This is a genomic window from Streptomyces sp. WM6378 (assembly GCF_001279695.1).
In the GTDB taxonomy this organism is placed as follows: Bacteria; Actinomycetota; Actinomycetes; order Streptomycetales; family Streptomycetaceae; genus Streptomyces.
This window is the reverse complement of record NZ_LGDD01000059.1, coordinates 1-55,748: the sequence shown is the minus strand read 5'-3', so window position 1 is coordinate 55,748 and position 55,748 is coordinate 1. Positions and strand designations below refer to the sequence as shown.

Genomic DNA, 55,748 nt, shown 5'->3' with positions numbered 1-55,748 from the left:
GGCCGGCGCTCAGGCCGGCCCGGCTCGGCCCGCGCGACCTCCTGCACACCGGCGCCGCCGGAATGCGCAGCCGCCCGCTGCGGGTGGTGCTCTCGGCGATCGGCATCGCGATCGGCATCGCCACGATGATCGCGGTGGTGGGCATCTCGGCGTCCAGCAAGGAGCAGTTGCTCCGGGAACTCGACAAGCTCGGCACCAACATGCTGGTCGTGACCCCCGGCACGGACCTGCTGACCGGGAAGCCGGTGCCGCTGGCGAAGGACGCGGCCGGGCGGGTGGGGCGGATCGCCGGAGTGGAGCACGTCGGCGCGACGGGCTCGGTGCCGCAGACCGTACGCCGGTCGGAGAAGATCCCCGACAGCATCACCGGCGGCATCCAGGTCCAGGCGGCGACCGACGGCCTGCTCACCACCCTGCGCGGCACGATGCGCAGCGGGACCTTCCTCAACTCGGCCACCGGGAAATATCCGTCGGTGGTGCTCGGCGATGTGGCAGCCGGCCGGCTCGGCATCACCGCACCCGGCCAGCAGGTGTTCATCAACGGCCAGTACTTCACGGTGCTCGGCATCCTCGACCCGCTGCCGCTGGCCCCCGACATCGCCCGCTCGGCCCTGGTCGGCTGGGACGTCGCCACGAGCCGCCTCGGTTTCGACGGCCACCCGACGGCCCTCTACGAGCGCTCCGCCGATGCCTCGGTCGACCGGGTCCACGACCTGATCCCGCGCACGGTCTCACCCGAGACGCCGCGCGACGTCAGCGTCACCGACCCGTCCTCGGGTCTCCAGGCGAAGGCCGCCACCGAGGGCGCGTTCAGCAGCCTGCTGCTCGGGCTCGGCGGGGTCGCGCTCCTGGTCGGCGGGGTCGGCGTCGCCAACACCATGATCATTTCCGTTCTGGAGCGCCGCTACGAGATCGGCCTGCGCCGTTCCATCGGCGCGACCCGGGGCCAGATCCGGGGCCAGTTCGTCACCGAGTCACTGCTCCTGTCGGGGCTCGGCGGCGCGGCCGGCATCGTGCTCGGCGGGGCCGCGACAGCGGTGTACTCGGCGTCGAGCGGCATCCCCTGGGTGATTCCGCCGTGGGCGGTCGCGGGCGGCTTCGGCGCAACGCTGGTGATCGGGACGGTCGCCGGACTCTATCCGGCGGTTCGCGCATCCCGGCTGTCTCCGACGCTCGCCCTGCACTCCGCCTGAGCGTCCCGGTCCGCGCCGTGCGGGCCGGGCCCGAGAAATCCCGGCCCGGCGCGCAAGGCGCAGCCCCGCACGTGAGGTATACGACGCCCGACACGCCGGTACACCCGGAATGCGCGCGCACCCTCGGAGGTTGTCCCCGCGTACGGCCGGGGCGGTACCGGCCGGGGGACGCACACGGAGAACGGAATACACAGCCATGGGTGAGTTGATCCTCGTACGTCACGGGGAGACCGAATGGTCACTGTCGGGGCGGCACACGAGCTACACCGACCTGCCGCTCACGGCACACGGGGAAGAGCAGGCCCGCGCGGTCGCGCCGCTGCTCGCCGACCGGCCCATCGGCCTCGCCCTGGTCAGCCCGCTCCAACGGGCCGTGCACACGGCCGAATTGGCCGGGTTCAAGAACGCCCGCATCACCCCGGATCTCCACGAATGGGACTACGGCGGCTACGAGGGCATCACCACCGTCGAGATCCACCGCGGCCGCCCCGACTGGAACCTGTGGACCGACGGCGTCGCACCCGGCCCTGCCGACCATCCCGGCGAGAGCCCGGCCGAGGTCGGCGCGCGGGCCGACCGGGTGCTGGTCGAGGCCGAGGCCGCCCTGCGCGCGAGCGACGAGGACGTCGTCCTGATCGCCCACTCCCACTTCCTGCGCGTCCTGACCGCCCGCTACCTCGGCCTGCCCGCTTCGGGGGGCGCACTGTTCGTCCTCGACACGGGCGCAGTGTCCCGCCTCGGCCGCGAACACGACCGCCCGGTGATCACCGCCTGGAACACGGTGCTGCAGCACACGGCGAACTGAGCGGGCCGGCCGGAGGCCCTGCGTCTACCCGGATCGGGCGTGTGCCTGCGCCCCGTCGGACCGGGTTCAGCCACACCCCCCTCAGGCCGCCGCGACCGCCGCACGGGCCCTGCGCAGCGCCAGCGCCGCCAGGGCCTGCGGGGCGCCGGCCTGTCCCCGGATCCCGGGGAACGCGTTGATGTCGACGATCAGCGGGGTGCCCTCCACCGTGTCTATGACGTCGACCCCGTAGACGTCGAGGCCGAAGACGTCGCCGACCTCGACCACCAACTCGCCCCAGCCGGGCGGGAGTTCACCGAGTGCGAGCGGCACCGTGGGACCGCGGCCCCCGGGGGCGAGCTCGGAGCGGCGCAGTGCCGCGAACACCGTGCCGTCGATCACCCAGAGTTTGTGGTCGTACCCGTTGTTCTCCGCGAACTCCTGCGCCACGACGGGTTCGTCCGCCCATGCGCCAGCCAGCTCGGCCAGCCGGCCCGGGCTGTCGACACGGGCGACGAGGTCGTGCCGCCTGCTGTGGCGGCTCTTCACCACCAGCGGACCGGTCGACCCCGCATCGGCCGCGAGCTCGGCCAACGAACCGAACGTGCGGGTCGCCGAGAAGGGCAGCCCCGCATCGCGGGCCCGCTCCGCCATGGCCGTACGGTCCTGGCACAGGGCGGTCGCCTCCGCCGAGTTGATCACCACGGCCCCGCGGGCCTCCAGCCCCCGGGCCAGCGCGAGAGCCCGGGGCGTGCGCGACTTCAGCAGGTAGACGTCCGCGAGCCGGCCGAGCACGGCGGCGTCGGCCGTCTCCGGGTGGACCGTCACCACCCGGTGTTCGCGGCCGAGCAGTTCCGTCGTGGCGGCGAGCAGCGGATGGCCCGGCTCGGGCGTGATCAGCCCGACCGTCGTCGTGTTGCTCACCGGCCCTCGCCCGCCCCCGCCGAGCTCCGGACGGGCTGTGCCCCGAACGGCTGCTCCGGGATCCGCCCCGCGCCGGACACGAAGGCCGCGGCGGCGACCTCGCTTCCCGTGCGGGCCAGTTCGAGCACTGCGCGGGCCACCTTGGCCGCCGCGTCCGGGACCTGACGGAAGCTCGGGAAGTCGTTCACGTCGACGACCACCGGCCCGTCCGGGCCGAGCAGCACGTCCACGCCGTACAGGTCGAGTCCGTAGACCGCGCCGACCTGGTCGACGATGGCCGCCACCTCGGCGGGCAGCGGGACATGGCGTTCGCGGACGCCCTGGTCGGGGTGGAGCGGTGAGCGGCGCTCGGTGGCGTACAGCTCGCCTCCGACGCAGTACACCTTGAGGTCGATGCCCGAGTTGGAGACGTACGGCTGGGCTATGAGCATCCCCTCCCCGGCGAGGACGGGCAGCATCGCGGCGAGCCGGTCCGGTGACGGGACGAGGTGCACGGCGCGCCCCGAGCTTCCGTCGGCGGGCTTCACCACCAGCGGGTACTCGGACTCGGGTATCTCCGTGAGCAGTTCGGGCCGGGCCGCCGCGTACGTCATCGGCACCGGCAGGCCCCGGCTGCGGCCGATGGCCGAGGCCAGCGCCTTGTCCCGTACCCCCCGGATGGACCGCACGTCGTTGACCGTGGTCAGGCCCACCGCGGCGGCGGCTTCGAGGAGCGGGAGCCCTGGGCCGCCGGAGACCGTCTTGAGCACCCAGGCATCGTGACTGCCGGCTCGGACCGCCTCCGACATCCGCAGCAGGGACCCGCCGGGGCGCACCACGTCGACCTGGTGGCCCCAGGCGTCGAGTTGGCGGATCACCTCGACGGGCATGCCGTCATGGCGGTAGTGCTCTTCCACCAGGAAGCAGAGCCTCATCGACCTTCCCCGTAATGCCCGGACGTCCGCCGATCCCGTCCGGCGAGCTGTGACGTCACAGGATGTCATGGACTTCGGCCGGGTCGACCGCCCACCCCGGCCCGGCTACTTTTCCCGGCGTAGCCGCCTCAGCAGACTTCGCGGGACGGGCGCTCCTGCCTCCTTCGGGGTGGGCTTGCGCCGCGTGCGTTCGGGCCCGGCAGGGCGCGCCGCGGGGGCAGCGGTCCGTGGGCCGGTCCGCCCCAAGGGCCGCGGCGCGGGTGGTTCCACGCCGGCCGGGGCACCCCGCTTCGTCACCGGCTCCACGGCCGCCGGGATGCCCCGCTGCGCCGCCGGGTCTCCGATCGGGCGCGGCGCCGGGCACTGGTCGCGCGCGTCCGCGAGAGCCTCCACCAGGCGCAGCCGGTACCACTCGACCTCGTCCGGTTCTTCCGCCAGGAGCACCCGGTCGACGATGCCCTGGGCGATCGCGGACTCGGGGTGGATCCTGAACGTCTCGGGCTGCAGACGTCTGAGGCACGCTCGCTCGTAGGGGTCCCGGACGATCTCGGCGAGGTGTGCGCTGTCTAGGGCGGAGGCGACAGCGGCCGCCTGTTCCCACTGGTCGTCGGTCTGGCGGGCCAGCATGGCGACCCTGCGCCCGCGCCAGTTGCGCGCCCGCCAGTCCTGGCCGCCGTCGGGCTCCGGATGGCGGCCGCTCAGCAACTCCGGCTCTCGCAGGGCAAGTTCGACCAGTTCGTCGGCCAGGTAGAGCCAGACGACCGCCCGGTATCGGTTGAGGTAGCAGCGCACCGGGGTGAGCCGCCCCGTGCGGGCCAGTTTGGTGAAGCGCCCCGGTGCGATGCCGAGCAGGTCGGCGCCCTCGCCGGTGCCGACGGTCCGCACCCGTTCGCGAAGGCCCTCGGGGAAGTCGGCTGCGGCTCTCAACCGGGCCACCTCCCGCGCCGTGACCCGGCGTTGCCCGCCGCCCGGATCCGGGACGGTGCGGATGTGCCCGAGCTGGACGGCCAGCTCGAACTCGCCGCGCTTCAGCTCCAGTTCGCGGGCGGCGGCGCCGGGTGCGAGCCGCGGCCCGGGCGGCGGCGCCGCACCCGCTGCGATGGCGGGCGCGACGGCGTTCTTGGTCGTGACAGTGGTGACGGCAGTCATCGGATCCTCCCCCGTGAGGAACGAGTACGCGAGAGACGAATACTCTCGGTGACGACCGTAACCCGCCGCGCGGACATCCCGCGCGGCCTGTGGACAACTCAAATCGAGCGCGCGGAACGCCGGTTCACCAGCTCAGATCACCGGCTCAGAGCTCGGTCACGCCGAAGTTCCCCGGCTGCCGCGCCGCCACCGAGAGGTGCTCGCCGACGCGGTTGACCAAAAGGGTCATCTCGTAGGCGATCTGGCCGATGTCGGCCTCCGCGGAGGCGAGCACGCACAGGCAGCTGCCGTCGCCGGCCGCGGTGACGAAGAGGACGCCCTCGTCGAATTCGACCATCGTCTGGCGGACCTTGCCGGCCCGGAAGTGCAGGCCCGAGCCCTTGGCGAGGCTGTGCAGTCCGGAGGAGACCGCGGCCAGGTGCTCCGCGTCCTCGCGCTTCAGGTCGGCGCTCGCGGCGGTGACCAGACCGTCGTTGGACAGCACGATCGCGTGGCGTACGTGCTCGACCCGCCTGGTCAGGTCGTCGAGCAGCCAGTCGAGTTCCTTGTTCAGTGCCATGTCAGGCCTCCCCGCTCATGCAATTCCCCGTTTCCCCGTTCTCCTGCCACCCTTCACCACCGGCGCGCCACGGGCAAGCGGTGCCGGGCCCCGGGGAGTCGCGCGGCGGCGCGGGCGGCGCATCAGCCGACCGAGTCGAGCAGGCGCGCCGTGTGCATGCGCCCCGCGTATTCGACGAGCCGTATCAGCACCTCCTTCCCGGAGTCGCGGTCGCGGGCGTCGCACAGCACGACGGGGGTGCCGTGGTCCAGGTCGAGGGCCGCCGACACGTCGGCGGCACCGTAGGAGCGGGCTCCGGCGAAGCAGTTGACGGCGACGACGAACGGGATGCGGCGGTGCTCGAAGTAGTCGACGGCCGGGAAGCAGTCCTCCAGGCGGCGGGTGTCGGCGAGGACGACGGCGCCCAGCGCTCCTTGGGAGAGCTCGTCCCACAGGAACCAGAAACGATCCTGCCCCGGCGTGCCGAACAGGTAGAGGGACAGGCCCGAGCGGATGGTGATCCGGCCGAAGTCCATGGCGACGGTGGTCGTGGTCTTCTGGTCCACGCCACCGGTGTCGTCCACCGACTCCCCTGCCTCGCTCAGGAGTTCCTCGGTACGCAGCGGCCGTATCTCGCTGACCGCTCCGACAAGGGTGGTCTTGCCCACTCCGAATCCGCCCGCGACGAGGATCTTCAGCGCGAGGGCGGGGGTGGGTTCAGAGGGCTCGGAGGCCATCGATCACTTCTCTCAGGATGATCTCGTCGGGCAGTTGCGCGGGCGGAACGGGCCGGCTCACGACCACGTGGCCGGCTTCGAGCAGGTCCCCGACGAGGACGCGGACGACGCCGACGGGCAGGTCCGCGTCGGCGGCGAGTTCGGCGACGGACTGGGTCTCCTTGCGGCACAGGACGAGCAGCGCCCGGTGCTCGGGGCCGAGGAGGGATTCATCGGCGGGCTCGGGGCCGTGCGGAGCGGCGAGCGTGACGAGCGCGATGAGGTCGAGGCGCACGCCGCTGGGGCCGGGTGCGGTGCGGCCGCCGGTCATGGCGTACGGGCGGACCAGCGGCCCCGCTTCGGCGTCGTACCAGTGGCTCGGCCGGTACGCGGGGCCTTCCGGCCGGTGCTCGTTCATGGGGTCGGCGTCCCCTTTCCGGTCAACCGGCGGCCGGCGGGCGCACGGTGTGGCGCGGCGGCGTGTAGAGGTGTTCGCCGACACGTTTCACCAGGCGCGCCATTTCGTACGCGATGAGCCCAATGTCGGTGGTGAGCGAGGACAGCACGGCGAGGCAGGAGCCGTCTCCGGCGGCCGCGACGAAGAGGAAGCCGTCGTCCATCTCGACCATGGTCTGGCGCACGCCCCCGACGTGGAAGTGGCGTCCGGCCCCTTTGGCGAGGCTGTGGAATCCGGAGGCGACGGCGGCGAGGTGTTCGGCGTCCTCGCGGGTCAGCGCGCTGGAGGCGCCGACGGCGAGGCCGTCGTTGGACAGGACGACGGCGTGCCGGACCTCTCCGACCCGCATGACCAAGTCGTCGAGCAGCCAGTCGAGTTCGCCGGATCCGGAGCGGGATCCGGAGCGGGCTTCGGAGCCGGGTGCCGCCCCGGTGCGGTGCGGGGCGTCGAGCCTCTGGTGGTCGATCATGCGCGGTCTCCTTCGCTCGGGTGGCCGCCGCCGGGCGCGCCCGGTGCGGGAGTACTTGTGCGGGCGGCGCCGCCGCGGGCCCAGCCGCCCATGTAGGCCGTCATGCGGTCGCGCGCCTGCTCGGGGGTGGGCGAAGCGGTGTCCGGGCCCGTGTCGGGCTCGGGGACGGGGGCCTCGCGCAGTTGGGGGGCGAGGCTCGCCTGGCGCACCCGGCGCGGGAGTCCGGCCTCCACGCCGTCCGGGGCGACGCCTCGGGCCCGCTGGCGCAGGGTGGTGACGCCGGGCGGCGCGGGCGGTTCGGGCCGCGGCGGCGGGGGTGCGTACTGGGCGACCAGGGCCGGCCGGGGCGGTCCTTCGAGGGGCACCTCGATCCTCCTGCGGGGTTCGCCGTGCGGCTGGTCCTCGCGCCGGGCGTCGGCCCGCGCGGGGCCGGGGGCGGCTGTGACGGCGGCCTGGAGGAGGCCGGTCGGGAGCAGCACGACCGCGGTGGTGCCGCCGTACGGCGAGGTGCGCAGATGGACCTTGATGGCGTGGCGGGCGGCGAGGCGGCTGACGACGAAGAGGCCGAGGCGGTCGCTGTCGAAGAGGTCGAGCGCCTCGGACTGCTCGATCCTGCGGTTGGCCTCGTCGAGGGATTCGTCGCCCATGCCCAGTCCGCGGTCCTCGATTTCGAGGGCGTAGCCGTTGCCGACGGGCTCGCCCGTGACCCGCACCTTGGTGTGCGGGGGCGAGAACTGGGCGGCGTTCTCGACGAGTTCGGCCAGCAGGTGGGTGAGGTCGGCGACGGCGCCGCCGGTGACGGCGGCCTCGGGGAGCCGGCGCACTTCCACCCGGGCGTAGTCCTCGATCTCGGAGACCGCGGCCCGTACGACGTTGGTGAGCGGGACCGGCACGCTCCAGGCGCGGCCGGGGGCGGCGCCGGACAGGATGATCAGGGATTCGGCGTGCCGGCGCATGCGGGTGGTGAGGTGGTCGAGGCGGAACAGGTCGCCGAGTTCGCCGGGGTCGTCGGCGCGCCGCTCCATGCGGTCGAGCAGGTTGAGCTGGCGGTGGACCAGGACCTGGCTGCGCCGGGCGAGGTTGACGAAGACGCCGGAGATTCCGCTGGCCAGTTCCGCGCGTTCGACGGCGGCGTGCAGGGCGGCCCGGTGGACCGTGCCAAGCGCCTCGCCGACCTGGGCGATCTCGTCCCTCGGGGGCGGGCCTGACGGCGCCTCGGCCTGGATGTCGAGTTCTTCGCCGGACCTCAACCGGCCCATGGCGGTGGGGAGTTTGCGCCGGGCGATCTCCAGGGCGCTGTTGCGCAGGCTGATCAGTTCGACGACGAGGCCGCGTCCGATGCGTACGGAGATGACGAGGGATGCGGCGACGGCCGCGAGGCCGAACAGGACGGCGGCTCCGCCCGCGGTGAGCAGTCCGCGGCCGAACGGGTCGGCGCGGTCGGCGGCGCTCGCCGCGGCGCCGGTCTCGATGTCGCGCATGCCCTTCTGCACGGCGCCGAGGACGGTGTCCCAGGCGGCGGGGTCCACGGCAGTGGCGGCGGCGCGGCCCGGCTCGGCGGACTGGATCTTGTCCTCGGCGGTGTGGAGCGAGGCGTAGGCACTCTGCCCGCTGAGCGTGGCCCAGGCGGTGTGGCCGGAACCGGTCAGGTCTGCGGCGGCGCTGTCGGTGAGGGTGCGGCGGCTGTCGACGGCGCCGGTCAGGCGGCGCAGGTGCTCGGCCGTGAAGGTGTGGCCGAGCTGCGCGGAGGTGACAAGGGCGTCCTCGCGGGCGAGCATTTCGCCGGCCCGGCCGAACTCGTACAGGACGCGCGCACCGGAGCCGAGCGCCGGTGCCTGGACGTCGGCGAGCGCGCCGTCGACGTCGAAGCCGGCGCCGATGGTGTCGGTGTACTGCTGGTAGGCGGCGTCCCAACCGGTGGAGCGATCATGCACGCCGGTGCGCAGCGCGGGCAGTTTCAGGGCCTCGGCGACGAAGGTGCGCAGCCGGTCGGACACGCCCGAGGGCAGGTCGCCCGCGTCGGCGACGGTGTGCTTCTGGTCGAGCCTGAGCCTGCCGATCGCCGTGTCGGTGCGTTTGGCCTGCTGGTCGAGTTCAGCGGCCCTGTCGTCGGCCGGAGACGCCAAGTACCGTACGGCGGACCGCCGTTCGGCCTGGAGCTCGGCGACAGCCGCCGCGACCGGGGTGCGGACCTGTTCGTCGACGCGGCGCGACTGGCGCAGCGCGGACACGTCCTGGGCGGTGGTGACGGTGGCGAAGCCCCACAGGGCGAGCAGCGAGACGACGGGCACCATCAGGAGCGAGACGATCTTGGCGCGTACGGTGCGCGGGCGCAGCCGCCACCGGGACTCGCCGTCCTGGGGTGCGGGAGGCTGCTCCCCGAGGGCGCGTTCGTCGGCGGCCGGCGGTCCTGCGTGGGCGCGTCGCCCACGGGCGCCCACCGGGATCGGCGGCGCGGCGTCCGGGGCCTTGCGGGGTATGCGCACGGATCTCCTCGCTTAGGAATGGGGATCAACTGCCGGACAGCGGGCGGTGGTTCAGGACGTGGGGGCGAGCTGTTCGGCCGAGGTGTACTCGGCGCGCTCGCGTGCCGTCGGCGAGAGCGCGACGAAGGCGGCGGTGATGAAGAGATAGGACCCGAGGCCGACGGCGAGGGGGAAGATGAACTGCATCGCCGTCGCCCCCGGCAGTTCGGCGCCGCTCGGTGCGACGTCCACGCTCACCGAGAACATTCCGGTGTAGTGCATGCTGCTGACGGCCGCGCCCATCACCAGGGAAGCGACGGCCACGGCGATCGGCGACTTGATGTTGAGCCCGGCCCACAGGGCGGCGGTCGCGGCGACCACGGCGATGACGACGGAGAGCGCGACGAGCACGGGGTCGTAGTGGACCCGTCCGTGCAGCCTGAGGGCCGCCATGCCGAGGTAGTGCATGCCCGCCACGCCGAGTCCGGTGGCGAGGCCGCCGAGCAGCAGGGAGCGGGTGCGGTCCTTGCCGTAGCCGACGGCGAAGACCCCGGCGCCGACGAAGACCATGGCGACGAGGAGGCTGAGGATGGTCAGGAGCACGTCGTAGCGGATGTCGGTGCCGGTGACGGCGAAGCCGAGCATCGCGACGAAGTGCATCGTCCAGATGCCGGTGCCGATGGCGGACGCGGCGGTGATCAGCCAGTTGCGCCGGGAACGGCCGCTCGCCCCCAGGGCGCGCACGGTGCAGCGCAGCCCGAGGGCGGCGCCTATGCAGGCCATCACGTACGACAGCACGGGTGTAAGCCAGCCGAAAGCGGCGTGGTCCAGGTGTCCCATGGCCCAGGGACGCTAGTCCGGGGAGGGGCGCACGACAGGGGCGCAGTTCGAAAGCTGCTGGAATATGACGAAGAGATGTTCCAGAGCGATCGCCCTTTGTTCGAACCTGCCCGCCGCGGTCGATTTTCAGCCACCCGTGGACCGGTGCCCCATGGGGGATCATGACGGTATGGCCGAAGACCACACACACGTTCAGGAATTCTTCGCCGCCCGGGCGGCCGACTGGGACCGCAAGTTCCCCGACGACGGCCCGGCCTATGCCGCGGCCGTCGCGGAACTCGGCCTCGCGCAGGGCGATGCCGTCCTCGACGCGGGCTGCGGAACCGGCCGCGCCCTGATGCCGCTGCGCGCCGCGGTCGGCCCCGAGGGCACCGTCCTCGGCGCGGACCTCACGCCCGAGATGCTCGCCGAAGCCGTACGGGCCGGCCGCGACCGGTACGCCGCGCTGCTGCGCGCGGATGTGGCCCGGCTGCCGCTGCGTACCGCGTCCGTCGACGTGGTGTTCGGCGCCGGTCTGATCTCACATCTGCCCGAACCAGCCCGGAATCTGCGGGAGTTGGCGCGCATCACGCACCTGGGCGGCCGCCTCGCCCTGTTCCACCCGATCGGCCGGGCCGCGCTGGCCGCGCGCCACGGCCGCCGGCTCACCGACGACGACCTGCGCGCGGAACCCCGGCTGCGCCCGCTGCTCGCCTCGGCCGGCTGGCGGCTGGTGTCGTACGCCGACGAGGACGAGCGTTACCTCGCGGTGGCCGTGCGCGAGGCCTGACGGCCGCTCGCGACCTGCGTCTGGACTCCGTCCGGATCAGACCGCGGCCGGCCCGGCCACTTCGCGCACGAAGGCGGCCGGGGCGTCGAACATGATGTTGTGACCGGCGTCCGGAATCGTCACGACCCGGACTCCGGAGCCGACGAGTTCGGCGCGCCCGGGCAGCGAGTCGTCGAGCCCGCCCACCAGATAGGTGCGGTCGACCGGCAGCTTCATGAGGAGCTCGCGCATCGTCGGCTCCGTACCGCGCACGAGGCCGATGGCCGTGCGGTGCAGGCCGAGCGGGTCGGCGAGGCGCATGGTCGCCGCCCACAGCGGGCCGACGCGTTCGAGCACCGCGGCGAAGCCTCCGCCGTGCACGAATTCCTCCTCGGTGTACGAGGCGATCCCGCTGCTGCCCGCCGTCGGCACCGGGTTGGGGTCGAGGTTGGCCTCGGTCAGCACGAGCCGGGTGACCAGGTCGGGGCGGCGGTCGGCGAGCACGACGGCGACCGCGCCGCCCATGCTGTGCGCCACCAGTTCGGCCCCGGTGACGCCCGCCGCGTCGAGGGCCGCCGCGAGCGCACCCGCGTGGTCCTCCAGCGTGTAGCCGAAGTCGGCGGGCCGGTCGCTGATGCCGTGACCGGGCAGATCGACGAAAAGCTGACGGCGGCCGGCGAGCGCCGGGTGCCCGGCGACGTGCGCGTGATAGACGGCCGACATGGAACCCAGACCGTGCACATAGACGAGCGCTGCCCCCTCCCCCTCGCTCTCCGTCCACCGGATCCGGCTGCCCCGCCCGTCGAACTCCGACTGCCGCATGACGCACTCCCCGTCGCTGGTTGTTCCCTTCGACCGAGACCATACATCGGTGGCGTAGTACTACGCCACCGACGTACTGCACACATGAGGCAGAATGCGGGCATGCTCGAACTCGCCATCCTGGGATTCCTCTACGAAGCGCCACTGCACGGCTACGAGCTGCGCAAGCGCATCACCGCGCTCACCGGCCATGTGCGCCCGGTCGGCGAGAGCACGCTCTATCCGGCGATCAAACGCCTGGAGAAGGCAGGGCTGCTGGCCCGCGAGACCCAGCCGGGGGCGGCGGCCGCGCCCCGGCACACACTCACCCTGACCAGGGCAGGCCGCCAGGATCTGCTGCACCGGCTCGCCGAACCGGACCGCCTCGACGTCACCGACGAGAACCGCTGGTTCACGCTGCTCGCGTTTCTACGCCATCTGCCGCACCCTGCCGAGCAGGCGGCCGTGCTGCGCCGCAGACTTGCCTTCCTGGAGGAACCGGCCAGCTTCTTCTACGACGGCGAACGGCCCATCGTCGCCGAGGAGTTGGACGACCCGTTCCGGCGCGGCATCCTCACGATCGCCCGGGCCACCAGCGCGGCGGAGCTCAAGTGGCTCCGCGCGACGCTGCGTTCACTGGAGCCCTGAGCCGGGCTCACTCGCCATCGGTGGCCTTGAGGTGCGGGACGGGGCAGCCGCGTACGCCCGGTGTCGGGAATGTGCCGAGCTCCGGCACGCGGTAGCCCTTGGGGTAGCCCTTGACCTCGGGGTTCTGGCGCGCGTAATGGGGAGCGGAGCGCGGCGGCAGCAGTCGTACGGTGCGGGCCCGCAGGCGCAACGCACCGCGGACCAGGGTCCGTGCGGCGGGGGCGGGCGGGGCGTAGCGGAACGCCCGCAGCAGGGGTTCGTCGAGGAGCGCGAGGCTCGCGGTGCGCAGCAGGGGGGCCAGCGGCTTCGGATACCACGAAGCCATCAGGTCGATGGTCGCGTCGGACACCCGCCGCGCACCCTCGTCGAAGCCGAAGTGGGCGGCCTCGTACTCGTCGAGGAGGCGCTCGAACTCCTCGTAGGACTCCGGGATTTCGTTGATGCCCATGTGCTTGCCGAGGGTCTGGTAGTAACGGGCCGAGGCGCGCAGTTCGTGGTCGCTCAGCCGCCGCCAGCCGTAGGAGTCGATCCAGCGTTTGGGCATGACGACGAAGGTGCAGAGCACGTAGCGCATGTCGTCGTCGCTGATGTCGTACGAGCGGTGCATCTGGTTGATGCGACGCACGGCGGTGCGTCCGCCCACACTGTCGAAGCCGTGCTCTAGGACGGTGTCGAGGAGCAGGGCGGTGTCGTCGTACCTCTTCTGGGGACGGTCCGTCAGTTCAGCGGTCTCGGCGAGGAGTCGGCCGATGCTGGGCACGGCGTAGGTGCGGTACAGCGCCAGCTCCAGGGCGCGCGTGTAGTCCCAGGGGAATTCCAGGGTCGACGACATCCGGTAGATCGCGAGGAAGTCCCGCTCGGGGTCGAGTCGTTGGATTTCCTTGAGCCGGTCGAAGCGAGTCACCGCTGCCCCCTATGTGTCGACGGAGGTTCAACTCTACGTTGGACAGGACCGTTCGAGAGTTCGGCGCTGCCGCGCTGCGGCCGGGTCGTCCCCGGGAATCCAGGTGACTCCCGGGGAATCCAGGGAAGGTGGTCCTGATGTTCGGGAGATTCCGGAAGCCGGCCCGGTCGCGAGCGGCCGACGATCGCCACCACAACATCTTCGAGGCTGCGGCCGCGTATGTGGCCGCCTGTGCGGAGGACGACCAGGACGCGCTCGAAGAGGCGGCGGGCTGGGTGTCGCCCGAAGCCCTGTCGTTCGGGGTGCGCGAACTGGCCTGTCGGGCGGTCATCGCCCTGGCCCGCGACCGCGACGAGTCCCCGAGTGCGGTCGCCCAGGAACTGATGGGCCTGCCTGCGGCCTGAGGAGCACCCCGCCAGTTGGTGGTTCGCGACCCTCGACGTCCGCGTTACTCAGTAGTTAGGGTGCGCCGACGAGCGAACCGAAGGAGAGGATTCCGTGACCGGGACGGACGAGGCCGAAGCGGCCGCAACCGCCGCAGAAGAGGCGCTGTACGTGCTCACGGCGGTGCTCCTCACGCCGGCGCAGTTCCCCAGCGTGCTCGGCGACGACTACCCGGAGGCGTGCGCGGCGCTCGGCCTCGGGCCGTACGCGCAGGGCTACGGTCTCGTACTCGGCCAGGACGGCACGGGCGCGCGCTGGACGGTGGTCGTCGACGACGTGTCACTGGTGGCGGTCGCGATCGCGTCCTGGGACTGCGGCATGGAGTACGAGCTGTCGCCGGACGAGCGCACCGTGGTCGCGGCCCTGCCGGGCTGGCCCCTGGAACTGGCCATCTCGGCCCCGGACATCCCCGCCCCGCACGACCCCGTCTCCGAAGCGGAGGGGCGGCGCCCGCTCGCACCCCCCGACACGACCGAGTGGGGCCCGGCCCAACGCCGTCTCGGCGCGGACGAGATCGCGCTGCAGTGGGCGGCGTGGCGGGAGCAACTGGGGGACGACGAGTTCGGGCCGGCGCCGGACGAAGCGCCGACCTCCGACGAGCCGGACTCCGCAGGGGCCGCACCGGGCGGGGCCGAACCCGCGGAAGCCTCCTCGGCAGAGCCCGAAGCCACGGCGACACCTGCGCGTTCCGTACCGCAGGAGGAGCCGGCCGGGCGGCCCGTGGCCTCAGGTGCGGGCGGGGGTGCACGGGAGGGCGGGGGCTCGGCGAACGCCGATCCGGACGAAGACTCCGAACACCCCGACGCCGGGGCCGAGATGTCCCGGGTCCGGCGCGTACTGACCGAGCTGCACGGTTACCTCGACTCCCCTCCCCCGGTCGGCCGCGTCCGGTCGGCCTTCGCCCCGGGCGGCGCCCGCATGCTGCGCGCCGACGGCCCCGGCTGGTCCCTGGTCGCCAGGACGGACGACATAGCCTTCGTCCTGCTGGACGACTCCCCCGGCGAGGTACACCCCGTGGGCCGCGGCGCGGAACTGCCCGCCCTCCTCGAAGCCCTGGAGGCCATGGCCGTGCGGCCGTCGTGAGGGACGGCCAGCAGCACGGCCACCTCTCCTTGACCCCAAGTCGCTGGACCGCACGGCAAGTTGGCGCGTCGAGAGCAGGCGCCCGAACTTGCCCATGCGTGAGGTAGCAGGCCAACGCACCGAGTAGAAAGGGGCAGGCAAAGCACTCCGCATATGCCGCACGAGGGGGCAGGCGCATGTCCTGGAGATTCAATCCCGCACCAGGGTGGCCATCCGCACCACAGGACTTCTCGCCGTCACCGGGGTGGCGTCCTGATCCTTCCTGGGCACCGGCGCCGGACAACTGGCCGTTCTGGGTGTGGGTCGAGGACGTGCCGGACCCAGGGCGTTGGACATCGCCGCCAACCACCCCTACCCCGCCCGGACTTACACCCACAGCCGTCTCACACCCCGGAGTGGAGGCCCTCCCTTTCGGTCCGGAAGAACTCCGTGGCGAGGACGGAACCATGACCTTCCACGGTGACTGGCTCCAGCTGAACTTCACGGTCGGGCGCTTGGGTGATCCCCTCAAGGCGGCCCTTCGGGTACGCCGTATTCCCCTCGCCGTGGTGACCGATGTGCGTTACGACCCGCCAACGGGACGGCGTCAAGGATCGCTGCGACTCATGCTCGTTCCCGGGACGGATCCTCTGCGCCCACTCCTGAAGAGCCCCGAGCCCGGACCGAGCGGCGACCCGGACACCTTGGTCATCTCGCATGCGCACGCAGTGCAGGCAGCCACGTTCGCCGAGATGCTGCGGGCCCGCCTGGCAGCAGCGGGGCCGGGTGTCAATGCGGACGACGCCCCCTGGGTCGAGAGTGGCGTGCTGCCGCTTGAGGTGTCCGGGTCCGACGGGCGTGTCAGCTTCGACGGGACGACCGTGGTCCTGTGGTTCGGCCGCCTGGCAGCACCGGAGAAGAAGGGGGCCAGCCGCCGGGACCTTCCGCTGGAGGCAATTGCCGACGTTCGAATAGATCACCCTCGGTTCACCGGGTGGCTGCACTTCGTGCTCGCGGGCATGTCGGTGGCCGAGCCGGGCAATCCAAAGACCGACCTCAACACGCTGGTCCTCAACGCCGACCGCTCCCAGTCGTACGCCGTTCTCGGAGCAGCCGTTCTGGCGGGGGCCCACCGGACAGGAACCCGCGTCCATGCGGAGCTGCTCGCCTCCTGTCGGCCTGCGCCTCCGAGCAGCGACGACGCCCGGCAGGTCCGCCACGACAGACAGCCGCCGACGAGGCCACGCCGCAATACGTCGTGGGCGGCGCCCGCCCCCGTCGGCCCCACCCTCGCACCCGCCGATCGCCCTCATTCTCCTTCGCGGAAGGAACGGCGTGCGGCCGCCCGCGCGACGAAGGACTATGCGAAGGCCTTGATGGTGTGGGAAGCAGAGCAGCGACTCCTCGACAAGGTCGTCGCCGCTGCCCGTCGCATCGGGACGGCTTCCAGGGGCGCCGCCCACGGACTCTTCATCCTGAAGGCGAACGAGACTGTTCTGTGGACCGGCCAGACGTCCTTGGTCGAACCGCGCCGACGGCCCGGGCACTATTCCGGAGGCTCCTCCGGGGTCCGGGTGGGCATCGCGAAGGGTGTCTCCGTACGGGTCGGCGCGTCCAGCCGGCACTACGTACCGGGACCGGAGGTCCAGACGCCGGTTGATCGGGGATCAGCCATGGTGACCACCCAGCGCGTTGTGTTCAAAGGAACACACACCAGCAGGGAATGGACGTTCTCCAAGCTTCTCGGCGTGGAGAACGCCACGGACGGCAAGAGCGTGCTTCTGCCGGTTTCGAACAGGCAGAAGGTCTCGGGATTGCTGCTCGGCCAACTGGCCGAGGAATTCGCCGCGTTCCTGGCCCTCGGACTGGCCGTACTGGAGCATGGACCCTCGGCGGTCACCGCCGAGTGCACGGCATCGACCGAGCGCCACCGCCGGGAGCGCCCCAGTCCACCATGACCCTCTTGACGCAGACACCACGCGAGGGCGGCCGGAACGTGCCCGTTCAGCCCAGTGTCAGCCAGGCCAGGCTGCCGAGGCCGGCCACTGTGCAGTAGATGGCGAACGGGGTCAGGGTTCGGGTTTCGAAGTACTTCGTGAGGAAGCGGACCGCGACATATCCGGCGACGAAGGCGGCGGCGCTGCCTGCCAGAACCTGGCCGCGGATCCCGTCGCCCTCGTGACCGAGCAGGGACGGCACCTTCAGCAACGCCGCGGCGGCGATCACCGGAGTGGCGAGCAGGAAGGCGAAGCGGGCCGAGTCCTCGTGGGAGAGGCCTCGGAAGATGCCCGCGCTGATCGTGGAGCCCGAGCGGCTGATGCCGGGGCACAGTGCGAGGATCTGCGCGGCCCCGATCCAGGCGGCCTGGCGGTACGTGAGCTGGGTCAGACGCCGGTCGGAGAGTTCCTCCGGGTCCAGATGTTCCTCGCCCGGCGCCACGGACGCGCCCGCGCGGCGACGGCCGGTGCCGCCCCGGCGCAGCTGCTCGGTGAGGTAGAGCACGATGCCGTTGAGGGCCAGGAAGACGGCGGTCGGGACGGGCTTTCCCAGCGTGGAGCGGAAGAGGTGGTCAAGGGCCAGACCCGCGACGCCGACCGGGATGGTGGCCACGATGAGCAGCCACGCCAGCTTCTGCTCGACGGTGACGATGCGGCGCTCGCGTATCGAAGTGACCAAGCCTCGCGCCACCCGGACCCAGTCCCTGCGAAAATACACGACGAGCGCGAGCGCCGTGGCCAGATGCAGCCCGATCAGGACGTTCAAGTAAGGCGATCCGTCGGCCGACACGTCGAGGTCCCGCTTCCAGTGTCCGCCGAGCAGCGCGGGCAGCAGAATGCTGTGGCCAAGGCTGGATACGGGAAACAGCTCGGTGACGCCTTGGAGCAGGCCGACGCCTATCGCTTCCGGGTAGGTCAGAACAGACATCGGTGGCTTTCAGGTGTGTGGAGGGTCCCTGACGCGAGAGCGCGCGCAGAACCACGGGCGGCCTGGTGAAACTACTACACGCTGTGGAAGGCGAGTTCCGGCGCCGGGAATGTTCAATTCGTCGTTGCCGTACGTTCATTGAATGCCGGATCCCGGCCTCCGGCTTCCCGATCAGCCTGTCTACGATCGTCCCCGGCACTTCGATTCGATCAAGTGCCGAACCAGGCACCACGGGCACAACGGGGAGGAACTGGCATGACGGACAAGGCCGTTGACGAGGACAGGGCCGGGAACGCCGACGGGGAAGCCTCGGGCGGGCAAGACGTGGTGTGCCGACCCGTCGGCTGGGTGGTCGGCGGGCGGGCCGAGGTCGCCGATGATCACTGGGACCGCGAGACGGCCGTGATCCGGCTCGACGCGGAGCGGTTCGGGCCCGACGCGCTGTACGGTCTCGCGGACTTCTCGCATCTCGAAGTGGTCTTCCACTTCGACCGGGTGGCCCCCGAGAAGATCGAGTCCGGCGCCCGGCGGCCGCGCGGCAACCCGGACTGGCCGCTGGTCGGGATCTTCGCCCAGCGCGGCAAGAACCGCCCCAACCGCCTCGGCGTCTCGCACTGCCGTGTCCTCGCGATCGAGGGTCTAGAGGTGCGGGTCGCCGGGCTCGACGCGGTGGACGGCACGCCGGTGCTCGACATCAAGCCGCACATGGCCGAATTCGGCCCGCGCGGCGAGACCACGCAGCCGCAGTGGTCGGTGGAGCTGATGCGGGACTACTACGAGTGACGCGGGCGAGCGTCGCGGTGTGACGTCGCTGAGCAGCACGCCCGCCTGTCTCAACCGCGCCAACGCATCGGGCGGCGCAGGCACCAGCCCGCCCGCCTCAACTCCCATGTACCGGCGCCCAGTTGAGCCCCAACCCCAACTGCCTAGACCCGCTCAAGCTGCCGGTGCGGTCCCGCCGGCAGCTCGGCCGTGATCGGGTCGCCCGGGCGGATCTCGCCGCCCGCGCGGACCACGCTCATGATTCCGGCCTTGCGGACTATGTTGCCGTCGGCGTCGCGGCCGACGACCTGCTTCAGGAGGCCGTCCTGGAACCCGTCGATCTGGAGGCAGGGGTTGCGCAGGCCGGTGACCTCGACGACCGCGTCGGCGCCGATGTGCAGCAGGGTGCCGACGGGCAGGCCGAGGAGGTCGATGCCCTGCGTTGTCACGTTCTCGCCGAGCTGCCCGGGGGCCACCTGGAAGCCCTGCTCGGCGACCTCACCGAACAGCTCCCCGTGGATCAGGTGGACCTGGCGCAGGTTCGGCTGCGTCGGGTCCTGGGCGACGCGGGAGCGGTGCCTGACCGTCACGCCCGCATGGACGTCTCCCTCCACCCCGAGCCCGGGCAGCAGCGTGATGCTGTCCCGGTTCGGCTTGGTGAATGAGTACTCACCATTGCTGCTGACCGCCGTGACCGTGCCCTTGATGCCGCTCATCGCGCGGGGCTCCCCTCTGCCGTAACAATGATCGGCCCGAGCCTATCCCGGCAGGTCAGAGGCATCCAGGGGCATCCCAGGAGTGCCTAGCGGCCGAGCTCCTTGCGGGATATGTGCCGCAGCCTGCGGCGCTGGCTCGGGTCCAGCATCAGGTAAGCCGCCACGGGGACGCCGATCAGCACCAGCAGGGCGAGCCAGAAACCGATCAGTGGGATCAGGATGAGCCCCGCCACGACTCCACCGGCGGCGATCATCGCGCGCTTCGACATGTCCGTCGCCTTCCCTTGCGCGGCCTGTGGCCGCTCTTCCTGTCCAGAGAACGCACGGCGGCGCCCACTGGTTCCAGCTCTGCTTCCACTATGCGTCACTTCCGCAGCGGCGCGCCGACCTCGTGCATGTGACCCAGCGCCTGCCGGTAGGACTCGGTCAGCGAGGTCTCCGTGTACGGGATGCCCACGGCGGCGCAGTGGGCGCGGACCATCGGCTGGGCGAGCCTGAGGTGCGGGCGCGGCATGTTCGGGAAGAGGTGGTGCTCTATCTGATAGTTCAGGCCGCCCAGGAACCAGTCGGTGAGGAAGCCGCCGCGCACGTTGCGCGAGGTCAGGACCTGGCGACGCAGATGGCCCCAGCCCGAGTCCTCGGGGTCGTTCGGATCGGGCATCTCCATGCCCTTGTGGTTGGGGGCGAAGGTCATGCCGAGGTGCAGGCCGAACAGCGCGTGGTGCACCAGGGCGAACACCAGCGCCTTGCCCGGCGACATGACGGTCAGGAGCAGGGTCGCGTAGCCGACGAGATGGGCGATCAGGAGGGGTGCCTCGGCGGCCCGCTCGCGGGGCGGCTGGCGCTTGAGGTCCTGGAATCCGTACACCTTCAGGGCGATGCCCTCCAGGAGCAGCATCGGGAAGAAGAGCCGGGCCTGGTTGCGGGTGAGCCAGCGGGCGAAGCCTTCGCGCTGCTCGGCTTGGCGCTGGGTCCACACGAGGGCGCCGACCCCGACATCGGGGTCCTTGTCTATGTGGTTCGGGTTGGCGTGGTGGCGGTTGTGCTTGTCGTTCCACCAGGCGTAGCTCATGCCGAGCAGGAGGTCGCTGTGGAACAGGCCGATGAGCCGGCCCGCGCCCTTGCCCCGGGTGATCTGGGCGTGGCCCGCGTCGTGGCCGAAGAAGGCGCTGCGGGCCCAGAACACCGAGAGCGGCACGGCGAGCAGCAGATTCCACCAGGTGTCGCCGGTCAGCACCATCGCGGTGATCGTCGCGGCCAGGGCGAGGAGGTTGACGGCGATGCGGGTCGCGTACCAGCCGGTGCGCCGGTCGAGCAGGCCTTGCCCCTTCACCGTCTTGAGCAGTGGCGCGAATTCGCTGCCCGCCCGCGGCTCCGCAGGGGCGCCGAGGCCCGTGGTGGGCTGCGGCATGGTCGCCTGTGACATGACGTCTCCGGTGGTCGGTCGTCCCCCGCAGTCCCCTGCGCTGACCTGACTGAACGTACGGATCGGCACCCCTTGACGACCATGGAGCCACCACCCCTCTACCGGCGGGGGCTTGCCCCGCGCCGGTAGGTGGTGCTGGCAACACCCACTCGGATCGCATGTGACGCAGGCCACCTCGCGAAGTCCCCGCCCGGCCGTTCTTTCCTGTACCCTCGGCCGCTCCGGCCAACGTAGTCAAATTTGAGGAATGCGTTATCGCTGTGCAGAGGCTCCCCGCTCCCACGCCGCCCCAGCTCGCCGAACTCGCCCGCTGTTCCGTGACCTTCCTGCCCGCCGATCCCTCCCGCACCGGCCGGATGGCCTTCTGGCACCCGGAAGGCGAAGCGCCCCCGGCCGCGCCCGGCACCGTCGAGGACCTCACCGTCGTCGGCGCGGACGTCGCGCTCCACGACGTGCGCGCCCTCCTGCTGCCGGTTCGCGACGCGCTGCCCGTGCTCACCCGGGCCCGCGCCTCGGCCCAGGCATCGCGCGCCGCCGCGTTCTGGGGCACGGCAGCCCTGCTCGCCCTTCAACTCGCCGCGCGGGGACTGCTGTTGCCCGGTCTGACCGCGAGCGACCACGACGCGTGGCGGGTCGGTCCGCTCGGCGCCGACGAGCTGGACAAGGTGCGCGAGCTGGCCGCCGCGATGCCGCCTGAGGCCCATGCCGTACCGCTCGACGCACCCGGACCGCTGCTGCTTCCGGAGCCCGAGCGGCTCCTGCGCGCCTTCCTGGACGCGGTCGCCGACGGCCTTCCGCGTACCCCCGCCGCGATGCGGGCCACCGGGAGGCCGGCCTTCGCCGCCGACGCGCCGCAGCGACTGCCGGAGCAACGGGCCTGGGCCGCCGATGTGGCCGCCGGGCACGACGCGGGCGTACGGATCTCGCTGCGGGTGGAACTTCCGGGGCTCGCCTCGGCGGACCCCGAAAGCGCGGGGCCGGTGTTCCGGGCCGTGCTCCAGATGCACAGCGTCAGCGATCCCGCGCTGGTCGCGGACGCCGCCGAGGTGTGGGCGGGATCCGGTGCGGCCGCCGCGTTCGGGCCCCGGGCCCGCATGGACGCGCTGCTCGCCCTGCGCCGGGCGGCTCGCGCCTGGGCCCCGCTGGCCCCGCTGCTCTCGGCCGCCGTGCCGGACGCGGTCGAGCTCGCCGACGAGGAGGCGGCCGAGCTGCTCGGCGCGGCCTCGCGCACGCTGGCCGCGACCGGCGTGCGGGTGCACTGGCCGAAGGAGCTGTCCCGCAAGCTGGCGGCGCGTGCGGTGATCGGCCCGCAGGACCAGGGGCCCGAGCGGACCGAGTCCGGGGCGCCCTCGGTGCTGTCCGCCGACGCGCTGCTCGCGTTCAACTGGTGGTTCGCGCTGGGCGACACCGAGCTGTCCCGGCAGGAGCTGGACCTGCTCGTCGAGGCGAACCGTCCCGTGGTGCGGCTGCGCGACCAGTGGGTGCTCGTCGATCCGGAGGAGGTGCGGCGCGCCCGCACGGCCCAGGACCGCAAGGTGACCCCGGTCGACGCGCTCGCCGCCGTCCTGACCGGCTCCACCGAGATCGACGGACGCCGGGTCGACGTCGAGGCGACGGGCTGGCTGGCCCGCCTGCGTGACCGCCTCGCCGATCCCGAGGGCGACCGCGAGCAGCCCGTCGCCCAACCGGCCGCGCTCACCGCCCAGTTGCGCGACTACCAGCTGCGCGGCCTCAACTGGCTTGCCGACATGACCTCGTTGGGCCTCGGCGGCTGTCTCGCCGACGACATGGGCCTCGGCAAGACGATCACACTCATCGCCCTGCATCTGCACCGCCAGAGCGATCCGGCGACGGCGGGCCCGACCCTCGTCGTCTGCCCCACTTCCCTCATGGGCAACTGGCAGCGGGAGATCGAGAAGTTCGCGCCGGACACGCCCGTGCGCCGCTTCCACGCCTCCTCCCGCTCGCTCGACTCGCTGGCGGACGGCGAGTTCGTGCTCACCACGTACGGCACGATGCGCCTGGACTCCGCCAAGCTGGCCGCCGCCCAGTGGGGCATGGTGGTCACCGACGAGGCCCAGCACGTCAAGAACCCGTACTCCGCCACCGCCCGACAGCTGCGTACGATCGGGGCGCGGGCCCGGGTGGCGCTCAGTGGCACGCCCGTCGAGAACAACCTCTCCGAGCTGTGGGCGATCCTCGACTGGACCACGCCCGGCCTGCTCGGCCGGCTCGCCACGTTCCGCACCAAGTACGCGTCCGCCGCCGAGAGCGGCTCCGACCCGGCGGCCGCCGAACGGCTCTCCCGACTCGTGCGGCCCTTCCTGCTGCGCCGCCGCAAGTCCGATCCGGGCATCGCTCCCGAGCTGCCGCCCAAAACCGAGACCGACCGGGCCGTCTCCCTCACCAAGGAGCAGACCGGCCTGTACGAGGCGGTGGTGCGCGAGACGCTGGCCGAGATCTCCGGCGCGGACGGCTTCGAGCGGCGCGGCCTGGTGATGAAGCTGCTGACCGCGCTCAAGCAGATCTGCAACCACCCCGCCCAGTACCTCACGGAGGACGACCCCGAGATCACCGGCCGTTCGGGGAAGCTGGAGCTGCTCGACGAGCTCCTGGACACCATCCTCGCCGAGGACGGCTCGGTCCTCGTCTTCACCCAGTACGTCTCGATGGCCCGGCTCATCGAGGAGCACCTCGCGGCGCGCGGTGTGCCCACGCTGTTCCTGCACGGCGGGACGCCCGTGGTGCGCCGCGAGGAAATGGTGCGGCGCTTCCAGGAAGGTCAAGTACCGGTGTTCTTGCTGTCGTTGAAGGCGGCTGGCACCGGCCTGAACCTCACCCGGGCCGGTCATGTCGTCCACTACGACCGCTGGTGGAACCCGGCAGTCGAGGCGCAGGCCACCGACCGGGCCTACCGCATCGGCCAGACCCAGCCGGTCCAGGTGCACCGGCTGATCACCGAGGGCACCATCGAGGACCGGATCGCCGAAATGCTGGACCGTAAGCGGGAGTTGGCGGATTCGGTGCTCGGCTCGGGCGAGTCCGCGCTGACCGAACTCTCCGATGCCGAGCTGACGGATCTGGTGGCGCTGCGAGGGAGCGGACGATGAGCGACACGTACGAGAACGAGCGCACCTTCGAACCGCTGCCGCCCGCGCACGGGCGCGGCTTCGCGACCAGTTGGTGGGGCGTGGCCTGGCTGAAGGCCCTGGAGGACACCGCCCTCGACGGCAGGCAGCTCAAGGAGGGGCGCCGGCTCGCCCGCGCGGGCGCGGTCGGCGCGGTGACGGTTCGGCCGGGCCGGATCACCGCGGTCGTACGGGGCCGGGACGGTTCGCAGCACCGCAGCGACGTGCTGCTGCAGGAGCTGGACGAGGACGACTGGGACCGCTTCCTGACGATGGCGGCGGAGCGCGCGGGGCATGTCGCGGCCCTGCTCGACCGCGAGATGCCGCCGCACCTCGTGGAGGACGCGACGAGCGCCGGGGTCGAACTCCTCCCCGCAATCGGCGACTTGGAGGCCGAGTGCACCTGCGAGGCCTGGGACCACTGCCCGCACTCGGCGGCCCTCTGCTATCAGGTGGCGCGGCTCCTGGACCAGGATCCGTTCGTCCTGCTGCTGATGCGGGGCCGCGCGGAGCGGCCGCTGCTCGACGCGTTGCAGGAGCGCAGTGGGGGCCCGCTCTCGGACGAGCCCGCGATACCTCAGGGCGTCCCGGCCAAGGAGGCGTTCGCAGCCGTGGACATAGTGCCGCCGCTGCCCGATCTCCCTCGCCTTCCGCCGGAGCCGGGCGAGCCCGCGCACCTGGACACCGAGGCGTCACCGGAGCCGGGTGTCGACCCGGCGGCGCTGGAATTCCTGGCCGCCGACGCGGCGGCACGGGCGCATCGCATGCTGGCGGAGGCGCTGGCGACCGGGCACGAACTGCACCCGTTCGAGGCAGAGTTGACGGAGGATCAGGACACGGTTCGCCTGGCCGCCTCGTGTCACGAAAATCTGATCTCGGCACGCCTCGCCACCGCCTCGGGGCGACGCCCCGCCGATCTGGCCGCGGCCGTACGCGCCTGGCGGCTCGGCGGGGCCGCGTCGCTCCAGGCCCTTGAGGAGGAGTGGGCTCCGGGTGCGGAGGAGCTGGCCCGGGCCGTCGCGGGGCTCGACCGCGCCTGGCCCGAGGCCGAGCGCCCGGCGCTGCGGGCGGCCGGCAACCGCTGGACCGTGACCGGCCGGGGTGCCCAGCTGCGGCTCGGCCGCGACGGCCGGTGGTGGCCCTACCGCAAGGAGCGCGGCCGCTGGACCCCGGCGGGCCCGGCGGACCGGGACCCGGCGGCGGCGCTGGAGACGATGCCGGCGGAAGGGGGCGCCGGCGGCTGAGCCGGGCGCGGGGACGTTCAGCCCGGCGTTCGGCCGGCCGTCACCAGCCCCTCCACCCCGGAGGGGACCCCGCTCGGCCATTCCGTGGGGAACCCACTGGGCAACATGGTCGGAAACCCGCTGGGCAAGTCCGTTGGCAGGGAGGGCAGTTCGGACGGCAGAACGGTGGGCAGGGACGTCGGAAACCCGCTCGGCAGGCTGAGCGACGGCGTCGGCGTCGGGCTCGCGGGGCTGCTCCCGGCAGGGCCGCGCGGCTTCTCGGCGCCGCCGCCCCGCGTGACCGCGAAGGCGATGGCGGCGATCGCCACGACGGCCACGACGATCGCCACGGCGAGAAAGGGAGCTCTGCGCCGTCCCCCTCCCGGCGGCTGAAGCGGCGGCGGCCCGAAGCCCCCTGCTGGCGGCGGTCCGAATCCCCGCCCGTACGGCGGACCGGGCGGCTTGGGCGGTACGGGCGGTGTGGCCATACCCTCCAGAGTCGGCGGAAAGGGGGCGCCCCCGCGACCCTTCTGCGGAAGTTGCGTCAACCTGCCCGAAGGGCCGCAGCATGTGCGGCGCCCCGCCCGCACCGCCCGTCCCCTTCCGCCCCGAGCGCCCCGGACCGTACGGTAACTGTCGCTAGCCTCTTGGCTGTTGACCGACAGAGGGAGCAGACGTGCCGGGGGAATCCAGTGCGGGTACGGGGCTGGCGAAGAACGCCGTCGGTCTGCGTGAGGTCCTCTTCCAGAGCGTCACCGCGATGGCGCCCGCGGCTGCCGTCGCCGCGTCGATTCCGGCGGGCGCCGCGTTCGCGGGCGGCAGCCTGCCGCTGTCGGTCCTGGTGGCGTTGGTGGCGTGCCTGTTCACGGCGTCGTGCGTGGCGGAGCTCGCCCAGCACCTGCCCGCCGCCGGTTCGGTCGCCACCTACAGTGCGCAGGGGCTGCATCCGGCGGTCGGCTTCCTGGTCGGCTGGGGCTATGTGTTCGTCGAGGTGCTCGTACCGCCCCTGCCGCTGCTCCAGCTCGGCTTCACCACGGCGGGCACCCTGCACCAGCAGTGGGCATCGTATCCGGCGGACCTGTGGTGGCCGTGGTCGCTGGCCGGGGCGGTCGTCATAGCGGTCACGGGCTTCTTCGGAGTGCGGGCCTCGGCCCGGTTCGGCACGGTGCTCGGCATCTTCGAGGTGCTGGTGTTCATGGCCTTCGCGGTGATGCTCATCGCGGCGGCCGGGTCCCACAACACCCTTACCGTGTTCGGCACTTCGCACACCGCGCGGGGTTACAGCGGAATCGGCGGGGTGTTCGCCGGTTCCGTCTATACGGTGCTCGCCTTCGCCGGGTTCGAGTCGGCCGCCCCGCTCGCCGAAGAGGCCAAGGACCCGCAACGCACGATGCGCCGGGCGGTGTTCGGGGCGGCTCTCTCCATCGGGGTGGTGTACGTCGTGACCACGTACGCGATGGCGGTCTACTTCGGCCCCGACCGGTTCGCCGGCTTCGGGGCGTCCGGCGACGCCTCGTGGGAGGGCGTGGCGCGAGCCTCGTTCGGGCTGTTCTGGGTCGTCCTCTTCCTGGCCGTGGTCAACTCGACGATCGGGAACGCCAACGCGTCTTCCAACGTGTCGACGCGTACGGCCTTCGCGCTCGGCCGGATCGGGTTCTTCCCCCGCTCGTTCACCCGCCTGCACCCCCGCCACCGCTCTCCCGTCACCGGCGTCGCCGTGCAGTTCGTCGTGGCGGTGGCCGCCATGCTGGGGCTCGGCCTCCGGTACGGCCCGGTGACGGCGTTCGCCCTGCTCGCCACGGTCATCGTCACGGTGATCATCGGCGTGTACATCGTGGCCGACCTGGCCTGCGCCGGATACTTTCTGCGGCGGCGCCGCGAACTGTTCAGCCCGGTGCGGCATGTGCTGTTCCCGGTGCTCGGCATCGCCGCGTTCGTCCCGGCACTGCTCACCGCGGCGGGGATCCCGGCCTTCAGCTTCGTCGCCGAGCTCACGCCCCCGGTGTCGTACGCCGGGCCCGTCGTCGGGGCGTGGATGGCGATCGGGGTCGTCGTGCTCGTGACGGTGGCGCGCCGGCACCCCGAGCGCCTTGCAGGGACCGGCCGCGTTCACCTCATCGATCCCGATGAGGACCACGAGGAGACAGGAGCAGTACGAGGATGAGCGACGATCCCCGAATCCTGACCGTGCGGCCCAAGGAGAACGAGTACGCCTGGACGTTCGGGGGCGCTGCCCCGGTGGCGCGCATCACCCCCGGGACCGCCCTTGACCTGTACACCGAGGACTGCTTCGCCGGGCGGGTGCGTTCCGAGCGCGATCTGGTGTCCCGCGTCTGCGAGTTCCCGTTCCTCAATCCGCAGACCGGGCCGTTCTACGTCGAGGGCGCAGAACCGGGCGACACCCTCGCCGTGCACTTCGTGTCGATCCGGCCCGCGCGCGACTGGGCCGCGTCCACGACCGTCCCCCTGTTCGGCGCGCTCACCTCCACCCATGCGACGGCGACGCTCCAGCCGCCGCTGCCCGAGGTGGTGTGGATGTGGGAGCTCGACCGGACGCGCGGGACGTGTCTGTTCCGGGCCCGTGAGAGCGACATCGAGATCGAGCTGCCGATGGACCCGATGCACGGCACGGTCGGCGTGGCCCCCGCCAACCTGGAGGTGCGCTCCGCCCTGGTCCCGGACGCCCACGGCGGGAACATGGACACGCCGGAGATGCGGGCGGGTGTGACCTGCTATCTCGGGGTCAATGTGGAGGGCGCCCTGTTCAGTCTCGGCGACGGGCACGCCCGCCAGGGCGAGGGCGAGACATGTGGGGTGGCCGTGGAGTGCGCCATGAACACGGTCGTCGTGGTCGAGCTCCTCAAGGGCGTCGAGACACCCTGGCCACGCATCGAGTCCGACACACACATCATGTCGACGGGCTCGGCGCGCCCCCTCGAAGACGCCTTCCGCATCTCGCAGTTGGACCTGGTGCGCTGGCTGGAGCGCGACTACGGCCTTTCCGCGCTGGACGCCTACCAATTCGTGAGCCAGGCGGGCGAGGCTCCGCTGGCCAACGTCTGCGACACCAACTACACCTGTGTCGCGAAGATCCGCAAGGAGTGGCTGCCCCGGCGGGGCGAGCCGCACCGGGGCCTGCACCGCCACCTGCGCGAGCAGGCAGTCCAACTCCCCTCCCTTTCAGCCTAGTTGAGGAGCACGCCCATGAACCGAAGAAGACTCCTCCAGGGCGCCGCCGCCTCGGCCGCCGCCGGCTTCCTGTTCCCGGCGACCGAGGCTGCGGCGGACGGCACCACGGGCTATCCGGGCGCGCACTGGATGCCTGCTTCGACCTCCAACTACACCGCATCCACCAGGCCTTCGACGTATCCGATCGACTACGTCATCATCCACGTCACGCAGGAAACCTGGTCGAACACCGTCGACATCTTCCAGAACCCGGCGAAGAAGGTGTCCGCGCACTATGTGACTCGCTCCGCCGACGGATACCTCGCACAGATGGTCCGGGAGCACGACATCGCCTGGCACGCCGGGAACTGGGACTACAACACCCGCAGCATCGGCATCGAACACGAGGGCTGGATCGACCAGCCCGCCTACTTCACGAACGCGCTGTACGAGAAGTCGGCGGCGCTCACCGCGTCCATCTGCGACCGGTACGGCATCCCGAAGGACCGCGAGCACATCCTCGGCCACTACCAGGTCCCCGGCACCGACCACACCGACCCGGGGCCCGAGTGGGACTGGGTGCGGTACATCAGGCTGGTGAACTTCGCCTGAGCGGCGGCCGGTCACCCGGGGCTGCTTGTCGGGCCGCTTCTCCGGGACCACGATGGGGGCGGTCCATACGGTGTGCGGGGAGGCCGAGTTGACGGACGGGCGGAACGAGTCCTGGGTGGCTCTGGAGGCGGGGGTCGACCCTGTCGAGCGAAGCGGCCAACTCCGGCGCGCACACGAGGAGTTCACCACTGACGGGCGGGTGGTGCGCCCGGTGCGTCCGCTGGTGGCGGCGTCCTGGCGGCGGTCCGCGCGGGCCCGGGTCAGTCCGGACGGCGCGGCCTGTGTGGAACTCGGCGAGGAGGAGCTCGCCGGGCACCGCGACGGCCATCCACTCGCCCGCGTCATGCCGGTGATACGGGAACTGACCGGGAGGTACGCGGGTGACGGCGAGCACCTGATGGCCGTGTGCGACGCACAGGGGCGGCTGCTGTGGGTCGAGGGCCATCCGCGAACGCGCGGCGCGGCCGGACGGATGAACTTCGTACCCGGCGCCCGCTGGGCCGAGTCGGCCGTGGGCACCAACGCGCCCGGCACCGCCCTCGCCGAGGACCGCCCGGTCCAGGTGTTCTCGGCCGAGCACTTCCGCCGCCCGGTCCAGCGGTGGACCTGCGCGGCCGCCCCCGTGCACGACCCGCGTACGGGACGACTGCTCGGCGCCGTCGACCTGACCGGCGGCGACGGCCTCGCCCACCCGCACAGCCTGGGCTTCGTCCAGGCCGTGGCACGGACCGCGGAGGCCGAACTCGCCCTGCTCGCACCGCCGTTGACGCACGAAACGATCTCTCTCAGCGCTCTGGGCAGGGACGAGGCGCTGCTCGTCGCGGGCGGCCGCAAGCTCCGCCTGAGCCACCGCCACAGCGAAATCCTGGTCCTCCTCGCCCGCCACCCCGAGGGCCTGAGCGGCGACGAACTGCTGGTGTCCCTGTACGAGGACGAGACCGTCAGCCCGGTGACGCTGCGGGCCGAACTGTCCCGACTTCGACGGCTGTTGGGCCCGGAACTCCTCGCCTCCCGCCCCTACCGGCTGACCGCACCCGTGGACGCGGACTTCGACGCGGTGGCCCGACGCCTCGGCTCGGGCGCGGTGGCCGCGGCCATGACGGTGTACGCCGGCCCGCTCCTGCCGGGTTCGCGGGCGCCCGCGGTGACTCGTCTGCGCCGACGCCTGGCCGACCAGCTACGGGCCGCGCTGCTGGCCCGCGCCGACCCGGGGTTGCTGGCCGACTGGGCGTACAGCCCGTGGGGCGAGGACGACCTGCCGGTGTGGCAGGCCCTGGCGACGGTCCTGCCGAGCTGCCAACGGGCGGCAGTGCAGGCCAAGTTGACGGAATTGCAGGGCGAACAGGGCCTCGCAACGGGGTTGCAACGTCCGCACGCCTAATCTGCGCACCGTGCGCCGTCCAAGGGCGGGCGGCGCGGCAGAGGGAGGCCACGGAGATGACCCGTTTCGCAGCGCCCGGCACCGAGGGCGCGCTCGTCTCGTTCCAGTCCCGCTACGACAACTGGATCGGCGGCGAGTACGTGCCGCCCCGGCTCGGCCAGTACTTCGAGAACCCGAGCCCCGTGAACGGCCGCCCCTTCACGGAGATCGCGCGCGGCACCGCCGAGGACGTCGAGCTGGCGCTGGACGCGGCACACGCGGCCGCGCCCGCCTGGGGGCGCACTTCGCCGGAGGCCCGCGCGAACATCCTGCTCAAGATCGCGGACCGGATGGAGGCGCACCTGGAGGACCTCGCCGTCGCCGAGAGCTGGGAGAACGGCAAGCCCGTCCGCGAGACCCTCGCCGCCGACATCCCGCTGGCCATCGACCACTTCCGGTACTTCGCGGGCGCGTTGCGCGCGCAGGAGGGTTCGCTCAGCGAGCTGGACGCCGATACGGTGGCGTACCACTTCCACGAGCCGCTCGGCGTGGTCGGCCAGATCATCCCGTGGAACTTCCCGATCCTGATGGCCGTGTGGAAGCTGGCTCCGGCGCTGGCGGCAGGCAACGCGGTGGTCCTGAAACCCGCCGAACAGACTCCGGCCTCGATCCACTACTGGATGACCCTGGTGGCGGACCTCCTCCCCCCGGGCGTGGTGAACATAGTCAACGGCTTCGGCGTGGAGGCGGGCAAGCCGCTGGCATCGAGCCCGCGCGTGGCGAAGATCGCGTTCACGGGCGAGACCACGACGGGGCGGCTGATCATGCAGTACGCCTCGGAGAACATCAAGCCCGTCACCCTCGAACTGGGCGGCAAGTCCCCCAACATCTTCTTCGACGACGTGTGGGCCAAGGACGACGACTTCCGCGACAAGGCTCTCGAAGGCTTCACGATGTTCGCCCTCAACCAGGGCGAGGTCTGCACCTGCCCGTCCCGCGCCCTGATCCAGCGCGGCCACTACAGCGAGTTCCTGGAGGCGGCGATCGCCCGCACGGAACAGATCGTCCCGGGCCACCCCCTGGACACCGACACGATGATCGGCGCCCAGGCCTCCAACGACCAGCTCCAGAAGATCCTCTCCTACCTGGACATAGGCCAGCAGGAGGGAGCGAAGATCCTGACGGGCGGTCAACGAGTCACCTACGACGGTGAGTTGGCGGGCGGCTACTACGTCCAGCCCACCATCTTCGAAGGCGACAACCGCATGCGGATCTTCCAGGAGGAGATCTTCGGCCCGGTGGTGGCGGTGACCTCGTTCACGGACTTCGACGACGCGATCGGCACGGCGAACGACACCCTGTACGGCCTGGGCGCCGGCGTGTGGACCCGCGACACGAACACGGCCTACCGCGCCGGCCGCGCGATCCAGGCCGGCCGAGTGTGGACCAACTGCTACCACGCATACCCGGCACACGCCGCCTTCGGCGGGTACAAGCAATCGGGGATCGGCCGCGAGACCCACAAGATGATGCTGGAGCACTACCAGCAGACGAAGAACTTGTTGGTGTCGTACTCGCCGAAGAAGCTGGGCTTCTTCTAGGGGCACGAGGGGGAAGGCGCCTGACGTGGGCTTTTGCCCGTCAGGCGCCTTCCGCTCTATCTGTTGAGCGCCTAGTTGGGAATGGCCGACAGTTCCCGATTCATCCCATGGCTATCCCACTTCCGATCAGCTGTTCCGGTCTATTTCCGGTCCGAATCCCGGCTCAGCCCTGCGGCGGCCACCCTTGGCTGACACGGTCCCACTCCTCCATGGACTGCTCGATGAGGCGGTTGGCCTGCTCCCGGACGCCGTCCAGGAACTTGGCGTAGAAGCGGAAGAGGATCTCGATGCTCTGGCCCGTGCGGGTCAACGCATGCTTCCGTGCCCGCGACCATGTCAGGCCGTAGGCGGCGGGCGCCACGTAGTTGCCTTCTGGTTGCGGAACAGCCGGCCGTCCGGTGCCACGCCGAACCGTTCGATGTGCGCTCGGAGCATATGCACGAACTGCGGCGGGATGGGGCCGGGTCCCCCTCCTCGTTGACTGCCGGAGCGTTCCACCGGAGACCGTTGAGCGGATTCTCTGCGAAGTACCCCTTTTCGACTGCGGTGTTGAGCACCTCGTTGAGCGCAGCCCTCTTGCGCCGTGCTGTCTTGGCCGCAACTGCCTTGCCGTCCAGCTTGCGGCACAGGGCGTCCAGTGCGCGTCGCAGCGCATCGGCTTCCGCGAGGCCGTTTCCCGGAGGCCTCTTCGCGGTGCGGATCCTGTCAGATCGCCGGGCGTGCAGACGCTCCACAGCCGGACGAAGAGGCTGTCCTCCTCGTCCCTGATGTGAGCGTCCACCTCGGTGCGGAACCTGACGATGACGTGGTTGAACTGGGGGTCACAAGGCTGGCACAGCCGTCGGCCGCAGGGCCGGGCCAGGGAGCCCGCCGACCGGTGCCCCACCGCCCTCAGCAGATCCTCGGTAGCTGTTCGCCGATCGGCAGGTCCACCACCCGCGTACCACCGAGGGCGGTGCGTGCGACGACCATGCCCGGGTGTTCCTCGACCACTTCGCCGATCACCGCCGCCCCGGCCCCCATCGGGTGGGCCCGCATCGCGTCGAGGACGGCGTCCGCGTGAGCCCGGGGGACGAAGGCGACCAGCTTGCCCTCGTTGGCCACGTACATCGGGTCGAGGCCGAGGATCGCGCAGGCGTTGGCCACCGGGGTGGGCACGGGGACACGGTTCTCGTGGATCACGACACCGGCGCGGGCCGCCGACGCGATCTCGTTGAGGGTTGCGGCAAGGCCCCCGCGGGTGGGGTCGCGCAGCACATGGAGGTCGGGGGTCACGGCCAGCATGGTCTCGACCAGACCGTTCAAGGGTGCGCAGTCGCTCTCGATCTGCACGCCGAATTCGAGGCCCTCGCGCACGCTCATGATCGCGATTCCGTGGACGCCGATGTCGCCGCTGACGATCACGACGTCGCCCGGCACGACGCGCTGGGGCCGCAGGTCGACACCGGGTGGGACGAGGCCGATGCCGGCGGTGTTGATGTAAATGCCGTCGCCATGTCCGGCCTCGACGACCTTGGTGTCGCCAGTGACGACCTCGACGCCGGCCGCGCGGGCGGCATCGCCCAGCGCCTTGGCGACCTTGGCCACGACCTCGACCTCCACGCCCTCCTCCAGGATGAATCCGCAGGAGAGGTAGGCGGCCTTGGCGCCGCTCATCGCCAGGTCGTTCACCGTGCCGTTCACGGCGAGGTCACCGATGCTCCCGCCGGGGAAGAACAGCGGTCGGACAACGAAGGAGTCGGTGGAGAAGGCGAGCCGTGCTCCGCCCAGGTCCACGGCCGCCGAGTCGCCGAGCTGGGCCAGCGTCTCGCCGCCGAAGGCGGGCGCGAAGACGTGCTGGACCAGTTCGGCGGAGAGCGCGCCGCCACCGCCGTGGCCCATCACGATCCTCGGCTGGTCCCGAAGCGGGGCCGGGCACGTCCAGGCGGCGGGGTCGGGCAGATGGACCCTGGTGGTCTCAGACAACGGGGCTCGCCTCCAGCGATGGGGTCGGCAGGTCCAGGCGCCGGTAGAGGTAGTACGCGGCGCACGCGCCCTCGCTGGAGACCATCGTGGCACCGAGCGGGGTGCGGGGAGTGCAGGTGGTACCGAAGGCGTCGCAGGCGTTCGGCTTGAGCAGACCCTGAAGGACTTCCCCGCTGCGGCACTCCGCGGGTTCGCGGGTGTCGATGCCGGCCACCGAGAAGCGGAGTTCGGCATCGTAGTCGCGGTAGCGGGAGGAGAGCCGCCAGCCGCTGCCGGGGATGACCCCGATGCCGCGCCAGGCCCGATCGGTCACTTCGAAGACGTCCTCCAGCATGGCCCGCGCGGCCGGGTTGCCCTCCGGGCGCACGGCACGCGGATAGGCGTTGTCCACCCGGTGCTCGCCGCGCTCCAGTTGCAGGACGGCGCGCCGCACGCCCTCCAGGATGTCCAATGGTTCGAAGCCGGTGACCACGATCGGCACCCGGTAGCGTTCGGCCAGTTCGGGGTACTCGTCGACGCCCATGACGCTGCACACGTGCCCGGCGGCGAGGAACGCCTGCACCCGGCAGCTCGGGGATTCCATGATCGCCTCGATAGCCGGGGGCACCCGCACGTGCGAGACCAGCAGGCTGAAGTTGGTGATGCCGAGCTTGCGCGCCTGATACACCGTCATGGCGTTGGGGGGCGCGGTGGTCTCGAAGCCGATACCGAAGAACACCACCTGGCGGTCGGGGTTCTGCTGGGCGATCCGCAGGGCGTCGAGCGGCGAGTAGACCACACGGACGTCGCCGCCCTCGCTGCGGACCCGGAACAAGTCGCGGCCGGTGCCGGGGACGCGGAGCATGTCACCGAATGAGCAGAAGATGACGCCCGGCCTGGAGGCGATCTCCAGCGCCTTGTCGATGACCTCCAGCGGGGTGACGCACACGGGGCAGCCCGGCCCGTGGATCAACTCGACCCGATCGGGCAGGAGTTGGTCGATTCCGTGCCGGATGATCGTGTGCGTCTGACCGCCGCACACCTCCATCAGCGCCCATGGGCGGGTCACCGTGGAGTGGATGCTGTCGAGCAGCCGCCGCGCGAGGTCGGGGTTCTGGAACTCGTCGAGGTATTTCACTGCTGGGCCTCCTGCGCGGCTTGATCCTCTGCGGGCCGCGGGGCGCCACCGGCCTCCGCGGCCAGTTCCCACGGGTCGCCGAACTCCTCCTGGAGCAGGCCGAGGGTGGTGAAAAGTTCAAGGGTCTGCCGGGCCGACTCCTCGTCGAGGCGCTGGAGTGCGAAGCCGACGTGGACGATGGCGTACTCGCCGACCTGGAGGTCCGGCAGATACTCCAGGCACACTTCCTTGACCACGCCACCGAAGTCGACGTTGGCCATCCGGGTACCATCCCGTTCCTCGATGTCGAGCACTCTGCCGGGTACCGCCAGGCACATATGGGTCTCCTCGCTGTGGGTAGTCCGTGGGTCCCGGCGGTGCCAGGTGATGAGTGGGCGCGGGATGTCAGCCGTCACCGGGCGAACGGCGGGCACCGGCGCGCGCGGCAACGATCAGCTGGCCAAGGGCAAGGCCGCCGTCGTTGGGAGGCACGCGGTGGTGCCGCAGGACAGTGAAGCCATCGGCTCGCAGCGCGCCCGCACAGGCGGAGGAGAGCAGGGAGTTGGCGAACACGCCCCCGGTCAGTGCCACGGTGCCCAGCGCGTGGTCCGCCCGCGCCCGCGCGCACATCGCCCGGACCAGACCCGCCACCGCTTGGTGGAAGCGGGCGGCCACGAGTGCGGGCGACGTTCCGGCGCGTACGTCTGCCACGACGGCTTCGATCACGGGAGCCGGATCTGCGGTGACCGCGCCGCCCGGAGCCGCGTCCCGCAGCGTGAACGCGTATCCGGGCGCGTCCGGTTCGGCCGCGATCAGCGCGGCGGCCTCCAGCTCGATGGCCGCCTGTGCCTCGTACCCCGACCGGTGGCAGATCCCCGCGAGGGAGGAGACGGCGTCGAAGAGGCGTCCCATGCTGGAGGTCGGTACGCAGTGGAGGTTTCCCTCCAACTGGCGTGCCAGTACGGCGCGTTCGTCCGGAGGGCAGGCCGCCACCGCGGGCAGGTCGCACGTCCAGGCGACACCCGCGGACCGCAGGTGCGCGAGAGCCATCCGGTAGGGCCGCTGTACGGCCGCGTCACCGCCGGGCAGCGGTACGTAGGCGAGGTGCCCGTACCGGGTGAATCCGTCATAGTCGGCGAGCAGGACTTCGCCGCCCCACACCGCCGCGTCGTCCCCGTAGCCGGTGCCGTCGAAGGCGATGCCGATGACCGGCCGGCTGCCGTCGAGACCGTGCTCCGCCATCGCCGCGGCGACATGCGCGTGGTGGTGCTGGACGCGCACCAGCGGCCTGCTGCGCGTGTGGCGCACGGCCCATTGCGCCGATCGGTAGCCGGGGTGCCGGTCGGCCGCGAGGACCTCCGGTGTCACCCCGGTGACGGACTCCAGCTGCGCTTCGGCCCGTTCGAAGGCGTGCTGGGTGGCGAGGTCGTCCATGTCGCCGATGTGCGCGGACAGCCAGGCCCTGCGGCCCTCGCCGAGGCAGAACGTGTTCTTCAGATCGCCCCCGACGGCCAGCGCAGGCGCGACGGACACCGGCAGCGCGAGCGGCAGCGGGGCGTGGCCGCGGGATCTGCGGACCATCAACTCCTCACCGTCGCAGATCCGCACCACCGAGTCGTCGCACGGTACGTGGATGGGGCGGTCGTGGGTGAGCCAGGCGTCCGCGAGGGGACCAAGCCGCTCGATCGCCTCCTCGTCGTCGGTGACGATGGGCTCTCCGGCGAGGTTGCCGCTCGTCATGACGAGCAACCGGGGCCCCTCGGGGTCGGTGGGCAGCCCGAACAGGAGATGGTGCAGGGGCGTGTACGCCAGCATCACGCCGAGGTCGGGGCTGCCCGGCGCGACGGCTTCGGACAGCCGCGGGCCGCCCGTCGCCGTCGAGTCGGCGGCCCTGCGGCGCAGCAGCACGATGGGCCGGACGGCGCCGGTCAGCAGTTCCCGCTCCGCCGGTCCGGCGTGCACGAGGTGTTCCACGTCGGCGATGTCCCGCGCCATGAGTGCGAACGGCTTGCTGCCGCGCGCCTTGCGCTCGCGCAGCAGGCTCACCGCCGTGGGGTGGGTGGCATCGCAGGCGAGGTGGTAGCCACCCAGTCCCTTGACGGCGAGGACAGCGCCGCGCGCCAGGAGTTCACGGGCCCCCGCGACGGGATCACCGGCGACCGTCACGGGTGGCCCGCCGGGAGCGGCGCGCAGCAGGCGAAGGCGTGGCCCGCAGGCCGGGCAGGCGATGGGCTGCGCATGGAAGCGGCGGTCGGCGGGATCGGCGTACTCACGGGCGCAGTCGGCGCACATGGGGAAGTCCGCCATGGTCGTCCTGGCCCGGTCGTAGGGCAGACCGGTGGCGATGGTGAATCGGGGGCCGCAGTGGGTGCAGGTGATGAACGGGTGCCGGTGGCGCCGGTCCCCCTCGGCCGCCAGTTCCGTCAGGCACGCTGCACACGTGGCCACGTCCGGTGAGAGCAGCGTACGGGCGGGGCCTTCGGTGCGGGAGGCCACGATGACAAAGCCCTGGCCCCCTGCGGTCGGCATCTCCTCGTGACCGACGGACTCCACGACGGCCAGCGGGGGCGCGTCGGCGGTGAGGCGGGCGCAGAACCCCGTCACTGCCGCTGGGGCGCCCTCGACCTCGGCGATCACGCCGTCCCCGGTGTTGGTCACATGCCCCGCGAGCCCCAGGCCGGTGGCCAGCGTGTAGACGTAGGGCCGGAACCCGACGCCCTGCACTACGCCCCGGACCGTGATCCGCCGTCGCACAGCCCCGGGGTCGAGGGTCGCATCGGGCCGGGTGGCGGTCACGGGCGGCGGGCTGCGATGCCCGGCGCGCCGGCGTGGGTGCGTGCCGGATCTGTCGGATGGCTGGGAGATCCGGCGGCGTCGTGGTGTTCGTGACCGTGGTGCTCGCGATGGTGTTCGTGCGCTGGTGGCCGCTGTGCCATGACCGGCTGGTGGATGCCGCCGCCGTCGGCCGCGGCCACCGCCCGGTCGAGCAGTTCGCCGACACCGGCACCCCGGCGGGCCGAGGTGAGGAGCACCTCCACCCCCGGGTTGACCTGAGCGACGTGCGCACGAAAGGCCGCTCCGTCGAATTCGACTGCCTCCGCGATGTCGGTCTTGGTCACCACCACCAAGTGGGCGAGGCCGAAGGCGGTGGGGTACTTCAGCGGTTTGTCCTCCCCCTCCGTCACCGAGGCGAGCACCACCCGCAGGGTCTCGCCCAGGTCGTAGGAGGCGGGACAGACCAGATTGCCGACGTTCTCCACGAACAGCAGACGGGTGTCGTCGGGCAGCCATCCCTCAAGGTGACCGCCCAGCATCGCCGCCTCCAGGTGGCACAGGCCATCGGTGAGGACCTGTTTGACCGGGACCCCCGAGCGGGCCAGCCTCCTGGCATCGTTCTCGGTGGCGAGGTCGGCGGTGAGCGCGGCCACCGGAATGCCGCGTTCGCGCGCCCGAAGCAGCTCGCGCTCCAGTAGCGCCGTCTTCCCGCTGCCCGGGCTGGACAGCAGATTGATCACCGAGGTGCCGCGGGCGGCCAGTTCGGCCCGCAGGGTTCCCGCGCTGGTGTCGTTCTTGGCGAGGACCGCACGGTGCAGGTCAACTTCTCGGCACATGGTTCAGCACTCCTCGGGGATCGGTTCGCGGTCCCGTTCGCTCGGCGGGCCGTCCTCCCAGCGCACGCTGACGATCTGGAGCTCGCGGCCGCACAGGAGCTCCGCGGCCGCGTCACCGCACGCCGGGCAGCACAGCTGTGGGGGCATGCCGACCGCCCACTCGTGCGTGCAGGGGGTGCAGCGGGCGCGTCCGGGCACGGACTCGGTGATGAGTTCGGCGCCTTCGAGAACCGTCCCCGCGCGGGCAAGCTCGAAGCTGAAAGACAGCGCGTCGGGGACGACTCCGGCCAGTTCGCCGACTTGGAGCCGCACCGCGGTGACCGCTGTCGCGCCGGCCCGGGCCGCCGCTTCCTCCACCTGGCCGACGACGGCCATCGCGATGGACATCTCGTGCATCGGCCCGCCTCCGTCCTGGCAGGGGCCGGCAGCCGTGGGGCCGGCCCAGCTCGGCACCATTACACGGCGAGGGGTGCGGGTTCGCATCGTGGCTCGCCGACACCGGGGCCCGTGTACACCGTTCGCCGCAGCGGCTGTGGCCGTGGCCGTGCGAGATCCGCTCTCACATGCGGCGCATGCGCAGGTAGCGCTTGATGTCGGGCAGAACCTGCTTCACCAAGGCGGCAAGCGTGGCGGCGGCCACGGCCCCGCCGATGACTGATTTCCTCATGCGTCTCTCCTCACGTGCCGAGTCGCTGACCGGCTCACAAGCCATGCGTTCGGGTGGCGGTCGGTGCGGGCGTCTCGCGTTTCGCCGTACCTGGATCGTCACCCTGTACGAGGTCGCGCACCCACCGCACCGCATCGGGTACGGCGGCCGCCACCGGCGCGCTCAGGCCGATGCCTTCCTCTACGGAGAGGGGTTCGCACCCGATCACCAGCGTGCGTCGCGGGGGCCGCGCCCCGGTGCCGGAGCAGAGGGTGCCGAGCAGGGCGAGCACCGCGTCGGGCGACATGTGGTGGCCGTCGAGCACGGCGCCCTGAGCCGCCTCGGGTCCGGGCGTTCCCGGCTCGACGAGGTAGAGCGAACCGGGGGCGCCACCGCGGGCGGTGGCGTCGACCAGGATCAGGGTGTCGTAGCCGTCGAGCAGTTGGTAGGCGAGGTGCACACCGCGCACGCCGAAGTCCACCGCCTCGACACCGGGCGGCAGTTGTTGCTCGCGCAGGGCGCGTACGCACTCGACCCCGAAGCCGTCGTCGCCGAGGAAGACGTTGCCGACGCCGGCCACCAGGGTGCGGGCGGTGTCCTCGCGGTGCGGTGTCCCGCTCATGTCTCCTCCGGGTGAGCTACCTCGTCGGGCTGGAAGTAGAGGAACCGGCCCTGTTCACGGCGGATGTCGGCGCCCGGATCTCCCTCGACGGTCACCGCGAGGTGAACGGTGCCGTCGACGTCGTGCAGCACCGCCTCGACCTGGGCGGTGCGCCCGTGCAGGAAGAGGTCCTGGGCGTCGCTGCGGCGCAGCCCGGGTCTGAGGAGCACGCGGCTGCCCGCGCTCACCGTGCGTCCGTCGATGACGACCTCGTCGGTCGCCGGGTCGAATCCTGCGTCGCTCGCGGGGTCCCACCAGGGCTTCTCCGGCCGGGGAGCAGTCTGCCCGGCGTCGGGCCACAGCTCCGGAACCGTCGACGGCGAGGTGTCGCCGGACGGCCCGGTGATGTCCCGCAGGGTGCGCACCGCGCCGTGCAGCCGCTCAAGCACTTCGGGCGGCATCGAGTCGGCCAGGTCGATCACCGCGGCCGCCTTCGCGTCGGTGCCGCGTGCCTCGCGCTTCTCCTCGTCCGTGAGGGCGGCGGTCCGCAGCGCGAGGATCTCGTCGATCTCGGTGGCGTCGTAGAGGGCACCTGGGCTCTCCGGGGCGATGGCCGGATGGTCCTCCAGAATGATCGGGGAGGACAGGACGAGATCGGCATGCCCGCGCGCGCCGGCCAGCACCGGCCACGTGTGCAGGTTCCGGCAGGCCGCGACCGCGCCCTTGGCCCACTCGGGCGGGTCCGTCATCGAGAGGAACGCGCCGGAGCCGAGGTGCAGCAGGAGGTGGGCGGCGACCAGGGAGTGCGGCAGTACCGCTTCCCGGTCGAGAGTGACGCCGTCCTGCGGTGTCCACGTGCTGGTGTTCTCGACGACCGCCGTCAACTGCAGTACGCGGTAGGGGCCTTCGATCTCGGTGGCCGTCAGGCGCAGCACGCCCTCGATCGGCCGGGCGTGGCGGACCAACCGGCCGACGACTGCACCCTGGGCGTCGCGTACGAGCTCGGTCTCTTCGCCGGCCGGCCGGCTGAAGGGCACGCGGTGACCGCCGCCGGTCAGGGCGGCGATGGTGGTCGACACTTCCACGCGTTCTTCGACGCCTTCGTCCCACGGGACCAGGACGCGGTCGGGTAGCTGGAGTTCCGGAACGGTCTCGAAAGTGCCGCCCGTCAGGGCCTGTTGCACCGTACGCCGCTGTGCGCGCAGGAATCTCAACTCGGCCGAGAACGCCGCGTCCGCCTTCGGTTCCATCAGGCACTCGGTCTGCTGGAAGCTGTGCTCCGCAGTGTCGGCCCCCCACACCGGCGGGACGAGCACCCCGAACTGCCAGCGCAGCCGGTTTTTGGCCGCCGAGGCGCGGTAGGGGTAGAGGACGTAGCCCTCGAAGAGCACGGCGTCGGCAACCGCCCTGGCCGCCGCGAACCGGTCGTCGGCCTGCGGGCGGAACACGGGCGCGCTCACGGGGACGTCCTCTCGGTGACGCGTGGCAGCAGGGCCTCCAGCGGTGTCCGGTCCCGGCCGGCCGGCGGCTCCGCCGCATCGAGGAGCGCGTGCACGGTCGCCTCCCAGGACGGCAGCGATGCCCGGGAGCGGAACGCGAGCAGCGCGCCCATCGTTTCGCTCGGCAGCCGGATCCATCCGCAGCCGGGGAAGTGCTGGTGGATCATCTCGCGCCACACCGCGACGGGCATCCGGCAGGACGCCTCCCGGTCCCAGGGAACCGGCTCCACCTGGAATCCGCCGGCGCCGGTGAAGGCCGTACCGGAGAACAGCATCAGGAGCGGCACCTCTCCCCCGGTCAGCGCGTCGAAGTACCGGCTCGCGGCGATGTCCATGTCGTAGGTGCACGGCACCACCAGATCGGTCTCCGTCTCCCCGGTGAAACTGGGGACCATCACGGATACCTGCGCGAACTGCACGGGCTGCATCGTGCCGCCCCAGCGCGAACGCTCCCCGAACAGATCGGCGAGGCCTGCGGCCTCCTCGTCGTCGTAACCGCGTCTGACCGGTTCGACGCGGATCTGGCAGCGCAGCGCGAGGGCGTGTACGCGGGCGCGCTCGGACGCGGTGACACGCAGCCGGAAGACCAAGGTGGGTCCGGCGGCGTACGGGTCGGCGCGAACGCCCACACACGTGAAGGAGAATTCGGTCACGGCCGCTCCGCCCGGTCCACGCTCGTGGCGCGGGATGCGACGTGGGCGAAGAAGTCCGCCAGCGCGGCGCGCGCCTTTGCTCCGCCGTCGAAGCCCTGCCACAACAGCCGCATCCGGCCGACCAGTTCGTAGCAGATGTCGATGGGCACCAGGTGGCAGTCGACATGCCCGTCGGTGCGGTGGAACAGCAGCGCCTCCACGTCCGGTTCGAGTACCGCGGCCAGCCGGCTGCCGCTGAGCACGGACTGCCAGACGGACGGCTCGAGTTCGCTCTCGGTGGCTCCGGCGGGGCTCGGGTACAGCGCGACGTACCGGTCCAACGCGGCGTTGTGGAAGAAGAAGGCCACTCCCACCGGGATCTGCAGCAGCTCCCACGTGGTGTCGTCGAGGCGCAGGCCCGGGTCGGTCAGATAGCGGTCGGGGACGGCCCGGAAACGGCCGCCTGCGGCGCCGGACTTGGCGAAGAGCAACGCGCACGGCGTGCAGGCGCAGGACAGGACCCGGCGCTCGGTGTCCACGAGGTGGCGGTGGGCGTCCTCGGCGAGTGCGGCCGCACACAGCTCGCACCGCTCCTCCCTGGGTGCCGCAGGCTCCGCGAACCTGCGCAGTCCCCGGGCTCGCGAGGAGCGCCGGCTGGAGGGCGGGGCGCTCACCGGGTCCGCACCGGGTCAGGCCCGCCCGTAGGGGCGCTGCCGGGTGGAGCGTTGCCGATCTGGAGCAGTACGGGGGTGCGCTCGGCAGCCGACTCCCCCAGCTCCACAGAGGTGACCTCGGGGGCGTAGCAGGCCAGGGCGGTCTCGACCGCGGTGCGGGCTGCGACCGCCGTGCTCTGGCACCCGCAGCCTGCGTCGGTCCCGGCGGACCGCAGGCGCAGCGTGCCGGTGGTTTCGTCGAATGCCACGAGCTCGACGGCATGGTCCTGGACTCCGTCCAGGGCGCGGGCGATACGGGTGACGGTGTCCTCGGGGTGCAGGTCGTGCAGAACCAGCAGGCTCGTGACGAGTTCGTCCTCCAGCAGCAACGAAAGACCAGCCCTGCCGGACCCGTCGGCGGCGCGCGCCTCAAGCAGCTCTACGATCCTGGCCATGCCCGCGCCGTAGAAGTCCATGAGGACGCGCACCAGCTCCTCGGCGGCAACGGCGGTCTCGCCGTCGCCTTCGGCGGTGAGCCGTTCGAGGATCTCCTCGACACGGCGGCCGGCCTGTTCGGCGTTGGGGGCCGGTGTCGCACGGGCGGTGGCGGTCTGCGCGCTCATCCGCTCAGACCGCTCAGGCCGGTCGGCATGTGCATCGTCTTGACCGTCTTGCCCCCGCCCACGTACATGTGCACGCCGCACGGCAGACAGGGGTCGAAGCTGCGCACCGCGCGCATGATGTCGATGCCCTTGAAGTTCTCCGGGGCGTTCTCCTCGAAGATCGGCGTGTTCTGTACGGCGTCCTCGTACGGGCCGGGGGTGCCGTAGGTGTCCCGGGTGCTGGCGTTCCAGGGAGTCGGCGGGTACGGGTGGTAGTTGGCGATCTTGCCGTCCCTGATCACCATGTGATGGGACAGCACACCGCGCACGGCCTCCGTGAAGCCGACGCCGAGACCCTCGTCGGGCACTTCGAACTTCTCCCACGTCTGGGTCCGCCCGGCGCGCACCTCGGCCAGGCCCTTTTCCGCGCAGTGCAGGGCGATGGCGGCGGCGTACGCCTGGAAGTACGTGCGGGCCCGGTTGCGTTCGAGGGCGTTGCTCCACTTGGGGATCTTCCACTCGAAACGCGTCTCGGGCTTGGTCATGGTGCGCGGCAGGGTGATCACGACGCTGCGTCCGGTGGCCTTGACGTAGTCGGTGTCGACCAGCCCGGACAGTGCGGTGGACCAGAGCCGCGCGATGGGGCCGCCGCCGGTGTCGAGCGCCAGGTAGTCCTTGCCGTCGAACCAGCGCGGGGACATCACCCAGCTGTACTTGTCGCCGAAGTCGCGCTTCTGGGGGGCGGGGATGGTGTGCTGGTTCCAGGGATGGCGCGGGTCCACGGGGTTGCCCAGCGGGTCGTGGGTGACGAACTGCTCCTGGCCCTGCCAGTCCTCGTAGTAGGAGGAGCCCAGCAGGATGCGGATGCCGAGGTTGATCTCGGTGAGGTCGTTGGTCACCAGCTTGCCGTCGACGACGATGCCCGGGGTGACGAACATCTTCCGCCCCCAGTCGGACATGTTGGCGTACGTGAAGTCGCAGTGCTCCGGGTCGTTGAGCGCGCCCCAGCAGCCGAGCAGCACCCGTCGACGGCCCACTTCCTCGTAACCGGGCAGGGCCTCGTAGAAGAAGTCGAAGAGGTCGTCGTGCAGCGGCACGACGCGCTTCATGAACTCCACGTACCGCATGAGGCGGCTGAGGTAGTCGGTGAACAACTGCACGGAGGCGATGGTGCCCACGCCGCCCGGGTAGAGCGTGGAGGGGTGCACATGGCGGCCCTCCATCAGACAGAACATCTCGCGGGTGTAGCGGCTGACTTGCAGGGCCTCGCGGTAGAACTCGCCCTCAAGGGGGTTGAGCGAGCGCATGATGTCGGCGATGGTGCGGTAGCCGTGCTCACCCGCGTGTGGCGCCTCGGTGCGTTCGGCCAGTTCCAGGACGCCCGGGTTGGTCTCGCGGACCATTTTCTCGCAGTAGTCGACCCCGACCAGGTTCTCCTGGAAGATGTTGTGATCGAACATGTACTCGGCGGACTCTCCGAGGTTGATGATCCACTCGGCGAGGTGCGGCGGCTTGACCCCGTAGGCCATGTTCTGGGCGTACACGGAACAGGTCGCGTGGTTGTCACCGCAGATCCCGCAGATCCGGCTGGTGATGAAGTGCGCGTCGCGGGGGTCCTTGCCGCGCATGAACACGCTGTATCCACGGAAGACCGACGAGGTGCTGTAGCACTCGGCCACGCGCTTCTGCTTAAAGTCGATCTTGGTGTGGATGCCGAGGCTGCCGACGATCCGGGTGATCGGGTCCCAGGCCATCTCCACCAGACCGTTGCTGTCGCCGGTCTTGGTCTTCGGTGCCATCTGTGTGCAGCGCCCTTCTTCAAGTCGTCGCGCGTCACGTCTTCGTGGTGTGCGGCGCCGTGCGTCACGACTTCGTGCGGGTGGTGGGAACATCCTTCGGGTCGAGCTACCGGCGCCGGCCGGCCATCGCGGGGCTCGTCACCAGGGCGGCCGGTACCCGGTGGTCAGCCGGTCGCCGGTGTGCCGCCACTTCGGCTCCTTGTCGACGGTCTTGGCGGTGATCGACCGCAGTTTGCGGATCACCGCTCCGTACGCGCCGCTGGCGGTACTCGACACCTTGCCTCCAGGCGGTTCGTCCATGAAGGGCATGAACTTGTCGGGGAAGCCGGGCATCGTGCAGGCGATGCAGATGCCGCCCACGTTCGGGCAGCCCCCGATGCCGTTCATCCAGCCGCGCTTGGGCACATTGCACTTGACCACAGGACCCCAACAGCCCAGCTTCACCAGGCACTTGGGCGAGTCGTACGCGAGCGCGAACTGGCCCTGCTCGTAGTACCCGCCCCGGTCGCACCCCTCGTGCACGGTGGCGCCGAAGAGCCAGGTGGGGCGGAGCTTGTCGTCCAGCGGGATCATCGGCGCGGACCCGGCCGCCTGGTAGAGCAGGTAGGTGAGGGTCTCCGAGAAGTTGTCCGGCTGGATCGGGCAGCCAGGGACGCAGACGATCGGGATGCCCGCCTTGGACTTCCAGTCCCAGCCGAGGTAGTCGGGCACCCCCATGGCTCCGGTCGGGTTGCCCGCCATCGCGTGGATGCCGCCGTAGGTGGCGCAGGTCCCGATCGCCACAACGGCGAGGGCCTTGGGCGCGAGGCGGTCGATCCACTCGCTGGTCGTGATCGGCTGGCCGGTTTCCGGGTTGTCCCCGAAACCGCACCAGTACCCCTCCTGCTTGATGCTCTCGTTGGGGATGGAGCCCTCGACCACCAGGACGAACGGGTCGATCTCACCCCGCTCGCCCTTGAAGAACCACTCGATGAAGGTGTCGGATCCCCCCACGGGCCCGCATTCGAAGTCGATGAGCGGCCAGTGGACAGCGATCTTCGGCAGGCCGGGCAGCACACCGAGAACGATTTCCTCGATGCTCGGCTGCATCGCAGCCGTCAGGGACACGGAGTCGCCGTCGCAGCTCAGTCCTGCGTTGATCCAGAGGATGTGAATCGGGGACTCGTCCCCGCCATCGGCACCCGACGCGTCCGCGGCATTGACCGCAGTCGGCGTAGCTGCGTCCATGGCACGCCTCCTAGGGGAGGAACAAAATGAAAGGCCGCATATCGGCCTTCACTCTCTTTGATAACAGGCGGCCGACACCTCCGCGACACCACCGCCGACGGGTCCCCCGACGATCACTCGTCTGCCGGGCCCGGTCCCCGCGAGATGAGCCGGCGTGCCTTCGGTACGGACCTTGCGCACGAATGCTCCGCGCAGCGCGTGGTAGGGGGCGTCCGGGTCGAAGAACGTACGCCGCATGTGGGTGAGTTCTTCCTGGCGGTACGCGGCCAGTGGTTTCGTGGCCTCCTGCCGCTCGCGCTCCGCCTTCTTGGCGGCGATCCGTCCGTCCACGGAGGGTGACGAGGCAAGCCGTCCGGCCATCTGGGCGATCTCGGCGCGGAACCGCTGGGGGCCGCAGGCGACCAGGCGGTCCACGAGACCCATCCGGTGTGCGGCGGCAGCGCCGACCGGCCAGGCCTCCCACATGAGCCGCTCGGCGGTCTCGGGGCCGACCCGGCGCGGCAGGGTATATGTCCAATACTCGGAGCCGTGCAGGCCCATCAGCCGGTAGTGAGGGTTGAGCACTGCGCCCGTCCTGCACCAGACCTCATCCGCAGCCAGGGCGAGCAGCACTCCGCCGGCCGCGGCGTTGCCGCCGACTGCTGAGACGACAAGACGGTCCGTGGTCAACAGCACGGCCTCGACCAGATCGTTCATCGCGACGATGTTGGCCCAGGACTCCTCGCCCGGGTCGGCGGCTGCCTCGATGACATTCAGGTGGATGCCGTTGGAGAAGAAGTCGCGGTTGCCGCCCAGCACCAGGACCGAGGTGGGACGGGAGCAGGCCGCCCGATATGCATCGAGCAGACGGCGGCACTGACAGGTGCTCATCGCGCCGCCGGGGAAGGAGAACGACAGGAATCCGGCCCCGCCCTCTTCCCGGTAGCGGATGTCCGACCAGTCTTCGTCCGCGACGTTCGGGTACCCGGGTGCGGGGTACTCCGGAACGTCGGGCAGAAGCCGGCCGAGGGCAGTGACGGCGGGCAGCTTGAAGGTGGCCGACCCTCCCGGACGGCGCCGAGGACGTAGTTCGGGCAGCCACACCGCACCGTCGGCAGTCGCCCGACATACGGCGCCCGCGCGGGTGGCGAGCAACTCGCCCGACTGGCCCCGCAGTTCGTGCTCCCGGTGCCCTCCGTGCAGGAACCACTCGGCGCCCAGCAGTTCGTCCAGCACCCCCGGCTGGGAGTCCGCGGCACGCAGTGCGCACAGCACGTTCTCGGTGGTGTCCCTGTCCCAGTGGATGCGCCTGCGCTCCTGGCTGAAGTACGGCCGGACGTGCGGTCGCCGCGCTTCAGGGATGTCCCGTTGGGCTCGGGGCCGGTAGGTTCCGCTCGCGAAGCGTTCCACGGCGCTCAGCAGCGCACTCATCGCGGCGTCGGCCACCTCGTTGCGATACAGGTCGCTCTTGCCCACCGGTGGGACAGCGAGAGTCTCTGTCGCCCACACGTCCCCCGCGTCCATCTCCGCGTCGGCCTGCAGAACGGTGACGCCCCACCGGCCCGCCTGCTCGTGGATGGCCCAGTCGAGCGAGGAAGGCCCCCGGTCGCCCGCCGGCCCGGGATGCACGATGAGGCAGGTACGCGCGGTCCAGATGTCCTCGGGGACGGCACTCTTCAGCATGGGCGCCACGAGCAGATCCGGCTCGTGATGACACACCGCAGCGCGCAGGCTCTCGTCATCCCCCGCGATCTCCACCCCCACGGTGTGCCCATGCTCCCTCAACTCCGCGTGGGCCCGTTGGGTCAGGCTGTTGAACGCACTCGCGATGAGCAGGATGTGCACGACAGCCTCCCAGCCTCTCTACTTCCCGCAGCCACAGCACACCCAGACTGGCCACGCTTGCGATGGTCGACCGGAGCGGGCCCAGTGCGGCGCCACAAGGCCGAGGCCTCCCCCGAAAGGAGCCCGACATAGGGCCACCCGGCGGCGGGGCCGACCAGGCTCCGCCCGTAGCAGCGGAAGCAGGGCATCCGCAGAGTCCGTCAACTGCCCCGGCACAGCCTCGACCTGCCCCGAGGGGAGCTGCCCGTCGACACCGGCCCCGGATAACTGAATCGCAGTCACTCGATCTTGCCTCTCCGACCCGGCGGGGCCACCCGGCACCGCCAGGGTCATCGGAGCACGGATTTAAACGATCTTCCTGACATGCCTCTCTCCGTCAAGTAGCTGGAACAGACGTGGTGTTGGGCAGTATGCGGGTACCAGGAGAAGCTGCTGGGCACCCGGTGGGGCCCAGTCGACTGAAGGCTGGAGTCAGGCTGCCTTTGCCGGTGGGCCAGTTCACTGCTCGGCGCAGTCTCACGCTTGGGTGAGCTGCCGTTCGAGGGGGGGATTCGGTAGGCGGGGGTGATGCGGGTGCGTCGTCGCGGCCGGTGGCCTGGCGGCCTACGCGGAGGCCGGCCATCTGGCTTCCGCCGCTGGGCTTGTGCCCGTGCCCCGCGGCTGGGGACGCCGGACCGGCAACCCGCACCGGCCCAAACAAGGGAAGGCCGACGCGTCTACCCAGCAACATTGCGCTGGGATGCGCAAGCGAGCCCTACATTGTTCAGCGCTGCCGGACACCCGCTACAGTGCGCCGTGGACCGCGCTGCCCCGGGCACCCGCTCCTTACACGCTGCCACATGAGAGAGAGCTCCGTGTCCGCGCCCTCCCCTCCCGATGGAGCTATACGCCCGCGTGTCGCCGCCGCTTTCAAGCAGTTGCGTATCGATCTTGGCGACACGGCCCTGGCCGTGTGGAACGACAACCTGTCCGACTTCGCTGCCGCACTGACCTATTACGCCGTCCTCGCCCTGGTGCCGGCGCTTTTGGTGGCTGTTTCAGTCATCGGGCTGGCCGCTCCGCAGGCGACCGGCCGCCTGATCGACGACCTCACTTCGTATGCCCCTGCGCAGTCCGCGAGTGCCTTGCGCGGCGCGCTGCGTGAGATGACGGCGGCGCAGTCCACCGTGTGGGTGCTGGTCGTCACGGGGGCGGTGAGTGCGCTGTGGTCGGCGTCGAGCTATCTCGCGGTCTTCCGGCGAGCCCTGCATTCCATGCATCACCTGCCGGACACCCGGCCCGCGCTGCGTACTGCGCACACCATCGTGGCCACCGCGCTGCTCCTGCTCGCTCTGCTCCTAGCCGGTTCCGGGACGATCGTGATCTCTGGGCCGCTGGCCCGCCGGGCTGCGGCGTTGCTCGGTGTGGGGAGCCTGGGGCCGTGGACCATGCTGCGCTGGCCGGTACTGCTGTGCGTGGTGACGGCCCTGGTCCTCGTCCTCTTCCGCACCGGACCGTCGCAGGCGCGAGGCGTGCGCCGGGGGCTGCCGGGCGGAGTGGTTGCAGTACTCCTCTGGTTTATGGCATCCGCCGGCTTTGCGCTCTACGCCGGACACTTCGCCTCGTACACACGCCTGTACGGCTCGCTGGCCGGGGTAGTGGTCTTCCTTGTGTGGCTGTGGTTCACCAACCTCTCACTGCTCGCAGGAGCCCAGTTCAATGCCGTACGCAGCCGCCGGCCGCGCGGGTCGGCGTTGGCTGCCGGAACGGCAGCGGGGCCACCGGGGCGGCGAGGGGCCCGATAGAGGGGGCAGCCCGCCGCCATCGGGGGTGGCAGGGCGCGCCCCGCGCTGGCCCCGCCGGCCAGGCCGGAACGCCGTAAGGACAGGGGATTGACGCCGTTTGCGGGCTTCATGGCTGCCATGGAGCCCGCAATGGAAAGCCGGGTAGCGGTGCCCGCCCTGGATGAGGCGATGTCCGAACGTGCTGACCCAGGCCGTCTCACATGCGTTTCCCTCCGTATGGAGGGGAAACCGATGCACTCACCGAATCCACCGAGTGCCCTGAGGCACGCTGCGCCTGCTGATCGGCTGACGCGCTGCTGACAGCGATGCAGCCCTTCCACCGGCTCTGCCAGCGACTCCTGCGACTGCTTCGGCGCTGACCACGCGGCCCAGCGGACTTCCCTGACAACCCCTCACGAACGGGGGGTCCGGCACGAGACATGGCTCCTTCACCAGCCACGAGTGCGCATGCCGGTGGCCCGGATCGCGTCAGCAGGCGCGAGCCGAGCACTGGCATGGCTTGTACGGGTGTCAGTCCTGCAGAACGTCTTTGATCTTCTCCTTGGCCTGCCGCGCGTCGCCCTTGGCCTGCTCGAACGGACTCGGTCACCGGCAGCAGCCAGAGGAAGCTGGCGTGGCCACTCGGTGGGGACGGACGTCGCCTTCCGCAACCAGCACGGGGCCGAGGCAGTGGAGCAGCTCTTCAACTCGGCCTAGATTCCCGGAGGAGTGGCCCTGTACCGGGTGTGTGTGCGGTACAGGGCTGGTGGGTCCGCTGGTCTGCTGGCTGTGACCACAACGACGCAGCGGTTCCGGTGTACTCAACAGCGGGGCGCCGGGTCCGGTCACGGCTCGTCATCCGCGACAGCCCCGGACGGCCAACGGGCGGTCGCTATTTCTGGGGGCCGGTGGTGTCCCGGTCGCTCAGGCGGGCTTCCTGTTCGCTCTGCTCCTTCACGCGGCGGGCCTTGTCCATCAGGCGCTGGCGCTGTTCGGGGTCGGTGGCCTCCTCGGCCGCTCTCTGCCACGCGTCCGCGATGGCCTGCAACTCGCGGGCCCGTCCGCGGTATTCGTTTGCCACACTCATCGTCGCTCCTGAGGTCGGGATGCGGGCGGTCAGTCGCCCTGCTTGCCCTTGGTCTTCCCGGTGGTGGCACCCTTCGACCGGTGGGCCGTCTGCCTTGCCTGGGCCTGCTTCACCTGGGCCTGCGCCTTCTCGGCCGTCCCCCTGGCCCGCAGGTGCTCGTCCCCCGTCACCTTGCCCGCGGTCTCCTTGACCTTGCCGGCCACTTCCTGCATTTTGTCGTGCACCTTCTTGCCCGTACGGCTCATGGCTGTGCTCCCTTGCTACGGCTGGACGGCACGCGCGCAGGCGCCATCGTCAGCCTCCGCCCTCCAATAGGGGCCAGCACCCCGGGCACCGCCAAGCGCATGAAAGCCCCTACGAAGCAAGGGGCGGTGCGGCGCACATAGGCGGCCTACAGGCGTGCTCCGCCTGCCGGACGGCATCAACCCGCGACCTCCAAACCCCGCAAGGGCTTGGAGCCCGGCCGGGTTTCCCGGCCGGGCTCCAAGCTGGCGCTGTACGGGTCAGTGCTTGAACACGTCCTTGATCTTTTCCTTGGCCTGGCGGGCGTCCCCCTTGGCCTGCTCAGCGCGGCCTTTCGCCTCCATGCTCTCGTTGCCGACGGCGCGCCCCGCGGCCTCCTTGACCTTTCCCTTGGCCTGTTCGGCCTTTGCCTTGGCCTTCTTGTCACCGGACATACAGGTCACTCCTAAGGACTCATGGGACGGCAAGGACATTCACACGTGTGCACGTGCTGGGCCGGTCCAAACCTGATGGCCAAAAACCGTTCCGCTGATTTCACACGTGCTGTTCAGTGGCGCAAAACAACTACGCCGCATGGTTTTTGGCGGGAATTCTCCGGAGCGGATTTCGCTCGCATTCCGCAGGTACGGCAATGGCGTGCCGGCGCCCGCGCAGCGTGTGGCCTGTTCGGGCGGATGGGCGGGCTACCAGCGGTACCAGCGGCCACTGCCGCCCTTCGGGCGGGCTACGAAGCCGATCAGCCACAGAACAAGGACGACGATCGCGATCCACCACAGGATCTTCAGCGCGAAGCCCGCGCCGAAGAGGATCAGGACCAGAAGAAGGACGAGGAGCAACGGAACCATGTTTATCAGCCTCCGAGCTGCCGGGTACCCAGCGAATTTCAGGTTACACGGGTGATCCGTAGGGCGCCTTTTGTGCGGCGTAATTAAGCTTTGCCGAGTACCGGGTCAGTGCGCCGCCACGGGGAGCGGGTCGTGGAGGGCGGAGCGGCCGTGGGACCAGGCGGTGAGGAGGCGCTCGGTGAGACGGTCCTCGACAAGTCCGGTGGCGTCGGCGCCGAAGGCGATGTCGGTGTCGAGGCGGGGTTCGTCAGCCAGGAGTCCGGCCACCACCTCGTGGCGGACGACTTGCTCGTGGACGGCGTCCGCCTCGACGTGCTCGGTGTAGAAGTGCTCCGCCGCAGGGCCGACGCCCAAGCGGCGCATGGCCGTGGCCAGGCGGCGCGAGCCGGGCGAGGAGGTGATCTCCACGGTCGCGAAGTGACCGACCAGGGCTCCGCGCAGGGCGCGGTGCAGGCCGAAGAGCGACATGAGATTGACGATGGCCAGTGCTTCGGCGGGCGCCTGGTCCACGTAATGGCCGTACGCGGTGTCGAGGCCGAGGTCCTCCATCAGGTCCGCGAAGAGCTGCGCGTGGATGCGTTCGGCGCGCCCGGCGCCGAACTCGTCGTACTCGACGGCCACCATCGCGGCCTTGGCACGTCCGCGCAGCCGGGGTATGACCCAGAGGTGGGGGTCGGCCTCCTTGAGGTGGTAGAGCGAGCGGAGCATCACGTACTCCCGCATCTGCCACAGTTCTCCGTCGTCGGCGAGGTGGTGGCTGACGCTGCCGGTGTGGTCGACCGGTTCCACGAGCAGTTCGTCCAGCGCCTGCCGGGCGCTGCGGTGGTCCGGCGTGCCGTCGCGCAGGGCGGCCAGGAACGGGCCCTCCAGGCACTGGCGGGTGGCGAGCAGGGCGGGGTGCCATTCGAGGTCGTCGGCCACGGAATCGAAGCCTCGGTAGTGCAGTTCGTACAGCGCATACAGGGCGAGTTGCAGGTCGTCGCCGTACGGATCGGCGGTGCGGGTGTCGGCGTCGTCGGGGAGATGGCCGCCCGGGCCGTCTCGCAGCGCGGTGATCACGGCATGGGAGAGGGGGCCGCGCGGGCTGGGCAGGGTGGTCACGGGGTTTCCTCCGTGGCTTCGGGGTCCTTTGGGCGGCGGCGGTGACTGGTGTCGCACCAGGGTGGGGTGCGAGTGCGCCGGCAGGTGCAGACTGCGACGACGAAGCGGTCCGAGCGTGCGACGGTGCCGTCGGCCGCCGTCACCTCGACGGGGCCCTCCACCAGCACCGGGCCTTCGGGATCAACGGTGACCCGGCGGGCGGGGGCGGGACAAGGATTATCAGGCGCGCTCGGCACGGATCACCACCAGTTCTTCCGTCGTGTCGTCGGCGCCGACCAGACCCCGGGCGCGCAGCCACTCCGCCCGAGAGCGCAGGACGGGCCCGTACGGAATGACGGCCCGGTCGGTCACCTCGGCCCGCATGCCTGCCGCTTCCAGCATCTGCAGCGTCGCGTCGGTGCCGCTCAGGGCGGACTGGACCAGCAGCAGCACACCGTGAGGCCGCAACAGGGCTGGCGCGGTCCCGCCCAGGCGGTCGAGCACGTGGCGGCCGTCGATGCCGGCGTCCCAGGACCTGGCTGCGCCCCGCAGGGGCGGGCTGCGGTGCGGGGACGTAGGGCGGGTTGCTGAGGATCAGGTCGAAGCGGCGGTTGTGGAGCGTCTCGACACTGCCGTGCCTGACTGTGATCTGCCGCCCGGCACGCCAGGCGTTGAGCCGGGCGCTCCACACGGCCCGGCGTGAGACGTCCAGCGCGGTCACCCGGGCGCCCAGATTCGCGGCGTACAGGGCCAGAGCCCCGCTGCCCGTGCCGATGTCCAGCACGTCAAGGCCGGTCAGGGTCCCCTCACGGCACAGTGCGTCGCCAAGGAGCCGAGTGTCGGCCTGGGGGGCGTACACGCCCGGCAGTCGCCACAGCCGTTCCGGCACGGCAAAACACGCAGAAGGGGCGTCGGGGGTGATCAAACGCGCCATGGTCAGCCTCGTTGTTGCGCGGGTTTCTGCAACCATTCCTGCGGAGAGTGAGGAATCAGGGTCCTCCACCAGCGTTACTCGCTTTCCGGCCTGAGGCCATTGGGACCGATGCGACGGACACACCAGGTCGGGCTGCCCCAGTGCCCTTGTGCGCGAGCCTTGTGCGCGATCACCGGTCCCGGCCCCGGTCCCTGCTCCAGCGGATCACCGACCCCTCCACGCACACGCGTGGAGTCGGCCCCTTCACGTCGGCTGGCGGCCGGCGAGCAGACCGAGGGTGAGATCGTCGCCAAACTGCCCGCCGACCTGGATGGCGCCGTACAGATCAACGGCCGGATCATCCGGCAGAGGGCATGACTAGGCTTTCGAACCTGGCGCATCGTCGACGGGGTAGTGACGAGGAGCCACGGGGACCCTCGTCTTGTATTGCAGTCGCCCATCGCAGCGACCTGCCCGGCGTGGAGCCGCGGGCAGGGCTATGGCCGACGTGGGGCCGGAAGGCCGTGAAGTCGACCGCCTCGGCCGTCTTCGGCAACGCCGTCGGCTGGACAGCCGAGAAGCGGGCGCCGTCTTTGGCTCCCCGGGCGGGCGCTACGTCGTGGGTGGTGACCATTCAATGAGCAGCAGTGTCGCGTCGTCGCGCAGATTGCTGTCCTCGCCGTCCAGGATTGAGTGGATGAGCTGGCGCAGCGACTCGGCGGCGAGTTCGCCCCGCCGCGGTGGCCCGGATGATCGAATCCGCGAAACGGTCCATGCCGAACTCCCCGCCGCCAGCGGTGCGCGCCTCGGTGACGCCGTCGGTGTAGAGCAGTACACGGTCGCCCGGCCGCAGAGTCGTCTCGTGGACCGTTCTGGGTTCGTCGCTGAACCTGGCCGGCAGGCCCATGGGGGGGGGGCTGGGCCGGGTGTTCAAGGGCGCCCTCCACGACGCGTCGGTCGCGGATCAGCAGGGGCGGCGGGTGCCCGCAGTTGCACCAGCGGAACAGCCCCGAGGCGAGGTCGAGCTGGGTGAGGATGCCGGTGCAGAACTGGTCGGGGCGCCACTGGGCGAGGGCCTGGTCGATGGTTTCCACGAGGCCGGGGAGCCCGGCCCGGACCGCCCCCGCGAACCACCGCACCCGCAGCCCGAGCAACCCGCTGAACCACCCCGCTCCGGCCGACGGCACGTCCGTCGGCCGGAGCGGCGAATCGAGAACCCCTGCCCCACCCCGGCACCGACACGCACATCCGCCTCGACAAACACCACGACCATCCCAGCGCCGTCACCACCACCATCGTCGGCACCAGCGTCCACGCAACCCACGCGCTGCTCGACCCGGGCACCTACCGGGTCGGGCTGTTCCTCCCCACCGCGGGCCTGCACCACCTCCTGCTCCACGACCTGGCGCGTCCCCTCGTCGTCACCAGCGGGAACATCGCCGACGAGCCGATCGCGACGGACGACGCGGAGGCCCGGCTCCAACTGGACGGCATCGCGGACGGCTTCCTGATGCATGACAGGCCGATCCGCGCACGCTACGACGACTCGGTGGTACAGGCTGTGGGCAGGACCGTGATCACCGTGTGCCGGGCACGCGGCCTCGCTCCCGCCCCGATGCCGCTGCCCCGGCCCGCCACGATTCCGCTCGTCGCGGTCGGCGCCCAGCTCAAGCACACCTTCGCGC

The 55,748-nt window shown here is 71.1% G+C and carries 56 protein-coding genes and 3 pseudogenes (1 of these 59 running past the window's edge); 20 read left to right on the top strand and 39 right to left on the bottom strand.

The genetic code is table 11. The features are described 5' to 3' along the window. Together ADK54_RS08340 and ADK54_RS08335 are read left to right on the top strand one after the other, a co-directional pair. Positions 1 to 1,193 carry the 3' portion of an ABC transporter permease gene (locus ADK54_RS08340; protein ID WP_053724897.1) on the top strand. 10 nt of this gene lie to the left of the window's left edge, so the window shows 1,193 of its 1,203 coding nt (coding positions 11-1,203); its start codon lies beyond the left edge, outside the window; its stop codon occupies positions 1,191 to 1,193. A gap of 196 nt (positions 1,194 to 1,389) precedes the next feature. Further along, positions 1,390 to 1,998: a histidine phosphatase family protein gene (locus ADK54_RS08335; protein WP_053724896.1), complete on the top strand. Its 609-nt coding sequence runs from the start codon at positions 1,390 to 1,392 to the stop codon at positions 1,996 to 1,998. A gap of 81 nt (positions 1,999 to 2,079) precedes the next feature. Here the strand turns inward: ADK54_RS08335 and ADK54_RS08330 are convergent, their stop codons facing one another. From ADK54_RS08330 to ADK54_RS08290, 9 genes are all read right to left on the bottom strand, one after another. Further along, entirely contained in the window at positions 2,080 to 2,901 is an 822-nt protein-coding gene (locus tag ADK54_RS08330; RefSeq protein ID WP_053724895.1) for an ATP-grasp domain-containing protein, read from the bottom strand. Continuing rightward, positions 2,898 to 3,815, bottom strand: a complete 918-nt coding sequence (locus ADK54_RS08325) for an ATP-grasp domain-containing protein (protein ID WP_078966211.1) — start codon at positions 3,813 to 3,815, stop codon at positions 2,898 to 2,900. Before ADK54_RS08325 ends, ADK54_RS08330 begins: the two co-directional genes overlap by 4 nt. A 105-nt stretch (positions 3,816 to 3,920) precedes the next feature. Beyond that, complete coding sequence (locus tag ADK54_RS08320) at positions 3,921 to 4,964, bottom strand: DUF6397 family protein (RefSeq protein WP_053724894.1); 1,044 nt, start codon at positions 4,962 to 4,964, stop codon at positions 3,921 to 3,923. Between the two features lie 145 nt (positions 4,965 to 5,109). Beyond that, on the bottom strand, positions 5,110 to 5,523 hold the full coding sequence (locus ADK54_RS08315; RefSeq protein WP_053724893.1) for a roadblock/LC7 domain-containing protein: 414 nt from the start codon (positions 5,521 to 5,523) through the stop codon (positions 5,110 to 5,112). Between the two features lie 122 nt (positions 5,524 to 5,645). Further along, positions 5,646 to 6,239 (bottom strand): GTP-binding protein, encoded by a 594-nt coding sequence (locus tag ADK54_RS08310; RefSeq protein ID WP_053724892.1) that lies wholly within the window; start codon positions 6,237 to 6,239, stop codon positions 5,646 to 5,648. After that, positions 6,220 to 6,636 (bottom strand): DUF742 domain-containing protein, encoded by a 417-nt coding sequence (locus tag ADK54_RS08305; protein ID WP_053724891.1) that lies wholly within the window; start codon positions 6,634 to 6,636, stop codon positions 6,220 to 6,222. Before ADK54_RS08305 ends, ADK54_RS08310 begins: the two co-directional genes overlap by 20 nt. A 22-nt stretch (positions 6,637 to 6,658) precedes the next feature. Continuing rightward, complete coding sequence (locus ADK54_RS08300) at positions 6,659 to 7,144, bottom strand: roadblock/LC7 domain-containing protein (protein ID WP_078966210.1); 486 nt, start codon at positions 7,142 to 7,144, stop codon at positions 6,659 to 6,661. Continuing rightward, positions 7,141 to 9,630 (bottom strand): nitrate- and nitrite sensing domain-containing protein, encoded by a 2,490-nt coding sequence (locus ADK54_RS08295; protein WP_053724890.1) that lies wholly within the window; start codon positions 9,628 to 9,630, stop codon positions 7,141 to 7,143. The genes ADK54_RS08300 and ADK54_RS08295 overlap by 4 nt, the downstream gene beginning before the upstream one ends. A gap of 51 nt (positions 9,631 to 9,681) precedes the next feature. Continuing rightward, positions 9,682 to 10,449: an MHYT domain-containing protein gene (locus tag ADK54_RS08290; RefSeq protein ID WP_053724889.1), complete on the bottom strand. Its 768-nt coding sequence runs from the start codon at positions 10,447 to 10,449 to the stop codon at positions 9,682 to 9,684. 169 nt (positions 10,450 to 10,618) lie between these two features. Here ADK54_RS08290 and ADK54_RS08285 point away from each other — a divergent pair, with 169 nt between their 5' ends. Further along, on the top strand, positions 10,619 to 11,218 hold the full coding sequence (locus ADK54_RS08285) for a class I SAM-dependent methyltransferase (RefSeq protein ID WP_053724888.1): 600 nt from the start codon (positions 10,619 to 10,621) through the stop codon (positions 11,216 to 11,218). 36 nt (positions 11,219 to 11,254) lie between these two features. On the opposite strand, the gene ADK54_RS08280 is transcribed toward ADK54_RS08285, so the two are convergent. Continuing rightward, positions 11,255 to 12,019, bottom strand: coding sequence for an alpha/beta fold hydrolase (locus ADK54_RS08280; protein ID WP_053724887.1), 765 nt, complete (start codon positions 12,017 to 12,019; stop codon positions 11,255 to 11,257). Between the two features lie 102 nt (positions 12,020 to 12,121). Between ADK54_RS08280 and ADK54_RS08275 the strand changes: the two genes are divergently transcribed. Continuing rightward, on the top strand, positions 12,122 to 12,646 hold the full coding sequence (locus tag ADK54_RS08275; protein ID WP_053724886.1) for a PadR family transcriptional regulator: 525 nt from the start codon (positions 12,122 to 12,124) through the stop codon (positions 12,644 to 12,646). Positions 12,647 to 12,653: 7 nt separating this feature from the next. Here the strand turns inward: ADK54_RS08275 and ADK54_RS08270 are convergent, their stop codons facing one another. Next, positions 12,654 to 13,550, bottom strand: coding sequence for an oxygenase MpaB family protein (locus tag ADK54_RS08270; RefSeq protein ID WP_053724885.1), 897 nt, complete (start codon positions 13,548 to 13,550; stop codon positions 12,654 to 12,656). 137 nt (positions 13,551 to 13,687) lie between these two features. Here ADK54_RS08270 and ADK54_RS08265 point away from each other — a divergent pair, with 137 nt between their 5' ends. The 3 genes from ADK54_RS08265 (at position 13,688) to ADK54_RS08250 (ending at position 17,014) form a co-directional block, all read left to right on the top strand. Beyond that, a complete protein-coding gene (locus ADK54_RS08265) occupies positions 13,688 to 13,954 on the top strand; it encodes a hypothetical protein (protein WP_053724953.1) in 267 nt (88 codons plus the stop codon). Positions 13,955 to 14,048: 94 nt separating this feature from the next. Beyond that, on the top strand, positions 14,049 to 15,077 hold the full coding sequence (locus ADK54_RS08260) for a hypothetical protein (RefSeq protein WP_053724884.1): 1,029 nt from the start codon (positions 14,049 to 14,051) through the stop codon (positions 15,075 to 15,077). A 446-nt stretch (positions 15,078 to 15,523) separates the two neighbouring features. Then, complete coding sequence (locus ADK54_RS08250) at positions 15,524 to 17,014, top strand: DUF4429 domain-containing protein (protein WP_159047667.1); 1,491 nt, start codon at positions 15,524 to 15,526, stop codon at positions 17,012 to 17,014. A gap of 46 nt (positions 17,015 to 17,060) precedes the next feature. Here ADK54_RS08250 and ADK54_RS08245 read toward each other — a convergent pair whose 3' ends face one another. Then, positions 17,061 to 17,981, bottom strand: a complete 921-nt coding sequence (locus tag ADK54_RS08245; RefSeq protein WP_053724881.1) for an undecaprenyl-diphosphate phosphatase — start codon at positions 17,979 to 17,981, stop codon at positions 17,061 to 17,063. Between the two features lie 255 nt (positions 17,982 to 18,236). Here ADK54_RS08245 and ADK54_RS08240 point away from each other — a divergent pair, with 255 nt between their 5' ends. Then, complete coding sequence (locus ADK54_RS08240; RefSeq protein WP_078966208.1) at positions 18,237 to 18,764, top strand: SAM-dependent methyltransferase; 528 nt, start codon at positions 18,237 to 18,239, stop codon at positions 18,762 to 18,764. A gap of 143 nt (positions 18,765 to 18,907) precedes the next feature. Here the strand turns inward: ADK54_RS08240 and ADK54_RS08235 are convergent, their stop codons facing one another. The 3 genes from ADK54_RS08235 to ADK54_RS08225 all read right to left on the bottom strand — a co-directional run bounded on the left by ADK54_RS08235 (position 18,908) and on the right by ADK54_RS08225 (position 20,870). Further along, positions 18,908 to 19,459 carry an MOSC domain-containing protein gene (locus ADK54_RS08235; protein ID WP_053724880.1) on the bottom strand — a complete coding sequence of 184 codons (552 nt, stop codon included), beginning with the start codon at positions 19,457 to 19,459 and terminating at the stop codon, positions 18,908 to 18,910. Between the two features lie 86 nt (positions 19,460 to 19,545). Further along, a complete protein-coding gene (locus ADK54_RS08230; protein WP_053724879.1) occupies positions 19,546 to 19,728 on the bottom strand; it encodes a hypothetical protein in 183 nt (60 codons plus the stop codon). A 95-nt stretch (positions 19,729 to 19,823) separates the two neighbouring features. Next, positions 19,824 to 20,870 (bottom strand): fatty acid desaturase family protein, encoded by a 1,047-nt coding sequence (locus tag ADK54_RS08225; RefSeq protein WP_053724951.1) that lies wholly within the window; start codon positions 20,868 to 20,870, stop codon positions 19,824 to 19,826. A 275-nt stretch (positions 20,871 to 21,145) separates the two neighbouring features. Here ADK54_RS08225 and ADK54_RS08220 point away from each other — a divergent pair, with 275 nt between their 5' ends. The 8 genes from ADK54_RS08220 to adh all read left to right on the top strand — a co-directional run bounded on the left by ADK54_RS08220 (position 21,146) and on the right by adh (position 31,977). Next, positions 21,146 to 23,995, top strand: coding sequence for a DEAD/DEAH box helicase (locus ADK54_RS08220; RefSeq protein WP_053724878.1), 2,850 nt, complete (start codon positions 21,146 to 21,148; stop codon positions 23,993 to 23,995). After that, entirely contained in the window at positions 23,992 to 25,257 is a 1,266-nt protein-coding gene (locus ADK54_RS08215) for an SWF or SNF family helicase (protein WP_053724877.1), read from the top strand. The genes ADK54_RS08220 and ADK54_RS08215 overlap by 4 nt, the downstream gene beginning before the upstream one ends. A 105-nt stretch (positions 25,258 to 25,362) precedes the next feature. Next, positions 25,363 to 25,629, top strand: coding sequence for a hypothetical protein (locus tag ADK54_RS45750; protein WP_159047666.1), 267 nt, complete (start codon positions 25,363 to 25,365; stop codon positions 25,627 to 25,629). A gap of 283 nt (positions 25,630 to 25,912) precedes the next feature. Further along, positions 25,913 to 27,400, top strand: a complete 1,488-nt coding sequence (locus tag ADK54_RS08205) for an APC family permease (RefSeq protein ID WP_053724876.1) — start codon at positions 25,913 to 25,915, stop codon at positions 27,398 to 27,400. Continuing rightward, positions 27,397 to 28,425 carry an acetamidase/formamidase family protein gene (locus ADK54_RS08200; RefSeq protein ID WP_053724875.1) on the top strand — a complete coding sequence of 343 codons (1,029 nt, stop codon included), beginning with the start codon at positions 27,397 to 27,399 and terminating at the stop codon, positions 28,423 to 28,425. Before ADK54_RS08205 ends, ADK54_RS08200 begins: the two co-directional genes overlap by 4 nt. Positions 28,426 to 28,440: 15 nt before the next feature. Further along, positions 28,441 to 29,016 (top strand): N-acetylmuramoyl-L-alanine amidase, encoded by a 576-nt coding sequence (locus ADK54_RS08195; RefSeq protein ID WP_053724874.1) that lies wholly within the window; start codon positions 28,441 to 28,443, stop codon positions 29,014 to 29,016. A gap of 52 nt (positions 29,017 to 29,068) precedes the next feature. Beyond that, complete coding sequence (locus tag ADK54_RS08190) at positions 29,069 to 30,397, top strand: GAF domain-containing protein (RefSeq protein ID WP_053724873.1); 1,329 nt, start codon at positions 29,069 to 29,071, stop codon at positions 30,395 to 30,397. Positions 30,398 to 30,453: 56 nt separating this feature from the next. Then, positions 30,454 to 31,977, top strand: a complete 1,524-nt coding sequence (adh, locus tag ADK54_RS08185) for an aldehyde dehydrogenase (RefSeq protein WP_053724872.1) — start codon at positions 30,454 to 30,456, stop codon at positions 31,975 to 31,977. Positions 31,978 to 32,140: 163 nt separating this feature from the next. On the opposite strand, the gene ADK54_RS44725 is transcribed toward adh, so the two are convergent. The 16 genes from ADK54_RS44725 to ADK54_RS08110 all read right to left on the bottom strand — a co-directional run bounded on the left by ADK54_RS44725 (position 32,141) and on the right by ADK54_RS08110 (position 48,132). Continuing rightward, positions 32,141 to 32,287, bottom strand: coding sequence for an integrase (locus tag ADK54_RS44725; protein WP_234391963.1), 147 nt, complete (start codon positions 32,285 to 32,287; stop codon positions 32,141 to 32,143). Positions 32,288 to 32,868: 581 nt separating this feature from the next. Next, entirely contained in the window at positions 32,869 to 33,942 is a 1,074-nt protein-coding gene (gene hypE, locus ADK54_RS08175) for a hydrogenase expression/formation protein HypE (protein WP_053724870.1), read from the bottom strand. After that, positions 33,935 to 35,059, bottom strand: a complete 1,125-nt coding sequence (hypD, locus tag ADK54_RS08170) for a hydrogenase formation protein HypD (protein WP_053724869.1) — start codon at positions 35,057 to 35,059, stop codon at positions 33,935 to 33,937. The genes hypE and hypD overlap by 8 nt, the downstream gene beginning before the upstream one ends. Next, on the bottom strand, positions 35,056 to 35,376 hold the full coding sequence (locus ADK54_RS08165; RefSeq protein WP_053724868.1) for a HypC/HybG/HupF family hydrogenase formation chaperone: 321 nt from the start codon (positions 35,374 to 35,376) through the stop codon (positions 35,056 to 35,058). Before ADK54_RS08165 ends, hypD begins: the two co-directional genes overlap by 4 nt. A gap of 67 nt (positions 35,377 to 35,443) precedes the next feature. Beyond that, on the bottom strand, positions 35,444 to 37,834 hold the full coding sequence (hypF, locus tag ADK54_RS08160) for a carbamoyltransferase HypF (protein ID WP_053724867.1): 2,391 nt from the start codon (positions 37,832 to 37,834) through the stop codon (positions 35,444 to 35,446). After that, on the bottom strand, positions 37,831 to 38,649 hold the full coding sequence (gene hypB / locus ADK54_RS08155; protein WP_053724866.1) for a hydrogenase nickel incorporation protein HypB: 819 nt from the start codon (positions 38,647 to 38,649) through the stop codon (positions 37,831 to 37,833). Before hypB ends, hypF begins: the two co-directional genes overlap by 4 nt. A gap of 3 nt (positions 38,650 to 38,652) precedes the next feature. Beyond that, positions 38,653 to 39,045: a hydrogenase maturation nickel metallochaperone HypA gene (locus ADK54_RS08150; protein ID WP_053724865.1), complete on the bottom strand. Its 393-nt coding sequence runs from the start codon at positions 39,043 to 39,045 to the stop codon at positions 38,653 to 38,655. A gap of 163 nt (positions 39,046 to 39,208) precedes the next feature. Continuing rightward, positions 39,209 to 39,316, bottom strand: a complete 108-nt coding sequence (locus ADK54_RS48740) for a DUF6893 family small protein (RefSeq protein WP_420717275.1) — start codon at positions 39,314 to 39,316, stop codon at positions 39,209 to 39,211. Positions 39,317 to 39,350: 34 nt separating this feature from the next. After that, positions 39,351 to 39,917 (bottom strand): hydrogenase maturation protease, encoded by a 567-nt coding sequence (locus ADK54_RS08145; protein WP_053724864.1) that lies wholly within the window; start codon positions 39,915 to 39,917, stop codon positions 39,351 to 39,353. Beyond that, complete coding sequence (locus ADK54_RS08140) at positions 39,914 to 41,356, bottom strand: hypothetical protein (RefSeq protein ID WP_053724863.1); 1,443 nt, start codon at positions 41,354 to 41,356, stop codon at positions 39,914 to 39,916. Before ADK54_RS08140 ends, ADK54_RS08145 begins: the two co-directional genes overlap by 4 nt. Then, a complete protein-coding gene (locus ADK54_RS08135; RefSeq protein ID WP_053724862.1) occupies positions 41,353 to 42,048 on the bottom strand; it encodes a DUF6084 family protein in 696 nt (231 codons plus the stop codon). Before ADK54_RS08135 ends, ADK54_RS08140 begins: the two co-directional genes overlap by 4 nt. Beyond that, the gene (locus ADK54_RS08130) at positions 42,045 to 42,701 is read right to left on the bottom strand and encodes a DUF5947 family protein (protein ID WP_053724861.1); all 657 of its coding nucleotides are present in this window, start codon (positions 42,699 to 42,701) and stop codon (positions 42,045 to 42,047) included. Before ADK54_RS08130 ends, ADK54_RS08135 begins: the two co-directional genes overlap by 4 nt. Further along, a complete protein-coding gene (locus ADK54_RS08125; RefSeq protein WP_053724860.1) occupies positions 42,698 to 43,303 on the bottom strand; it encodes a NifU family protein in 606 nt (201 codons plus the stop codon). Before ADK54_RS08125 ends, ADK54_RS08130 begins: the two co-directional genes overlap by 4 nt. Beyond that, positions 43,300 to 45,081: a nickel-dependent hydrogenase large subunit gene (locus ADK54_RS08120; RefSeq protein WP_053724859.1), complete on the bottom strand. Its 1,782-nt coding sequence runs from the start codon at positions 45,079 to 45,081 to the stop codon at positions 43,300 to 43,302. Before ADK54_RS08120 ends, ADK54_RS08125 begins: the two co-directional genes overlap by 4 nt. A gap of 138 nt (positions 45,082 to 45,219) precedes the next feature. Next, positions 45,220 to 46,308, bottom strand: a complete 1,089-nt coding sequence (locus ADK54_RS08115; protein WP_053724858.1) for a hydrogenase expression protein HypE — start codon at positions 46,306 to 46,308, stop codon at positions 45,220 to 45,222. 48 nt (positions 46,309 to 46,356) lie between these two features. After that, positions 46,357 to 48,132 (bottom strand): hydrogenase maturation protein, encoded by a 1,776-nt coding sequence (locus ADK54_RS08110; protein WP_053724857.1) that lies wholly within the window; start codon positions 48,130 to 48,132, stop codon positions 46,357 to 46,359. Positions 48,133 to 48,709: 577 nt separating this feature from the next. Here ADK54_RS08110 and ADK54_RS44715 point away from each other — a divergent pair. Both ADK54_RS44715 and ADK54_RS08105 read left to right on the top strand, forming a co-directional pair. Beyond that, a pseudogene (locus tag ADK54_RS44715) lies at positions 48,710 to 48,832 on the top strand (IS110 family transposase); the annotation flags it as partial. Between the two features lie 139 nt (positions 48,833 to 48,971). After that, on the top strand, positions 48,972 to 49,916 hold the full coding sequence (locus ADK54_RS08105; RefSeq protein ID WP_078966206.1) for a YihY/virulence factor BrkB family protein: 945 nt from the start codon (positions 48,972 to 48,974) through the stop codon (positions 49,914 to 49,916). An 871-nt stretch (positions 49,917 to 50,787) separates the two neighbouring features. Here the strand turns inward: ADK54_RS08105 and ADK54_RS08100 are convergent. The 7 genes and pseudogenes from ADK54_RS08100 to ADK54_RS08075 all read right to left on the bottom strand — a co-directional run bounded on the left by ADK54_RS08100 (position 50,788) and on the right by ADK54_RS08075 (position 54,084). Beyond that, entirely contained in the window at positions 50,788 to 50,982 is a 195-nt protein-coding gene (locus ADK54_RS08100; RefSeq protein ID WP_053724855.1) for a DUF6381 family protein, read from the bottom strand. A gap of 29 nt (positions 50,983 to 51,011) precedes the next feature. Then, positions 51,012 to 51,227: a CsbD family protein gene (locus ADK54_RS08095; RefSeq protein WP_053724854.1), complete on the bottom strand. Its 216-nt coding sequence runs from the start codon at positions 51,225 to 51,227 to the stop codon at positions 51,012 to 51,014. A gap of 258 nt (positions 51,228 to 51,485) precedes the next feature. Continuing rightward, entirely contained in the window at positions 51,486 to 51,659 is a 174-nt protein-coding gene (locus ADK54_RS43080; protein ID WP_078966205.1) for a CsbD family protein, read from the bottom strand. 249 nt (positions 51,660 to 51,908) lie between these two features. Continuing rightward, entirely contained in the window at positions 51,909 to 52,070 is a 162-nt protein-coding gene (locus ADK54_RS08090; RefSeq protein WP_053724853.1) for a hypothetical protein, read from the bottom strand. Between the two features lie 105 nt (positions 52,071 to 52,175). After that, positions 52,176 to 53,171 carry an iron-containing redox enzyme family protein gene (locus tag ADK54_RS08085; protein WP_053724852.1) on the bottom strand — a complete coding sequence of 332 codons (996 nt, stop codon included), beginning with the start codon at positions 53,169 to 53,171 and terminating at the stop codon, positions 52,176 to 52,178. Next, positions 53,168 to 53,314, bottom strand: a complete 147-nt coding sequence (locus ADK54_RS47340; protein ID WP_234391970.1) for a CDGSH iron-sulfur domain-containing protein — start codon at positions 53,312 to 53,314, stop codon at positions 53,168 to 53,170. The genes ADK54_RS08085 and ADK54_RS47340 overlap by 4 nt, the downstream gene beginning before the upstream one ends. Before the next feature lie 76 nt (positions 53,315 to 53,390). After that, a pseudogene (locus ADK54_RS08075) lies at positions 53,391 to 54,084 on the bottom strand (HemK2/MTQ2 family protein methyltransferase). 228 nt (positions 54,085 to 54,312) lie between these two features. Here ADK54_RS08075 and ADK54_RS48220 point away from each other — a divergent pair. Further along, complete coding sequence (locus ADK54_RS48220; protein WP_267886984.1) at positions 54,313 to 54,441, top strand: hypothetical protein; 129 nt, start codon at positions 54,313 to 54,315, stop codon at positions 54,439 to 54,441. Positions 54,442 to 54,675: 234 nt separating this feature from the next. Here ADK54_RS48220 and ADK54_RS48735 read toward each other — a convergent pair. Continuing rightward, a pseudogene (locus tag ADK54_RS48735) lies at positions 54,676 to 55,175 on the bottom strand (PP2C family protein-serine/threonine phosphatase); the annotation flags it as partial. A gap of 107 nt (positions 55,176 to 55,282) precedes the next feature. Between ADK54_RS48735 and ADK54_RS43070 the strand changes: the two are divergent. Next, a partial coding sequence (locus tag ADK54_RS43070; RefSeq protein ID WP_199826904.1) for a Sua5/YciO/YrdC/YwlC family protein occupies positions 55,283 to 55,748 on the top strand: 466 nt, incomplete at its 3' end.

Coding starts and splice junctions, on each gene's coding strand:
- ADK54_RS08095 (WP_053724854.1), bottom strand. CDS start 51,227: ATGAGCCGTACGGGCAAGAAGGTGCACGACAAAATGCAGGAAGTGGCC.
- hypB (WP_053724866.1), bottom strand. CDS start 38,649: ATGTGCCGAGAAGTTGACCTGCACCGTGCGGTCCTCGCCAAGAACGAC.
- ADK54_RS08100 (WP_053724855.1), bottom strand. CDS start 50,982: ATGAGTGTGGCAAACGAATACCGCGGACGGGCCCGCGAGTTGCAGGCC.
- ADK54_RS08265 (WP_053724953.1), top strand. CDS start 13,688: ATGTTCGGGAGATTCCGGAAGCCGGCCCGGTCGCGAGCGGCCGACGAT.
- adh (WP_053724872.1), top strand. CDS start 30,454: ATGACCCGTTTCGCAGCGCCCGGCACCGAGGGCGCGCTCGTCTCGTTC.
- ADK54_RS08325 (WP_078966211.1), bottom strand. CDS start 3,815: ATGAGGCTCTGCTTCCTGGTGGAAGAGCACTACCGCCATGACGGCATG.
- ADK54_RS08195 (WP_053724874.1), top strand. CDS start 28,441: ATGAACCGAAGAAGACTCCTCCAGGGCGCCGCCGCCTCGGCCGCCGCC.
- ADK54_RS45750 (WP_159047666.1), top strand. CDS start 25,363: ATGGTCGGAAACCCGCTGGGCAAGTCCGTTGGCAGGGAGGGCAGTTCG.
- ADK54_RS08285 (WP_053724888.1), top strand. CDS start 10,619: ATGGCCGAAGACCACACACACGTTCAGGAATTCTTCGCCGCCCGGGCG.
- ADK54_RS08090 (WP_053724853.1), bottom strand. CDS start 52,070: ATGGTTCCGTTGCTCCTCGTCCTTCTTCTGGTCCTGATCCTCTTCGGC.
- ADK54_RS08250 (WP_159047667.1), top strand. CDS start 15,524: ATGACCTTCCACGGTGACTGGCTCCAGCTGAACTTCACGGTCGGGCGC.
- ADK54_RS08230 (WP_053724879.1), bottom strand. CDS start 19,728: ATGTCGAAGCGCGCGATGATCGCCGCCGGTGGAGTCGTGGCGGGGCTC.
- ADK54_RS08335 (WP_053724896.1), top strand. CDS start 1,390: ATGGGTGAGTTGATCCTCGTACGTCACGGGGAGACCGAATGGTCACTG.
- ADK54_RS08240 (WP_078966208.1), top strand. CDS start 18,237: ATGACGGACAAGGCCGTTGACGAGGACAGGGCCGGGAACGCCGACGGG.
- ADK54_RS08310 (WP_053724892.1), bottom strand. CDS start 6,239: ATGGCCTCCGAGCCCTCTGAACCCACCCCCGCCCTCGCGCTGAAGATC.
- ADK54_RS08275 (WP_053724886.1), top strand. CDS start 12,122: ATGCTCGAACTCGCCATCCTGGGATTCCTCTACGAAGCGCCACTGCAC.
- ADK54_RS08215 (WP_053724877.1), top strand. CDS start 23,992: ATGAGCGACACGTACGAGAACGAGCGCACCTTCGAACCGCTGCCGCCC.
- ADK54_RS08200 (WP_053724875.1), top strand. CDS start 27,397: ATGAGCGACGATCCCCGAATCCTGACCGTGCGGCCCAAGGAGAACGAG.
- ADK54_RS08225 (WP_053724951.1), bottom strand. CDS start 20,870: ATGCCGCAGCCCACCACGGGCCTCGGCGCCCCTGCGGAGCCGCGGGCG.
- ADK54_RS08315 (WP_053724893.1), bottom strand. CDS start 5,523: ATGGCACTGAACAAGGAACTCGACTGGCTGCTCGACGACCTGACCAGG.
- ADK54_RS48740 (WP_420717275.1), bottom strand. CDS start 39,316: ATGAGGAAATCAGTCATCGGCGGGGCCGTGGCCGCCGCCACGCTTGCC.
- ADK54_RS08125 (WP_053724860.1), bottom strand. CDS start 43,303: ATGAGCGCGCAGACCGCCACCGCCCGTGCGACACCGGCCCCCAACGCC.
- ADK54_RS08120 (WP_053724859.1), bottom strand. CDS start 45,081: ATGGCACCGAAGACCAAGACCGGCGACAGCAACGGTCTGGTGGAGATG.
- ADK54_RS08190 (WP_053724873.1), top strand. CDS start 29,069: ATGGGGGCGGTCCATACGGTGTGCGGGGAGGCCGAGTTGACGGACGGG.
- ADK54_RS08280 (WP_053724887.1), bottom strand. CDS start 12,019: ATGCGGCAGTCGGAGTTCGACGGGCGGGGCAGCCGGATCCGGTGGACG.
- ADK54_RS08290 (WP_053724889.1), bottom strand. CDS start 10,449: ATGGGACACCTGGACCACGCCGCTTTCGGCTGGCTTACACCCGTGCTG.
- ADK54_RS08300 (WP_078966210.1), bottom strand. CDS start 7,144: ATGATCGACCACCAGAGGCTCGACGCCCCGCACCGCACCGGGGCGGCA.
- ADK54_RS08150 (WP_053724865.1), bottom strand. CDS start 39,045: ATGCACGAGATGTCCATCGCGATGGCCGTCGTCGGCCAGGTGGAGGAA.
- ADK54_RS08245 (WP_053724881.1), bottom strand. CDS start 17,981: ATGTCTGTTCTGACCTACCCGGAAGCGATAGGCGTCGGCCTGCTCCAA.
- ADK54_RS43080 (WP_078966205.1), bottom strand. CDS start 51,659: ATGTCCGGTGACAAGAAGGCCAAGGCAAAGGCCGAACAGGCCAAGGGA.
- ADK54_RS08320 (WP_053724894.1), bottom strand. CDS start 4,964: ATGACTGCCGTCACCACTGTCACGACCAAGAACGCCGTCGCGCCCGCC.
- ADK54_RS08105 (WP_078966206.1), top strand. CDS start 48,972: ATGAGAGAGAGCTCCGTGTCCGCGCCCTCCCCTCCCGATGGAGCTATA.
- ADK54_RS08115 (WP_053724858.1), bottom strand. CDS start 46,308: ATGGACGCAGCTACGCCGACTGCGGTCAATGCCGCGGACGCGTCGGGT.
- ADK54_RS08305 (WP_053724891.1), bottom strand. CDS start 6,636: ATGAACGAGCACCGGCCGGAAGGCCCCGCGTACCGGCCGAGCCACTGG.
- ADK54_RS08165 (WP_053724868.1), bottom strand. CDS start 35,376: ATGTGCCTGGCGGTACCCGGCAGAGTGCTCGACATCGAGGAACGGGAT.
- ADK54_RS08145 (WP_053724864.1), bottom strand. CDS start 39,917: ATGAGCGGGACACCGCACCGCGAGGACACCGCCCGCACCCTGGTGGCC.
- ADK54_RS08235 (WP_053724880.1), bottom strand. CDS start 19,459: ATGAGCGGCATCAAGGGCACGGTCACGGCGGTCAGCAGCAATGGTGAG.